This is a genomic window from Streptomyces sp. NPDC089919 (assembly GCF_040684615.1).
Lineage (GTDB): Bacteria > Actinomycetota > Actinomycetes > Streptomycetales > Streptomycetaceae > Streptomyces.
This window is the reverse complement of the sequence record NZ_JBFBGK010000050.1, coordinates 1-56577: the sequence shown is the minus strand read 5'-3', so window position 1 is coordinate 56577 and position 56577 is coordinate 1. Positions and strand designations below refer to the sequence as shown.

General features: G+C 73.9%; 45 protein-coding genes, 1 tRNA gene and 1 rRNA gene. 20 read left to right on the top strand and 27 right to left on the bottom strand.

The window, feature by feature from the left end; all coding sequences use genetic code 11:
- A partial coding sequence (locus AB0O40_RS20845; RefSeq protein WP_365043518.1) for a hypothetical protein occupies positions 1-538 on the bottom strand: 538 nt, incomplete at its 3' end.
- A 224-nt stretch (positions 539-762) separates the two neighbouring features.
- The gene (gene miaB, locus AB0O40_RS20840) at positions 763-2250 is read right to left on the bottom strand and encodes a tRNA (N6-isopentenyl adenosine(37)-C2)-methylthiotransferase MiaB (RefSeq protein WP_365043515.1); all 1488 of its coding nucleotides are present in this window, start codon (positions 2248-2250) and stop codon (positions 763-765) included.
- 62 nt (positions 2251-2312) lie between these two features.
- On the opposite strand from miaB, the gene AB0O40_RS20835 reads away from it, so the two are divergent.
- A complete protein-coding gene (locus tag AB0O40_RS20835; protein ID WP_365043512.1) occupies positions 2313-3317 on the top strand; it encodes a TAXI family TRAP transporter solute-binding subunit in 1005 nt (334 codons plus the stop codon).
- 31 nt (positions 3318-3348) lie between these two features.
- On the opposite strand, the gene AB0O40_RS20830 is transcribed toward AB0O40_RS20835, so the two are convergent.
- Positions 3349-4347 (bottom strand): ROK family protein, encoded by a 999-nt coding sequence (locus AB0O40_RS20830; protein ID WP_365043510.1) that lies wholly within the window; start codon positions 4345-4347, stop codon positions 3349-3351.
- Positions 4348-4374: 27 nt separating this feature from the next.
- Complete coding sequence (locus tag AB0O40_RS20825; protein WP_365043507.1) at positions 4375-5406, bottom strand: LacI family DNA-binding transcriptional regulator; 1032 nt, start codon at positions 5404-5406, stop codon at positions 4375-4377.
- A gap of 209 nt (positions 5407-5615) precedes the next feature.
- Here AB0O40_RS20825 and AB0O40_RS20820 point away from each other — a divergent pair, with 209 nt between their 5' ends.
- Positions 5616-6899 (top strand): glycosyl hydrolase, encoded by a 1284-nt coding sequence (locus AB0O40_RS20820; RefSeq protein ID WP_365043504.1) that lies wholly within the window; start codon positions 5616-5618, stop codon positions 6897-6899.
- A 141-nt stretch (positions 6900-7040) separates the two neighbouring features.
- On the top strand, positions 7041-9077 hold the full coding sequence (locus AB0O40_RS20815; RefSeq protein WP_365043501.1) for an endo-beta-N-acetylglucosaminidase: 2037 nt from the start codon (positions 7041-7043) through the stop codon (positions 9075-9077).
- 179 nt (positions 9078-9256) lie between these two features.
- Here the strand turns inward: AB0O40_RS20815 and AB0O40_RS20810 are convergent, their stop codons facing one another.
- Together AB0O40_RS20810 and AB0O40_RS20805 are read right to left on the bottom strand one after the other, a co-directional pair.
- Positions 9257-10663, bottom strand: a complete 1407-nt coding sequence (locus AB0O40_RS20810; protein ID WP_365043499.1) for a HAMP domain-containing sensor histidine kinase — start codon at positions 10661-10663, stop codon at positions 9257-9259.
- A gap of 12 nt (positions 10664-10675) precedes the next feature.
- Positions 10676-11383 (bottom strand): response regulator transcription factor, encoded by a 708-nt coding sequence (locus AB0O40_RS20805; RefSeq protein WP_365043496.1) that lies wholly within the window; start codon positions 11381-11383, stop codon positions 10676-10678.
- Between the two features lie 321 nt (positions 11384-11704).
- On the opposite strand from AB0O40_RS20805, the gene AB0O40_RS20800 reads away from it, so the two are divergent.
- The 8 genes from AB0O40_RS20800 (at position 11705) to AB0O40_RS20765 (ending at position 18102) form a co-directional block, all read left to right on the top strand.
- The gene (locus tag AB0O40_RS20800; protein WP_365043493.1) at positions 11705-12490 is read left to right on the top strand and encodes an amino acid ABC transporter ATP-binding protein; all 786 of its coding nucleotides are present in this window, start codon (positions 11705-11707) and stop codon (positions 12488-12490) included.
- A 125-nt stretch (positions 12491-12615) separates the two neighbouring features.
- A complete protein-coding gene (locus tag AB0O40_RS20795) occupies positions 12616-13446 on the top strand; it encodes a glutamate ABC transporter substrate-binding protein (RefSeq protein ID WP_365043490.1) in 831 nt (276 codons plus the stop codon).
- 80 nt (positions 13447-13526) lie between these two features.
- A complete protein-coding gene (locus AB0O40_RS20790; RefSeq protein WP_365043487.1) occupies positions 13527-14201 on the top strand; it encodes an amino acid ABC transporter permease in 675 nt (224 codons plus the stop codon).
- Complete coding sequence (locus AB0O40_RS20785) at positions 14198-15106, top strand: amino acid ABC transporter permease (protein ID WP_365043484.1); 909 nt, start codon at positions 14198-14200, stop codon at positions 15104-15106. Before AB0O40_RS20790 ends, AB0O40_RS20785 begins: the two co-directional genes overlap by 4 nt.
- A 154-nt stretch (positions 15107-15260) precedes the next feature.
- The gene (locus tag AB0O40_RS20780) at positions 15261-16853 is read left to right on the top strand and encodes an FAD-dependent monooxygenase (RefSeq protein ID WP_365043482.1); all 1593 of its coding nucleotides are present in this window, start codon (positions 15261-15263) and stop codon (positions 16851-16853) included.
- Between the two features lie 139 nt (positions 16854-16992).
- The gene (locus AB0O40_RS20775; protein ID WP_365043527.1) at positions 16993-17079 is read left to right on the top strand and encodes a putative leader peptide; all 87 of its coding nucleotides are present in this window, start codon (positions 16993-16995) and stop codon (positions 17077-17079) included.
- 79 nt (positions 17080-17158) lie between these two features.
- Positions 17159-17695 carry a cysteine dioxygenase gene (locus AB0O40_RS20770; RefSeq protein ID WP_365043524.1) on the top strand — a complete coding sequence of 179 codons (537 nt, stop codon included), beginning with the start codon at positions 17159-17161 and terminating at the stop codon, positions 17693-17695.
- Positions 17692-18102: a rhodanese-like domain-containing protein gene (locus AB0O40_RS20765; protein WP_365043479.1), complete on the top strand. Its 411-nt coding sequence runs from the start codon at positions 17692-17694 to the stop codon at positions 18100-18102. Before AB0O40_RS20770 ends, AB0O40_RS20765 begins: the two co-directional genes overlap by 4 nt.
- 62 nt (positions 18103-18164) lie before the next feature.
- On the opposite strand, the gene AB0O40_RS20760 is transcribed toward AB0O40_RS20765, so the two are convergent.
- From AB0O40_RS20760 to AB0O40_RS20745, 4 genes are all read right to left on the bottom strand, one after another.
- Complete coding sequence (locus tag AB0O40_RS20760) at positions 18165-20711, bottom strand: ABC transporter permease (RefSeq protein WP_365043477.1); 2547 nt, start codon at positions 20709-20711, stop codon at positions 18165-18167.
- A 214-nt stretch (positions 20712-20925) separates the two neighbouring features.
- Positions 20926-21564 (bottom strand): recombination regulator RecX, encoded by a 639-nt coding sequence (gene recX, locus AB0O40_RS20755; RefSeq protein WP_365043475.1) that lies wholly within the window; start codon positions 21562-21564, stop codon positions 20926-20928.
- 2 nt (positions 21565-21566) lie between these two features.
- On the bottom strand, positions 21567-22679 hold the full coding sequence (gene recA / locus AB0O40_RS20750; RefSeq protein WP_365043472.1) for a recombinase RecA: 1113 nt from the start codon (positions 22677-22679) through the stop codon (positions 21567-21569).
- A gap of 306 nt (positions 22680-22985) precedes the next feature.
- A complete protein-coding gene (locus tag AB0O40_RS20745) occupies positions 22986-23384 on the bottom strand; it encodes a DUF5997 family protein (RefSeq protein WP_365043469.1) in 399 nt (132 codons plus the stop codon).
- 148 nt (positions 23385-23532) lie between these two features.
- Between AB0O40_RS20745 and AB0O40_RS20740 the strand changes: the two genes are divergently transcribed.
- Positions 23533-24333 (top strand): LysR family substrate-binding domain-containing protein, encoded by an 801-nt coding sequence (locus AB0O40_RS20740; RefSeq protein ID WP_365043466.1) that lies wholly within the window; start codon positions 23533-23535, stop codon positions 24331-24333.
- A gap of 27 nt (positions 24334-24360) precedes the next feature.
- Here AB0O40_RS20740 and AB0O40_RS20735 read toward each other — a convergent pair whose 3' ends face one another.
- Together AB0O40_RS20735 and AB0O40_RS20730 are read right to left on the bottom strand one after the other, a co-directional pair.
- Complete coding sequence (locus tag AB0O40_RS20735) at positions 24361-25404, bottom strand: AI-2E family transporter (RefSeq protein ID WP_365043521.1); 1044 nt, start codon at positions 25402-25404, stop codon at positions 24361-24363.
- Positions 25405-25579: 175 nt separating this feature from the next.
- A complete protein-coding gene (locus AB0O40_RS20730) occupies positions 25580-25774 on the bottom strand; it encodes a DUF3046 domain-containing protein (protein WP_365043463.1) in 195 nt (64 codons plus the stop codon).
- A gap of 78 nt (positions 25775-25852) precedes the next feature.
- Here AB0O40_RS20730 and AB0O40_RS20725 point away from each other — a divergent pair, with 78 nt between their 5' ends.
- A complete protein-coding gene (locus AB0O40_RS20725) occupies positions 25853-26878 on the top strand; it encodes a hypothetical protein (RefSeq protein ID WP_365043460.1) in 1026 nt (341 codons plus the stop codon).
- Here AB0O40_RS20725 and AB0O40_RS20720 read toward each other — a convergent pair.
- Entirely contained in the window at positions 26847-27155 is a 309-nt protein-coding gene (locus AB0O40_RS20720; RefSeq protein WP_365043457.1) for an AzlD domain-containing protein, read from the bottom strand. The genes AB0O40_RS20725 and AB0O40_RS20720 overlap by 32 nt on opposite strands.
- Positions 27152-27841 (bottom strand): AzlC family ABC transporter permease, encoded by a 690-nt coding sequence (locus tag AB0O40_RS20715; protein WP_365043454.1) that lies wholly within the window; start codon positions 27839-27841, stop codon positions 27152-27154. The genes AB0O40_RS20720 and AB0O40_RS20715 overlap by 4 nt, the downstream gene beginning before the upstream one ends.
- A 187-nt stretch (positions 27842-28028) precedes the next feature.
- On the opposite strand from AB0O40_RS20715, the gene AB0O40_RS20710 reads away from it, so the two are divergent.
- Both AB0O40_RS20710 and AB0O40_RS20705 read left to right on the top strand, forming a co-directional pair.
- Complete coding sequence (locus AB0O40_RS20710; RefSeq protein ID WP_365043451.1) at positions 28029-28856, top strand: AraC family transcriptional regulator; 828 nt, start codon at positions 28029-28031, stop codon at positions 28854-28856.
- Positions 28857-28925: 69 nt separating this feature from the next.
- A complete protein-coding gene (locus AB0O40_RS20705; protein WP_365043449.1) occupies positions 28926-33548 on the top strand; it encodes an ATP-dependent helicase in 4623 nt (1540 codons plus the stop codon).
- 42 nt (positions 33549-33590) lie between these two features.
- Here the strand turns inward: AB0O40_RS20705 and AB0O40_RS20700 are convergent, their stop codons facing one another.
- Positions 33591-34655, bottom strand: coding sequence for a hypothetical protein (locus tag AB0O40_RS20700; protein ID WP_365043446.1), 1065 nt, complete (start codon positions 34653-34655; stop codon positions 33591-33593).
- A 94-nt stretch (positions 34656-34749) separates the two neighbouring features.
- On the bottom strand, positions 34750-35994 hold the full coding sequence (locus AB0O40_RS20695) for a PTS transporter subunit EIIC (RefSeq protein ID WP_365043443.1): 1245 nt from the start codon (positions 35992-35994) through the stop codon (positions 34750-34752).
- 226 nt (positions 35995-36220) lie between these two features.
- Between AB0O40_RS20695 and AB0O40_RS20690 the strand changes: the two genes are divergently transcribed.
- From AB0O40_RS20690 to AB0O40_RS20680, 3 genes are read left to right on the top strand one after another with little or no spacing between them, the layout of a single operon-like run.
- Complete coding sequence (locus AB0O40_RS20690; RefSeq protein WP_365043440.1) at positions 36221-36967, top strand: GntR family transcriptional regulator; 747 nt, start codon at positions 36221-36223, stop codon at positions 36965-36967.
- A 31-nt stretch (positions 36968-36998) separates the two neighbouring features.
- A complete protein-coding gene (locus AB0O40_RS20685) occupies positions 36999-37832 on the top strand; it encodes a DNA-formamidopyrimidine glycosylase family protein (protein WP_365043437.1) in 834 nt (277 codons plus the stop codon).
- The gene (locus AB0O40_RS20680) at positions 37829-38641 is read left to right on the top strand and encodes an SDR family NAD(P)-dependent oxidoreductase (protein WP_365043434.1); all 813 of its coding nucleotides are present in this window, start codon (positions 37829-37831) and stop codon (positions 38639-38641) included. Before AB0O40_RS20685 ends, AB0O40_RS20680 begins: the two co-directional genes overlap by 4 nt.
- Here the strand turns inward: AB0O40_RS20680 and AB0O40_RS20675 are convergent.
- The 9 genes from AB0O40_RS20675 to AB0O40_RS20635 all read right to left on the bottom strand — a co-directional run bounded on the left by AB0O40_RS20675 (position 38589) and on the right by AB0O40_RS20635 (position 52712).
- Entirely contained in the window at positions 38589-38939 is a 351-nt protein-coding gene (locus AB0O40_RS20675; RefSeq protein ID WP_365043431.1) for a hypothetical protein, read from the bottom strand. The two genes, AB0O40_RS20680 and AB0O40_RS20675, sit on opposite strands and share 53 nt — an antisense overlap.
- A 119-nt stretch (positions 38940-39058) precedes the next feature.
- Positions 39059-39436, bottom strand: a complete 378-nt coding sequence (locus AB0O40_RS20670) for a helix-turn-helix transcriptional regulator (protein ID WP_365043428.1) — start codon at positions 39434-39436, stop codon at positions 39059-39061.
- Between the two features lie 109 nt (positions 39437-39545).
- On the bottom strand, positions 39546-40091 hold the full coding sequence (locus AB0O40_RS20665) for a nicotinamide-nucleotide amidohydrolase family protein (RefSeq protein WP_365043425.1): 546 nt from the start codon (positions 40089-40091) through the stop codon (positions 39546-39548).
- A gap of 15 nt (positions 40092-40106) precedes the next feature.
- Positions 40107-40775: a CDP-diacylglycerol--glycerol-3-phosphate 3-phosphatidyltransferase gene (pgsA, locus tag AB0O40_RS20660; RefSeq protein ID WP_365043423.1), complete on the bottom strand. Its 669-nt coding sequence runs from the start codon at positions 40773-40775 to the stop codon at positions 40107-40109.
- Complete coding sequence (rimO, locus tag AB0O40_RS20655; RefSeq protein ID WP_365043420.1) at positions 40772-42268, bottom strand: 30S ribosomal protein S12 methylthiotransferase RimO; 1497 nt, start codon at positions 42266-42268, stop codon at positions 40772-40774. Before rimO ends, pgsA begins: the two co-directional genes overlap by 4 nt.
- A gap of 143 nt (positions 42269-42411) precedes the next feature.
- Entirely contained in the window at positions 42412-43269 is an 858-nt protein-coding gene (locus tag AB0O40_RS20650) for a RodZ domain-containing protein (RefSeq protein WP_365043417.1), read from the bottom strand.
- A gap of 224 nt (positions 43270-43493) precedes the next feature.
- Positions 43494-46238, bottom strand: a complete 2745-nt coding sequence (locus AB0O40_RS20645; protein WP_365043415.1) for a DNA translocase FtsK — start codon at positions 46236-46238, stop codon at positions 43494-43496.
- Positions 46239-46362: 124 nt separating this feature from the next.
- Positions 46363-47043, bottom strand: coding sequence for a response regulator (locus AB0O40_RS20640; RefSeq protein WP_365043412.1), 681 nt, complete (start codon positions 47041-47043; stop codon positions 46363-46365).
- Between the two features lie 188 nt (positions 47044-47231).
- The gene (locus AB0O40_RS20635; RefSeq protein WP_365043409.1) at positions 47232-52712 is read right to left on the bottom strand and encodes a HAMP domain-containing protein; all 5481 of its coding nucleotides are present in this window, start codon (positions 52710-52712) and stop codon (positions 47232-47234) included.
- A 258-nt stretch (positions 52713-52970) separates the two neighbouring features.
- On the opposite strand from AB0O40_RS20635, the gene AB0O40_RS20630 reads away from it, so the two are divergent.
- Positions 52971-55634, top strand: coding sequence for a SpoIIE family protein phosphatase (locus AB0O40_RS20630; RefSeq protein WP_365043407.1), 2664 nt, complete (start codon positions 52971-52973; stop codon positions 55632-55634).
- A 67-nt stretch (positions 55635-55701) separates the two neighbouring features.
- A complete protein-coding gene (locus AB0O40_RS20625; protein WP_365043404.1) occupies positions 55702-56172 on the top strand; it encodes a hypothetical protein in 471 nt (156 codons plus the stop codon).
- Between the two features lie 70 nt (positions 56173-56242).
- Here the strand turns inward: AB0O40_RS20625 and AB0O40_RS20620 are convergent.
- Both AB0O40_RS20620 and rrf read right to left on the bottom strand, forming a co-directional pair.
- Positions 56243-56318, bottom strand: a tRNA-Thr gene (locus AB0O40_RS20620).
- A 5-nt stretch (positions 56319-56323) separates the two neighbouring features.
- Positions 56324-56440, bottom strand: a 5S ribosomal RNA gene (gene rrf, locus AB0O40_RS20615).
- Positions 56441-56577: the final 137 nt, after the last annotated feature.

Here is a 56577-nt window from a genome sequence, read left to right as displayed (position 1 = left end):
GCTTGCCCTCGGTCACCTTCACCGTCACCGGCTCGCCGGCCTTGGCCTTGTCGCCGGTGAGGTTCACCGAGATGGCCATCGGCTTGGGCTTCATCACCAGCAGGGCGACCCGGCCGGGGCCGGCGGTCAGCTCCCGGCCGGCCGCGAGGCAGTCCTCGGGGGCCAGGCCCGGGTCCACGCCGAGGCCTTCGACGGGGGTGGTCCAGCCGGTACCGGTGAGCAGCCAGGCGGCGACGGCCAGCGGGGTGGGCAGGGGCTCGCCCCGGCCCCTGCCCTCGCCCTGCCCGAGGCGGACGTCGAGCTCGACGCCGAAGGGGCGGAAGGAGCCGGGGGTGCCCTGGGGGTAGGTCCTGGTGCCGTTGCCCTTGCCCTGGTCACCGGGGCCGACCACGACCAGGCGGTCGGGGCGGGCGGCGGCGAGCACGGAGAGGGCGTCGGAGCAGGCGGTCCGGGCGGCGGCCAGTTCCTGGGCGGCGCCGGAGGCGACCTCCGGTACCAACAGGGGCGGCGCGGGGCATACGGCGGCGGCTACGAGCATGATCCGCAGCCTATCCGCGGCGCTTGGCCGTTGGGTACGGGTCGGGCGGGTGCCGCTGCGCGGAGCTGGTCCCCTCCCCGCCCTCCCCCAGACTCCGTCCGGGGGGACCCCCATCCCGAAACCGGTGGGCGCTGCCCCCGGACCCCCATACCGACGCTCCGCGCCGGTGCGCTCAAACGCCGCGCGGGCTGGATGTGCGCAGCACATTCCAGCCCCGCGGGCGGTCAGCAGGCTGCCGAGCCGCAGGCGGATTCGGTGGCCGGGAGGGGGGCGGGGACGCCCAGGGTGGGGATGCCGAGCATGACGCCGGGGCCCGCGGCTGGGGCGGCCTGGCGCTTGGCCCAGGCGTCACCGGCCCGCGTGCGGCGGACGGCCAGGGTCGGGCCCTCGGCCAGCAGGTGGTGCGGAGCGGCGTAGGTGATCTCCACGGTCACCACGTCACCCGGCCGCACCTCCTGGTCCGGCTTGGTGAAGTGCACCAGGCGGTTGTCGGGCGCCCGGCCGGACAGCCGGTGGGTGGCGCCGTCCTTGCGGCCCTCGCCCTCCGCGACCATGACCTCCAGCGTGCGGCCGACCTGCTTCTTGTTCTCGTCCCACGAGATCTCCTCCTGGAGGGCGACCAGGCGCATGTAGCGCTCCTGGACGACCTCCTTGGGGATCTGCCCGTCCATCTCGGCGGCGGGCGTACCGGGCCGCTTGGAGTACTGGAAGGTGAAGGCGTTGGCGAAGCGGGCCTCGCGGACGGTGTGCATCGTCGCCTCGAAGTCCTCCTCGGTCTCGCCGGGGAAGCCCACGATGATGTCGGTGGAGATGGCGGCGTGCGGGATGGCCGCGCGCACCTTCTCGATGATGCCGAGGAAACGCTCCTGCCGGTACGAGCGGCGCATGGCCCGCAGGACGGTGTCCGAGCCGGACTGCAGCGGCATGTGGAGCTGCGGCATCACGTTGGGCGTCTCGGCCATCGCGGCGATCACGTCGTCGGTGAAGTCGCGCGGGTGCGGGGAGGTGAAGCGGACCCGCTCCAGCCCCTCGATCTGCCCGCAGGCGCGCAGCAGCTTGCTGAAGGCCTCCCGGTCGCCCAGGTCCGAGCCGTAGGCGTTGACGTTCTGGCCGAGCAGGGTGATCTCGGAGACGCCCTCGGCGACCAGTGCCTCGATCTCGGCGAGGATGTCGCCGGGGCGGCGGTCCTCCTCCTTGCCGCGCAGCGCGGGGACGATGCAGAAGGTGCAGGTGTTGTTGCAGCCCACGGAGATCGAGACCCAGGCCGCGTAGGCGGACTCGCGGCGGGTCGGCAGCGTGGAGGGGAAGGCCTCCAGGGACTCCGCGATCTCGATCTGCGCCTCCTCCTGGATGCGCGCGCGCTCCAGCAGGACCGGCAGCTTGCCGATGTTGTGCGTGCCGAAGACCACGTCCACCCAAGGCGCCCGCTCGACGATGGTCTCGCGGTCCTTCTGCGCCAGGCAGCCGCCGACGGCGATCTGCATGCCGGGGCGCTTGGTCTTCATGGGCGCGAGCCGGCCGAGGTTGCCGTAGAGCTTGTTGTCGGCGTTCTCGCGGACCGCGCAGGTGTTGAAGACGACGACGTCGGCGTCCCCGTCGGCGCCCTCGGGCGCGCGGACGTAGCCCGCGTCCTCCAGCAGTCCGGAGAGCCGCTCGGAGTCGTGCACATTCATCTGGCACCCGTAGGTGCGCACCTCGTACGTCTTCGTCACCTGTCCAGGGTAAGGGGGGCCGGGCCGTGACATGTGCGGCGGCGGCTGGCAGGATCGCGGCCGTGCACCGCCCCTTTTCCCGGCTCCCCCGGTCCCGCAGGCGCCGCGCCCTGCTGGGCGCGGTGGCGGTGCTGGCCGCCCTGGGGCTGGTGCTGTGGTGGCTGCTGCCGCTGGGCCGCCCCGAGCCCGCCGGCCCGCTGACCTTCAGTACCGGTGTCCGCACCGGCGTCTACCAGCGCTACGGCGAGCTGCTGCGGGACGCGATGGCGCGGGACCTGCCCAAGGTGGACGTCCGGCTGGTGAGCAGCGAGGGCTCCCAGCAGAACCTGGCCCGGGTGGCCTCGGGTGAGGCGGATTTCACCATCGCGACCGCCGACGCGGTGGCCACGTACGAGATGGACCGCAAGCCCGGCGCGGACCGGCTGCGCGGCTGCGCCCGGCTCTACGACGACTACGTCCAGCTGGTGGTGCCCGCCGACTCGCCGGTGCGGTCGGCGGCGGACCTGCGGGGCAAGCGGGTGGCCGTCGGGCAGCCCGGGTCGGGCGTGCGGCTGCTCTCGGACCGGCTGCTGTCGGCGGCGGGGCTGGATCCGGCCAAGGACGTCACCCCGGTCTCGATCGGCATCGACCGGATGCCCGGCGAGCTGGAGGCGAAGCGGATCGACGCCTTCTTCTGGTCCGGCGGGCTGCCCACCACCGCGGTCCGCGAGCTCTCCGAGCGGAGCGAGATCCGGCTGGTCCCGCTGGGAGACCTGGTCGGGGCGCTCCAGCGGACCGGGCCCACCGCGCGGTACTACCGGGCCGCGGTGATCCAGCAGGACGCCTACAAGCTGGCCCGCAACACCTCGGCGGTGGCGACCCTGGCGGTGCCGAACCTGCTGGTGACCACGGACCGCACCGACCCGGCGCTGACCGAGGGGCTGACCCGGACGCTGATCGACAACCGGGACCGGATCGGCGGCCAGGTGCACGCGGCCCAGCTGGTGGACCTGCGCACGGCGATCTTCACCGACCCGCTGGAGCTGCACGAGGGCGCCGCCCGCTACTACCGCTCGGTCAAGCCCTGACGGACCCGCCGGCCCGGCCCCGGGGCCAGGGTCAGCCGCGGCTCGCCGGCAGCAGTTCCACCGCCGCCGCGGCCGCGCCGATCAGACCGGCGTCGGTGCCGAGCGCGGCGGGCACGACCGTCAGCCCCTGCACGAAGTCGAGGGTGGCGTACGAGGCCAGGTGCGCGCGCAGCGGCCCGAAGAGGGTGTCCCCGGACAGGGCCACGCCCCCGCCGATCACCGCCACGTCCACCTCCACCAGCGTCGCGGTGGCGGCGATGGCCGCGGCCAGCGCCCGGCCCGCGCGGTCGAAGGCGGCCCGGGCGACCTCGTCGCCGTCCCGGGCGGCCGCGGCCAGCCCGGCGGCCGTCCGGTCGGCCGTGGCGGGCTGCCAGCCCGCGGCCAGGGCCCAGCGGGCCAGTGAGGTGCCGGAGGCGATCGCCTCGACACAGCCCCGCGCCCCGCACACGCACGGCTCGCCGTCGAAGGCCACGGAGATGTGGCCGATGTGGCCCGCGTTGCCGGTGGGGCCGGGGTGCAGCCGGCCGTCCAGGACCAGACCGCCGCCCACGCCGGTGGAGACCACCATGCACAGGGCGTTGTCGTGGCCGCGCGCCGCGCCGAGCCAGTGCTCGGCGGCCGTCATCGCCACCCCGTCGCCGACCAGCGCGACCGGTACCCGGGCGCCGTGGGCCGCCAGCGCGGCCTCGGTCCGGGCTTGGACCGGGAAGCCCCGCCAGGCGCCGATGTTGACCGGGCTGACCGTGCCCCGGGAGGCGTCCACCGGACCGGCGCTGCCGATGCCGCAGCGGCGCACCTCGGCCCACTCCGGGGCCGCCGCCAGCTCTGCGACGACCTCCTCGACGGCCGCCATCACGCCGTCGCCGTCCACGCCGCGGGGGGTGGGCCGGCGGGTGGCCGCGGTCATCGTGCCGTCCGGCCGGACCAGCGCCCCGGCGATCTTCGTGCCGCCGATGTCGACGGCGGCGGTGACACCGGTGCTCCCGTCGACGGTGCGGGGCTGCGGGACGGTCGACGCGGGGGTGATCACGGGGCTCTCCTGGAACGGGGTCGGTTTTCAGTATGCGCGCGGCGGCGGGGCCGTACTCTCCCGGGGCTCCAGCCGCGGCCGCTCGCCCTCCAGGGCCCTGGGCGGGCCCCCGGCCAGCAGGTCCAGCAGCGCCTGCGCGGCCAGCCGCCCGAAGCCGGGGGTGTCCCGGACCAGCGCGGTCAGCCGCGGATGGGTCACCCGGCACAGCGGGGAGTCGTCCCAGGCGACCACCGACAGCCGCTCGGGCACCGCGATCCCGCGGCCGGCCGCCACCCCGAGACCGGCCACCGCCATGACGTCGTTGTCGTAGACCAGCGCGGTCGGCGGCCGGGGGCCGTCCAGCAGGAGCCGGGTGGCTTCGGCACCGGCCGTGTCGGAGTAGTCGGTGACCACCGAGCGCACCGCGTCCGGACCGAGTCCGTACCGCTCGGCGCCGGCCCGCAGGGAGCGGATCCGCCGCTCGGTGTGGGCCAGTCCCGGCAGCCCCGCGACGTGCCCGATCCGGCGGTGGCCGAGCCCGTGCAGGTGGTCCAGGATCCGGGTCATGGCCTCCGCGTCGTCGGCCCAGACGCAGGACGGCCCGGCGGCCTCCGGGGTGCCGCCGACGAAGACCGCGGGCAGTCCCAGGGAGCCGAGCAGCGCCCGCCGCGGGTCCTCGGTGCGCGGGTCGACGACCAGGACGCCGTCCACCCGCCGCTCGGCCCACCAGCGCCGGTAGGCCGCCAGCTCCTCGGCCGGGTCGCCGGTGACCTGGAAGAGCAGGGCGGTCGCCCGGGCGGCCAGCACCTCCTGGATGCCGGCGACCAGTTGGAGGAAGAAGGACTCCACGCCCAGGGTGGCGGCGGGCCGGGCCAGCACCAGGCCGACCGCGCCGGCGCGTTCGCCGGACAGGGCCCGGGCCGCGCTGTTGGCCCGCCAGCCCAGCTCCTCGGCGACCGTGCGGATCCGGTCGCGGGTCTGCGCGGAGACGCCGGGCCGGCCGTTGAGCGCGAAGGAGACCGCGCTCTCGGAGACCCCGGCGCGGCGGGCGATGTCCTTGATGGTGGGTCTGCGAGGCATGGCACCGTCCCCGGATTCGCCGGAACGCAGGCGGTCACAACGCGTGGAACGGGCTCGGAGCGCCTTCGACTAAAGCGCATTAGTACGCACAGCCTCAGGGGTGGTGCTGGGTCCTGTCAACGGCGCCCGGGCGCATTCCGCGCGCTCCGGAAAACCCGCGGAAAAGGCCCTGTTGACGTGTCCCGGCAATTCCCGGCAGGTTGTGCGCCATGTCCGACGACCCCGCTCGACACCCTGCTCGGGGCCCGGCCCGCGGGCTGCGCTTCGGCGCCAATTACACGCCCAGCCGCGGCTGGTTCCACCACTGGCTCGACTTCGACCTGGACGAGGTCCGCGCGGATCTGGATTCCCTCGCCGCGCTCGGCCTGGACCACGTCCGGGTCTTTCCGCTCTGGCCGGTCTTCCAGCCGAACCGCACCCTCATCCGGCCGCGCGCCGTGGAGCAGTTGGTGCAGCTCGCCGACGCGGCCGCGGAGCGCGGCCTGGACGTGGCGGTGGACGGCCTCCAGGGGCACCTGTCGAGCTTCGACTTCCTGCCGGCCTGGACCCGGACCTGGCACCGGCGCAGCCTCTTCCTCGACCCCGAGGTGGTGGCCGCCCAGGAGGCGTACCTGCGCACCCTGGCCGGGGCGCTCGCGGACCGGCCCAATTTCCTGGGCATGACGGTCGGCAACGAGTTCAACCAGTTCGCGGACGGCCCGCACCCCGATCCGGACCGGATCACCGCGGCCCAGGCCGAGGCCTGGCTGACCCGGATGCTGGCCGCCTGCGAGGCCGGCGCCCCCGGCCGCCCCCATCTGCACGCCCCGTACGACGCGGCCTGGTACCGGGACGGGCACCCCTTCACGCCCGCGCAGGCCGCCCGCCTCGGCGCGATGACGGCCGTGCACTCCTGGGTGTTCAACGGCACCGCGCAGCGGCACGGCCCCACCGGCACCGCCACGGAGCACCACGCGGCCTACCTGGTCGAGCTGGCCAAGGCCTGGGCGGCGGACCCGGACCGCCCGGTGTGGCTCCAGGAGGTCGGCGCGCCCGCCCCGCTGATCGCCCCGGACCGGGCGGCGGCCTTCACCACGGCCACCCTGACGGCCGCGCTGGACTGCCCGGGGCTGTGGGGCGTGACGTGGTGGTGCTCGCACGACGTCCCGCGGGACCTGGCCGACTTCCCGGAGCTGGAGTACTCCCTCGGGCTGCTCACCGGGGACCGCGAGGCCAAGCCGGCGGCCCGGGCGCTGGCCGCGGTCGCCGCCGACCGGCGCGGCCGGGAGCACCGTCCGCCGCCCCGGACCACGGCCCTGCTGCTCGACGCGGGCGGGGCCGCCGCCGCGCCGCGCCGCTCGGTCTGCGCCCCCGGCGGCTCCTTCTTCGAGGCCTGGGCCGCCCTGGCCGCCCAGGGCCTGCGCCCCGCCGTGGTGCTCGCCGAACACGCGGCCGACGCCGCCCATCTGACGGCCCGCGGCATCAAGGAAGTCGTCAGCCCCGCCGACCTGTGACGAGGAGCCTCCATGCCCCAGCACGTCCGGCCCGAGCGAAGCACCGCTGCCGATCCGCGCCCACCGGCCCCGCCGGCCGTCGGGGCACCGGGGCCCGGGTCCCGCCCTCCGGCTCCGCGGGGCGGGCCCACCCGCCGCGGCGTGCTGCTGGCCGGGGCCGGCACCGCCGCGGCGTTCCTGGGTGCGGCGCCCGCGGCCGCCGTACCGGGGGCGCCGGACGCCCCGACCCTGACCCCCCACGCCGCCTACTGGTACCCCGGCTCCGTCCCGGACGGCACCCCCGCCCCCGGCGTCGAGTGGCGCTCGCTGGCCGACTGGTCCCCGGCCGCCGACCCCGACCTGCCCTACCGCGCCTCGACCGTGCCCCTGGCCGCGCGCTTCACCCCCGTACCGGCCCACCCGGGGACCACCGGCGCCCACATCGCCGCGCTGGTGTCCTTCGGCCCGACCGCGGGCCACCCCGCCCAGGGCTTCCCCGGCGCCGACCGGTACGCACCCACGCACTGGGCCTACCTCGACGAGCTGGTCTTCTGGGGCGGTTCGGCCGGCGAGGGCGTCGTGCTCGCCCCCACCGCCCCGGTCACCGACGCCGCGCACCGCAACGGCGTGCGGGTGCTCGGCACCGTCTTCCTCCCCCCGGCGGTCTACGGCGGGGACCTGCGCTGGACCCGGGAGCTGGTGCACCGCGACGCGTACGGGCGCTTCCCGCTGGCCGGCACCCTCGCCGAGGTGGCCGCCGCGTACGGCTTCGACGGCTGGTTCGTGAACGCCGAGACCGACGGCGGCGATCCGGAACTGGCCGCGCGGATGCGGGGGTTCCTGCGCGCGCTGCGCGCCGCCGGGGCGGCCCGGGGGCTGCGCGTCACCTGGTACGACGCGATGGACCGCAGCGGTCGGGTGGCCTGGCAGGGCGCGCTGAACGAACGCAACCAGGACTTCTTCGAGGACCGGCGCGGGACGGTGGCGGACCGGATGTTCCTCGACTTCGGCTGGACCGGGCCGAAGCTGGCGGGCTCGGGCCGGCTGGCGCGGGCGCTCGGCCGCGGCCCGTACGAGCTGTGGGCGGGGGTGGACGTGGAGTCCCGGGGCTGGGACACGCCGGTGGACTGGGAGGCCGTGCTGCCGCCCGGCGGCGCGGCCGTCACGAGCCTCGGCCTGTACCGGCCGGAGTGGACCCTGGGCCGGACCGCCGACGGCTCCCCCGCCGCCTTCCACGCGGCCGACGACCGCTTCTGGACGGGCCGTTCGCTCGATCCGGCGCGCCCGGACCCGGCGGACCCCTGGCGGGCCCCGGCCACCGCGGTGGCCGACCGGGCCACGGTCACCGGACTGCCCTTCGCCTGCGCCTTCAACACCGGCCACGGACTGCGCTGGTACGAGGACGGCGAGGTGCGCTCCGCGGAGCCCTGGAACCACCTGGGCCTCCAGGACCGGCTGCCGGGCCGCCGTTGGGAGGTGGCGGTGCCGCAGGGGTCGGAACGTCCCGAGGTGTCGCTGGACTTCGAGGACGCCTGGCGGGGCGGCAGCAGCCTGCTGGTCGCGGGGAGTCCGTCGGGCCCGGTGGCCGTGGGCCTGCACGCGCTGCGGGCGGCGCTGGGCCCCCGGCCGGTGCTGGAGCTGACCCACCGGGCGGCGGACGGACCGGTGGAGGTGGCGGTCGGGGTGGCGGTGGCCGAACCGTCCGGGCCGGGCGCGCCGGTGCCGTACGTCTGGTTCCCCGCGGGCCGGGCCGCGGCGGCCGACGGCTGGCACACCCGCCGCGTGCCGCTGACCGGGCTGGCCGGCCGGACGGCGCACCGGCTGGCGGTACGGCTGACCGGACCGGGCGGGGCCCCGGTGCGCTGGCGGCTGGGCGCCCTGGCGCTGTGCGGGGACGGCCCGGCGGCCCCGCCGGCCGCGCCCGCCCGGCTGCGGGTGACGGCCGCGGCGGGCGCCGGCGGGGGCACGGCGGAGCTGCGGCTGCGCTGGGACCCCGCGCCGGGGCCGGTGCGGCACTACGAGCTGAGCCGGGTCCGGCCGGACGGCCGGCGGGAGTTCCTGGGCGGGAGCTGTGGCCCGGCGCTGTACGTGCCGGCGCTGGCGCGGGCCGCCGGGGAGCGGGCCGCGCTGCTGGAGGTCCGGGCGGTGGACGAGCTGTACGCCGCCTCCGCCCCGGCCCGGACCACCTTCGGCTGGTGACCGCGGCGGCCGGGCTAGGCCGCCTCTTCCGGATCTTGCCTGACCCGCGCCGCCTGGCACCGCACCTCGCCGCGTTGTCGGGCCCACCCAAGTACGTCCAGTAATCGGGCGACCCTCCGCCTTGCGATGCACGGCGCCAGACGACGCGGGCTTAACCGGCAAGATCCGAAAGAGACGACCTAGTCCGGTGCCGTGCGGGGGACGGAGACCGTCACGCGCAGGCCGTGCGGCGGGTTCGTCTCATACGCGAGGGTGCCCCCGCCGGCCGCGAGCAGGGCCCGGGAGATGGACAGGCCCAGTCCGGAGCCCTGGACGTTCTGGTGCCGGCCGCTGCGCCAGAAGCGGTCGCCGACCCGGGCCAGTTCGTCCTCCGTCAGCCCGGGGCCGCGGTCGGCGACGACCACGGTGGCCACCCGGCCCTCGGCACCGGCCGTGACGGTGACCTCCTCCCCGGCGGGGGTGAACTTGAGGGCGTTGTCGATGACCGCGTCCAAGGCGCTGGACAGGGCGATGGGGTCGGCCCAGCCGGTCACCGCGCGCCGCCCGCCCGCGGTCAGCCGCAGCCCCTTCTCCTCGGCCAGCGGGCGCCAGGCGGCCACCCGCTCGGCCGCCAGCGCACCGATGTCCACGAGGGAGATCTCGGCCGAGGCGTGCTCGGCCAGCGCCAGGTCGAGCAGGTCGTCGAGGACCTGGGTGAGCCGCTTGCCCTCGGTGCGCACCGAGGCGATCTCCGCGTTCCCCTCGGGCAGTTCCAGGGCCAGCAGCTCGATCCGCAGCAGCAGCGCGGCGAGCGGGTTGCGCAGCTGGTGCGAGGCGTCGGCGACGAAGGCGCGCTGCTGTTCGAGCACTTCCTCGACGTGGTCGGCCATCTCATTGAAGGAGCGCGCCAGCCGACGCAGTTCGGGCGGCCCCCCGGAGGCGGCGACACGGGAGTTGAGCCGGCCGGTGGCGATGTCGTGGGTGGCCGCGTCGAGGATCCGGACCGGTCGCAGCACCCAGCTGGTGAGCCGCAGCGCGGCGCCGAAGGCCACCGTCATCGCCGCGGCCAGCCCGGCCACGATGATCAGCCAGCCGCGCAGGATCCGCGAACGCAGCTGTCCGGTGGGCGAGTCGGTGACGACCACGGCGACCACGTCGCCGTCGAGCACGACCGGGGAGGCGACCACCAGGCGGCCGCCCGGCTGCCAGGGCCACACCTGCGCCGGATCGTGGCTGCGGCGCCCGGCCAGCGCCTCCTCGAAGGCGCGCCGGCCCTCGCCGTCCGGCGGCAGGTTCCACCAGCCGGGCGCCCGGGCCATGGCGTTGTCGTCGCGGAAGAAGATGCCCACCCGGATGCCGTACAGGTCGTGGTAGCGGGCGAGTTCGAGCTGCAGGGTCTCGCGGCGCTCGTCGACGCCCACCTCGCCGGACTCGGCCGCGTCCACCACGAACTGCGCGAGCGCGGCGAACCGGACCGTGTCGTCGATCCGGTCCACGACCACCTGCTGCTGGCGGGCGGCGGCGAGGCTCACGCCGAGCGGGAAGCCGAAGGCGAGCAGGATGCCCGCCATCAGGATGACGAGCAGGGGCAGCAGCCGGGTGCGCACCGGGGCGCCCCGCTACGCCGCGGCCGGGGCGACCAGCCGGTAGCCGACGCCTCGGACGGTCTCGATCAGTGCGGGCATCCGCAGCTTGGAGCGGAGCGAGGCGACGTGCACCTCGAGGGTGCGCCCGGTCCCCTCCCAGCTGGTGTGCCACACCTCGCTGATGATCTGCTCGCGCCGGAAGACCACGCCGGGGCGCTGGGCCAGCAGGGCGAGCAGGTCGAACTCCTTGCGGGTCAGCGGCACCTCGGCGCCGTCGACGGTGACCCGGCGGGTGGCGAGCTCGACGGCGACCGGGCCGAGCCGGACCAGGTCCGCCTCGCCCGCGCCGCGGCCGCCGGCCTCCTCGCCGGAACCGCTGCGGCGCCGGGCGACGGCGTGGATCCGGGCCAGCAGCTCGCCGGTGTCGTAGGGCTTGACGACGTAGTCGTCGGCGCCCAGGTTCAGCCCGTGGATGCGGGAGCGGACGTCGGAGCGGGCGGTCACCATGATCACGGGGATCGAGGTGCGCTTGCGGATCCGGCCGCAGACCTCGTACCCGTCCTGGTCGGGCAGTCCGAGGTCGAGCAGCACTACGCCGAATGGCGGTGCGTCCGCGGGCAGCAGCGCCTGCAGGGCCTCCTCGCCGTTGCGGGCGTGCGTGACCTGGAAACCGTGCCGCGCCAGAATCGCGGACAGGGCCGCCGCGACGTGGTCGTCGTCCTCGACGAGCAGCAGTCTCATCGGTCCCCCTCTCCGGATCTCGGCAGGTCTTGCCTGGTGGCGCGTGGTGGGCGCCTGGTCGTGTGCGGCCCGGGACAGGTGAATCGCACCCGTCGCGCATGTGGCCACCATGCATCCACGCGGATCGGACGGCCCACGTCAAGGGGCTTCCGCTCCGGCGCGTCTTCCGTTATGCACCCGGTACGAGTACACCCGGATCGCTCACGTTACGTGGTCAGCCGAGTCCTTATCGTTATGCTCAATTTCCGCTCAGATGTGATGACGCTGCGCTCACGGGCTCATTAATGTCCTTGCAACCGAGGAGGACGGAGCAAGATCCCGATGAGCGGAGAATCGGTGACCGAGGGACCGCAGGACGCCGTGCCGGCCGCCGGTGACCTGGTCGTACTGAGCGGCGTGAACAAGCACTTCGGCGCGCTGCACGTACTCCAGGACATCGACCTGAGCATCGCCCGCGGCGAGGTCGTGGTGGTCATCGGCCCCTCGGGTTCCGGCAAGTCGACCCTGTGCCGCACCATCAACCGGCTGGAGACGATCGACTCCGGCACCATCACCATCGACGGCAAGGCGCTGCCCGACGAGGGCCGCGAGCTGGCCCGGCTGCGGTCGGACGTCGGCATGGTGTTCCAGTCGTTCAACCTGTTCGCGCACAAGACCGTGCTCGAGAACGTGATGCTCGGTCAGATCAAGGTCCGCAAGACCGAGAAGGCGGCGGCCGAGAAGAAGGCCCGCGCCCTGCTGGACCGGGTCGGCGTCGGCACGCAGGCGGAGAAGTACCCGGCGCAGCTCTCCGGCGGTCAGCAGCAGCGCGTGGCGATCGCCCGGGCGCTGGCGATGGACCCGAAGGTCATGCTCTTCGACGAGCCCACCTCGGCCCTCGACCCGGAGATGATCAACGAGGTGCTGGAGGTCATGCAGCAGCTCGCCCGGGAGGGCATGACCATGGTCGTGGTCACCCACGAGATGGGCTTCGCCCGGTCGGCCGCCAACCGGGTGGTCTTCATGGCGGACGGCAAGATCGTCGAAGAGGCCGTGCCCGACCAGTTCTTCAACAACCCGCGCAGCGACCGCGCCAAGGACTTCCTTTCGAAGATCCTCCACCACTGACCGTCACCGGTCTGGTACTGATCCGCTCAGTGCGCCGCAGCAGGGCCCGGCCCGGCGGCGCGCGGCACCACGCGTTTCGCAGTCAACGCACTCGCCAACAACGTCTCATCCGAGGGAAGTTCACCATGAAGGTTTCCAAGGCCGGCGCGGCCGCCGCGGTCGTCATCGCCCTGGCGCTGAGCGCCACCGCCTGTGGCAGCGACGACAAGGACTCGGGCTCGGGCGGCAAGAAGATCGTCGTCGGCATCAAGTTCGACCAGCCCGGCGTCGGCCTGAAGACCCCGGACGGCAAGTTCACCGGCTTCGACGTGGACGTCGCCAAGTACGTCGCGGGCAAGCTCGGTTACGCCGAGAAGGACATCGAGTTCAAGCAGGCGCCCTCCGCCCAGCGCGAGACGCTGCTCCAGAACGGCGACGTGAAGTTCATCGTCGCGAGCTACTCGATCAACGACAAGCGCAAGGCGAAGGTCGACTTCGCGGGCCCGTACTTCCTGGCCCACCAGGACCTCCTGGTCCGCGCCGACGACAACACGATCACCAAGGCCGCGGACCTCAACAACAAGAAGCTCTGCTCGGTCACCGGCTCGACCTCCGCGCAGAACGTCAAGGAGAAGCTGGCCCCCAAGGCCGACCTCCAGCAGGTCGGCGGCTACTCCGAGTGCATCACCGGCCTGGAGAACAAGGCCGTGGACGCGCTGACCACGGACAACTCGATCCTGGCGGGCTACGCCGCGCAGCCGCAGTTCAAGGGCAAGTTCAAGCTGGTCGGCCTGAACCTGAGCAACGAGAACTACGGCATCGGTCTGAAGAAGGGCGACAAGGACCTCCAGACCAAGATCAACGCCGCGCTCAAGGACATGGTCAAGGACGGCTCCTGGGACAAGTTCGTGAAGGCCAACTTCGGCCCCGCGAACTACAAGAACGAGCCCGCCCCGCAGATCACCGAGGGCAGCTGAGTCACTGACGGGGCCCGCCGCCGGCCTGCCACCGGCGGCGTGCCCCGACGGCCATCCTGAGGAGAGCGCAGGGCAACGACGTGTTCGATTTTCTAGACAATCCGCAGTACGACCTGCTCGGCGCCTTCTGGGTGACGGTGCAGCTGACCCTGTGGTCGGCGGCCGGGTCCCTGATCTGGGGCACCATCCTCGCCGGCATGCGGGTCAGCCCGGTCCCGCTGATGCGGAGCTTCGGCACCGCATACGTCAACGTGGTCCGCAACACCCCGCTGACGCTGATCATCATCGGCTGCTCGCTGGGCCTGGGCCAGACGCTGGGCGTCACCCTCGCCGGTGACACCTTCGAGCAGAAGGGCTTCCGGCTCGCGGTCCTCGGCTTCATCGCCTACACCGGCACCTTCGTCTGCGAGGCGCTGCGCGCGGGCATCAACACCGTCCCGCCGGGCCAGGCCGAGGCGGCCCGCGCCTTGGGGCTGAGCTTCACCCAGGTCCTGCGGCTCATCGTGCTCCCGCAGGCCTTCCGGGCGGTCATCGCACCGCTCGCCAACGTCCTGATCGCGCTCACCAAGAACACGACCGTGGCCGCCGCGATCGGCGTGGCCGAGGCCGCGACCCTCATGAAGACCATGCTCGAGAACGAATCCGACGCCATCTTCGCCGTCTTCGCGGTCTTCGCGTTCGGATTCATCGTGCTGACCCTGCCAGTCGGCCTGATCCTCGGCCAGCTGGCCAAGCGGATGGCGGTGAAGCGATGAGCTCCGTGCTGTACGACACGCCCGGCCCCAAGGCCCGGCGCCGGAACCTCCTGTACACCGTGCTGTTCGCGGTCGTCTTCTGCGGCGCCCTGGCCTGGGTGCTGTCGGTGATGTCGGACAAGGGCGAGCTGGACGCGGCCAAGTGGACGCCGTTCGTCGAGGACGGCAACGTCTGGACGACCTTCCTGCTGCCGGGCCTGGGCGAGACCCTGAAGGCGGCGGCCCTGTCCATCGTCATCGCCCTCCCGCTGGGCGCCCTGCTGGGCATCGGCCGGCTCTCCGAGCACCGCTGGGTGCGCATCCCGGTCGGCGCGGTCGTGGAGTTCTTCCGTGCCATCCCCGTCCTGATGCTGATGATGTTCAGCTTCCAGCTGTACGTGGAGTACACCGGCCTCAGCTCCGAGATCCGGCCGCTGTACGCCGTGGTCACCGGCCTGGTCCTGTACAACGCCACGGTCATCGCGGAGATCGTCCGGGCCGGCATCCACTCCCTGCCGTACGGCCAGACCGACGCCGCCAAGGCGCTCGGCCTGCGCAAGGGCCAGTACATGACGAGCATCCTGCTCCCGCAGGCCGTGACCGCCATGCTGCCCGCCCTGGTCAGCCAGCTCGTGGTGATCCTCAAGGACACCGCGCTCGGCGGCGCCCTGCTCGGCGTGGAGGACCTGCTCTCCGCCTACCGCACCATCCCGGCGAACTACGGCGCCAACACCATCGCGACCCTGGTCGTGATCGCGCTGCTCTACATCCTGGTGAACTTCGCGCTCACGAGCGCCGCAGCCTGGCTCGAGCGGCGGCTGCGCCGCTCCAAGAAGAGCACCGGCGCCGTGGTCGGCGGCGAGAGCGTGGAGATGGCGGCCGGCGCGCCCAGCGCCACCGGGGAGTACCTGGGCCCCGGCGCCTGACCCGCAGTCACCTTCCCGATCAGGCCCGTGTGGTGCCGCGGAACCCTCCCCCGCGCACCACACGGGCCCTCGCGTGCTTGCGTCACTTGACGCAAGCACGCGCAGTGGGTTGCATACGTTCTGTGATCACATTTCGGACCATCGGGGCCGCATCATGGACCCGGTGATCGTCGTCGGCGCCGGGCCCGTCGGGCTCGCCCTCGCCCTGGCCCTGGCCGGCCAGGGCGTTCCCTGTGTCGTACTCGACGAAGGCCCCGGCAAGGACGAGCCGCGGCCGGCCCGGACCCTCGTGCTGCATCCGGAGACCGCCGCCATGGCCGCCCGGCTCGGCTGCACCACCCTGCGCGACGAGGGCGCCCGCTGGACCGCCTGGCGCACCCTCAGACGCCGTCAGGAGCCGGTGCGCACGGCCCTGGAGCCGGGCGGGCCGGCCCCCCTGCACATCCCCCAGCACGCGCTCGCCCGCGGGCTGCGCGACGCCGCGCACGCCCACCCGCTGGTCCAGCTGATCACCGACAGCAGGCTCGACACCCTCGAACAGGACCCGCGCGGCGTCACCGCGCACACCCGCGGCGCCGAGACCACCTGGTGGCGCGGCAGTTACCTGGTCGGCTGCGACGGCGCCCGCTCCACGGTGCGCAAGCTGCTGGGCATCCGCTTCCCCGGCCGCACCGCCGTCGAACGGCACGCGGTGGCCGCGCTGCGCACCGAACTCCCCTGGCCCGACGAGGCCCTGCTGCACCGGGCACCCCCCGAGGAGGTCACCGCCCGGCCGCTGCCGGACGGGGTGTGGCGGCTGGACTGGCTGCTCCCGCCGCGCGGCGACCTGGTCACCCCGGACGTGCTGGTGTCCCGGATCCGGGACACCCTCGCCGGCTGGTGCGGCGGCACCACCCCCGGGTACGACCTGCTCGACACGGGCGTGTACACCCTCCACCACCGGCTGGCCCGGCGCTGGCGGGCCGACCGCGTCTTCCTCGCCGGCGACGCCGCGCACCTGCTCGGCGCACTGGGCACCCAGGGCGTCGAGGAGGGGCTGCGGGACGCCGAGAACCTCGCCTGGAAGCTGGCCCTGGCCTGGCACCACGGCGCCTCCCCCGCCCTGCTCGACAGCTACCAGGCCGAGCGCCGCACCGCCGTCGCCGCCCGGCTGCGCGCCGCCGACCAGGCGATGCCGGCACTGCGCTCCTCGGGCGGCCTGCGGGTGCTGGTCCCGGGCTCCGGGCGGGCCAACGCCGCCCTGCTCGCGGACGCGCACCTGGGCCGCGGCCCGCTGGGCGCCGCGCCCGGGTACGCGCGCTCCCCGCTGGCCCCGCCGCCGGCCGAGGGGACCGTACCCACCGCCACGGAACCCGGCGCACCCGTCACCGACGTCCGGGTCACCGCCCCCGACGGCACCACCGTCCCGCTGCGCGACCGGCTGGGGGCGGGCCGCCTGCTGGTGGTCCTGGTGGCCCCGGGCACCGGCGTGTGGGACCGGCGGCACTGGCTCCAGGCCGGGCTGATGCCCCGGCTGGCGGCGGCCGTCAGCGCCCTGCCGGTCCGCGCCGAGCTGCTGGTGGCCGAGGAGTACCCGGGCGCGGCGGCCCACACCGTCCTGCTGGTCCGGCCGGACGGCCACCTGGTCGGGGCCTTCGGCGGGGTCCGGCCGGCCGAGCTCTACGCGGCGGCCGACGCCCTGCGCGGCGGCCCGCCCGGCACCGACGACCGGGCCCCGGCGGCCCCGGCGGCACACGCGGCGGAGTGAGGCTCCGGACCGCCGGGGACACCCGGCGGTCCGGACCCGCCTTGCCGGCGCGCACCCGGCGTTCCGGCCGTCCCGGCCCCCGGCGCGCCGCGAAAAGACCGATTGACCGGTACTCAAGATCCGTGGTGTACTCCCGGACATGACCGGCCTCGACGTACGCCTCTGGCGGAGGGTCCACATGGACCTCCTCCGCTTCGCGGGCTGCGTCTGTCGGCCGTCCCGCTGATTCGCCCCTTCCCGCGCGCCCGTCGGCGCGCCCCCACGCGAACCTCCAGGACGGTCCCCCCGTGTCTTCCCGCGCCACGCTGCCCTCCCACGCCCCCGCCCCGTCCGACGGACACCCCGGCGACGGCCCGACGGCGGCCGAACTCCTCGACTTCGCCCTGCGCACCGCCGCCGACCCCGAGCTGATCGCCGCCCTGCCGCTGGACCCGGAGGGCCGTACCTGGGTACGGCTGGACGGCCCCGGCGGCAGCGAGGCCTGGCTGATCGGCTGGCCGCCGGGAAGCGGTACCGGCTGGCACGACCACGCCGAGTCCCGGGGCGCCTTCGCCACCGCCGCCGGCCGGCTGACCGAGCACTCGCTGGCCGTCCGGCTGCCGTCCGGCGGGTGGCGGAGCCTGGAGCTGGACGGGGACGTGGACCGGAGCCGGCAGCTGCCCGCCGGCCGCGGCCGGGCCTTCGGGGAACACCACGTCCACGAAGTGCTCAACGAGTCGGCGGCCGAGCACGCGGTCTCCGTCCACGCCTACCACCCGCCGCTGCCGCTGATCCGCCGCTACTCGCGGACCGGCCCCCTGCTGCGGCTGGAGCAGGTCGAGCGTCCGGCGGACTGGCAGTGAGCGCCGCCGACGGCCCGGGCATCGACGCCTTCCTGGAGCGGGTCCGCGAAGGGCTCGACCGGGTGGACGCCCGGCAGGCACAGGAGGCGGCCCGCGCGGGCGCGCTGCTGGTGGACATCCGCTACCAGGCGCTGCGGGAGCGGGACGGGCTGATCCCGGGGGCGCTGGTGGTGGAGCGCAACGAACTGGAGTGGCGGCTGGACCCGCTGGGCAGCCACAAGCTCCCGGAGGCCACCGGCCACGACCTGACCGTGATCGTCGTCTGCAACGAGGGCTACGCCTCCAGCCTCGCGGCCGAATCCCTCCAGCGCATCGGGCTGCCCGGCGCCACCGATCTCGTCGGCGGCTTCCAGGCCTGGCGGGCGGCCGGCCTGCCGGTCCTGGCCCCGGAGCCGCGCGGTACCTGAGACCCGGCCGCCCCCGCTCCGGACGAGCCGGGGCGGGGGCGGTGGTGGCGGGGCCGGGGCCGCTACTGCTTGGCCGCGGCGGCCTCCACCGGCCGGACCGACAGGGCCAGCCGGCCCGGTACGGCGGTGGCGACCAGCGCCAGCAGGCCGGCGGTGCCGATCACGGCCGCGTAGGCCAGGGGCAGCACGGTGGGCGCCGCCCGCCCGGTCATCCCGACGCTGAAGGCGGTCAGCACCGCCGCCGCCACGCCGGTGCCCAGCGCCCCGCCCATCAGCAGCACGGACAGTGCCTCGATGCGCAGCATCCGCAGCACCTGGCGGCGGGTGGCCCCGGACAGCCGCAGCATCGCGAACTCGCGGATCCGCTCGCCGGTGGTCATCGCCAGGGTGTTCACCACGGAGATGGCGGTGAAGGCGAGCACCAGCCCCATCGCGATCAGGTTGATCTCGGCGCCCGCCTCCTGCCGGGCCGCCCGGACGGAGTCCGCGGCGGCCGGGGTGAGCACCCGCACGCCCGGGAAGCCGGCCAGGGCCTCGGTCAGCCGGGCCCGGGTGGCACCGGGGCGGGCGGAGACGTAGACGGCGGGCGAGGACGGGTCGTCGACGTGGGCGGCGACCAGCGCGTGGTCGAGGGTGAGGTCCCCGAAGCCCAGGCCCCGGGCGTAGACGGCGGCCACCGTCACGGTCGCCGGGGTGCCGTCGCCCAGGTTCACCGTCAGCTCGCTGCCGGGCGCCAGGCCCAGCTGGTCGGCGGCGAGTTCACTGACCGCGGCGCGGCCGGGGCCGAAGCCGGCCAGCGAGCCCCGGGTGACCTGCGGGTCCCAGGTCCTGGTGAGACCGGCGGGGCTGACGCCCTGGGCGGCGTACTTGGTGAGGCCGACCCGGACCTGGGTGGTGACCACCTCGGTGACCGCGGTGACGCCCGGTACGGTACGCAGCTTCGCCGCGGCGGCGGCCGGCACGCCCGGGCCATCGCCGGCCAGCACCCAGCCGGCCGTGATGCCCTCCCGGGCCTGGGTGCGGGCCGCGTCGCCGAGGGTGGGCTGGGCGAAGAGCACCGTGCAGGTCATGCCGACGAGCAGGGCGATGGGGGCGACCGCGGAGGCCATCCGGGTGGCGTTGCCGCGCAGGTTGGCGGCGGCCAGGCGGCCGTTGGGGCCGGAGAGCCGCAGCGGACCGGAGAGCAGCAGGGCGGCGCCCCGGACCAGCAGCGGGCCGAGCAGCGAGATCGCCCCGGCCAGCACGATCACGGTCAGGAAGGTCACCGGGGTGGAGGCGGGCTCGGTGCGCAGCACGGAGAGGACGGCGACCAGCACGGCGCCGGCGGCGGCGAGCAGCAGTCCGACGGCGATCCGGCCCCAGGCGGGCCTGGTGCGCTCCAGGCTCGCCTCGGTGAGCGCCCGGGCGGGGCTGATGCGGGTGAGCGGGCGGGCGCTGAGCCGGGCCGCGGCCCAGGCACCGAGCAGGGTGACGGCCACGGCGGCGATCATCGGGAAGATCCCGGCGGTGCGGGCGAGGGTCGGCGGGACCACCCCGGCCTCGGCGAACCGGCCGAACAGCCAGGCGCCGAGCGGCAGTCCGGCGAGGGCGCCGAGGACGCCGCCGGCCAGGGCGACGATCAGGGCCTCGGTCACCAGCAGCTTGCGGATCTGCCGGGCGGTGGCGGCGATGGCGCGCAGCACGGCCAGTTCGCGCTGCCGCTGCCGGACGGCCAGGGCGAGGGTGCCGGAGGCGACGAGGACCGAGACCAGCAGGGCGGTGCCGGCCATCGAGCCGCCCATGGAGACCAGCTTGATGCGGGCGCCGGCGGCGTCGAGGAATTCCACCGGGCCGCGGTCCTCGCCGGTGCTGACCTGCGCGGTGGTGCCCCGGAGGGCCTTGGCGACGGCGGCGCTCAGGGCGGCGGGGGTGGTGCCGGGGGCGGGCGTCAGACCGAGGGCGGTGTAGGTGCCGGCGGGGCGGCCGGAGAGCCGGCGGGCCTCGGCGGAGCTGAAGAAGAGCGCGCTCTGGTGGGGCAGCCCGGCGCCCGGGGCGGCGGCGACACCGCTCACGGTGTACGTCCGGGGGGCCGTGCCGGCCTGGACGGTGAGCGGGGAGCCCGGGTGCAGCCCGGCCCGGCGGGCCAGCTCCCGGTCGACGACCACCTCACGGCCGGTGCGGGGGGCCCGGCCGGCGGTGAGGGCGAAGGGGGTCAGGGCCGCGGAGTCCCAGGCGTGGCCGTAGGCGGGCGGGCCGGCCGGGGCCTTCAGCCGGGGGGCGGCGGGGAAGGTGAGCTCGGGCACGGCCCGGCCGACCTCGGGCAGGGCGCGGACCAGGTCGGGGACCTCCGCCGCGAGCCAGGCCCGCTCGGCGACCGGCTTGGCCTTGTGCTTGACCTTGGTCTTGCCGTTGCCCTTGTGCTTGACCGTGGTCCGGTGGACGTTCTGGTCGGCGGAGACGACCACGGGGGCGGCGGCGTAGCGCTCGGTGCCGATGGTGCCGCGCAGTCCGGTCTCGAGCAGGGACCCGCAGGCGGTGATCAGTGCCGCCGCGCAGAGGAAGGCGGTGAACGCGCCCAGGAAACCGGCCTTGCGGTCCCTGACGCTCAGGAGGGCGTAACGCAGCATCATGTGCCCCACCCTCGCCCCGGGCACCCCTCCGGGTCAGTGGAGCACCCCGCCCGATCCGCCCGGGGGCTAGCCCCACCCCCGAGCACCGGTGGCCGTCAACTCCCCTGGTGGACGCGGCGGTACGGGCGCTCGCGCGGGCCGCCGGGCGAGCGGGGCGGGCCGGTGGGACGGGCCCGCGGCGGGCCCGGGACCCGGGCCTTCCGGCCCCGGCGGGTCACTCGTACCCGTACCCCAGGTCCTCGGTGTCCTCGCCCTCCTCCTCCAGTGCGCGGCGCACCACGCGCAGCGCCATGCCCTCCGGGTAGCCCTTGCGGGCCAGCATCCCGGCGAGCCGGCGGATCCGCTTGTCGCGCTCCAGCCCGCGGGTGGAGCGGAGCTTGCGGTCGACGAGCTCGCGGGCGGTCTCCTCCTCCTGCTCGGAGTCCAGCCCGGCCACCGCCTCGTCGATCAGCGTCGACTCGACGCCCTTGGTGCGCAGTTCGCGCACCAGCGCCCGGCGGGCGAGCCCCCGGCTGTGGTGCCGGGACTCCACCCAGGCGCCCGCGAAGGCGGCGTCGTCGATCAGGCCGACCTCCTCGAAGCGGGACAGGACCTCCTGCGCCACCTCCTCGGGAATGCCCCGCTTGTGCAGGGCGTCCCCGAGCTGCTTGCGGGTGCGCGGACTCCCGGTGAGCAGGCGCAGGCAGATGGCCCGCGCCTGCTCCTCGGGGGTCCCCCGCTCCGGGGAGCCCGTCGCTCCCCGGTCCGGATCGGACCTCTCGGCCCTCGCCCGGCGGCCCGGCGGCCCCTGCCCGGCCCGCCCGGCCCCCCGCGGGGCGGGCCCTTCGCCGTCCCCGGGTCCTGCGGCCCACACGGTCAGGCCTTGGCCGGGCTGGCCTTGACCGCCTTGGCCTTGCTCGCCGGGGCGGGCACGGTCTTGGCGTCGTCCGCGTCGGCGGCGGGGGCTTCGGCGGCGGGCTCGGCGTCGCTCTTGCGGACGCCCACGCCCAGCTTCTCCTTGATCTTCTTCTCGATCTCGTTGGCGAGGTCGGGGTTGTCCTTCAGGAAGTTGCGGGCGTTCTCCTTGCCCTGGCCGAGCTGGTCGCCCTCGTACGTGTACCAGGCACCGGCCTTGCGGACGAAGCCGTGCTCCACGCCCATGTCGATCAGGCCGCCCTCGCGGCTGATGCCCTGGCCGTACAGGATGTCGAACTCGGCCTGCTTGAAGGGGGGCGCGACCTTGTTCTTGACGACCTTGACGCGGGTGCGGTTGCCGACCGCGTCGGTGCCGTCCTTCAGGGTCTCGATGCGGCGGATGTCCAGGCGGACGGAGGCGTAGAACTTCAGCGCGCGGCCACCGGTCGTGGTCTCCGGCGAGCCGAACATCACGCCGATCTTCTCGCGGAGCTGGTTGATGAAGATCGCGGTGGTCTTGGACTGGTTGAGCGCGCTGGTGATCTTCCGGAGCGCCTGGCTCATCAGACGGGCCTGGAGGCCGACGTGGGAGTCGCCCATCTCGCCCTCGATCTCCGCACGCGGCACCAGGGCGGCCACGGAGTCGATGACGATCAGGTCGAGGGCGCCGGAGCGGACCAGCATGTCCACGATCTCCAGCGCCTGCTCGCCGGTGTCCGGCTGGGACAGGATCAGGTTGTCGGTGTCCACGCCGAGCGCCTTGGCGTACTCGGGGTCGAGGGCGTGCTCGGCGTCGACGAAGGCGACGGTGCCGCCGGCGCGCTGGGCGTTGGCCACGGCGTGCAGGGTCAGGGTCGTCTTGCCGGAGGACTCCGGGCCGTAGACCTCGACCACGCGGCCGCGCGGCAGCCCGCCGACGCCGAGGGCGACGTCCAGAGCGGTCGACCCGGTGGGGATGACCTCGATGGGGTCGTTCGGCCGGTCGCCGAGGCGCATGACCGCGCCCTTGCCGAATTGTCGTTCAATCTGCGCGAGCGCGGCGTCCAGCGCCTTCTCGCGGTCGGTGCCTGCCATGGGTTCCACCCGGGATGCTTGAGTCGATCGCTTCACGTGAAAGACGCTAACCCCTGCCACTGACAATGCGCCTCCACGCCCCTTCCGGCTGTGGATAACCGGGGAAAACCCCAGCAATCCCAAGGCCGGATCCCCCATGAGAATAGATGTTCGATTTCCATGTCAAGCCGCCACGCGGCGCGGGGAACCCGCGCTTCCGCCCCCACCTCCGGCTCTGAGCGGGCGTCGGCGAAGGAGCCCGGACGCGCGGACGCCCGCCGTCCCGGGGGGCCGGGAGGGCGGGCGTCGGAAGGAGGGGGCGGCGGGTCAGCCGCGGGCGGTCCGCTCGGCCTTCTTGGCCTGCATCTCCTTGATCCGGACCGACTCCTTGCGGACGTCGGCCTGGGTGGCGCGCTCCTGCTGGAGCCACTGCGGGTTCTCCTGCTTCAGGGCCTCGATCTGCTCCGTGGTCAGGGCCTCGGTGACCCCGCCGCGGGCCAGGCCCGAGATGGAGACGCCGAGCTTGGCGGCGACCACCGGGCGCGGGTGCGGACCGCTGCGGCGCAGCTCCACCAGCCACGCCGGCGGCTCGGCCTGGAGCTTGTTGAGCTCGTCGCGCGAGACGACACCCTCCTGGAACTCCGCGGGGGTGGCCTCGAGGTACACACCCAGCTTCTTGGCCGCCGTGGCGGGCTTCATGGTCTGGGGGCTCTGGTGCGACGTCATGCCTCAAGAATATCGAGCGCCCGCACCCCCGCGGACCATGTCGGGGGACGGGTACGTCACGCCCGGCCGCCCCCGGACCCGTCCCGGGGCCCCGCGGCGCCCGGACGCACGTGCGTCACCCCCGGCCGGGCCCGGGTAACCTGGCCGGGTGACAGGCTCGGATGCAACCCCCTCGTTCCGGCTCGCGTACGTCCCGGGCGTGACCCCCGCGAAATGGGTGCGGGTCTGGCAGGAGCGCCTTCCCGGTACCCCCCTCGAACTGGTCGCGGTCAGCGCCGCGGAGGCCCCCGGGGTGCTCCGCGACGGCGCGGCCGACGCCGGTCTGGTCCGGCTCCCGGTGGACCGTGCGTACTTCAGCGCCATCCCCCTGTACACCGAGACGACCGTGGTCGTGGTCCCCAAGGACCACCTCTTCGCGGCCGTGGAGGAAGTGACCGCCGAGGACCTCGCCGACGAGGTCGTCTTCCACCCGCTGGACGACACCATCGGCTGGGAGCAGCCGCCGGGCCGCCCCGCGATCGAGCGCCCGGCCACCACGGCCGACGCCATCGAGCTGGTCGCGGCCAACGTGGGCGTGCTGGTGGTCCCGCAGTCCCTGGCCCGCCTGCACCACCGCCGGGACCTGACCTACCGGCCGCTCACCGACGCGCCCCAGTCCGGCGTCGCCCTCTCGTGGCCCGAGGAGCGCACCACCGACCTCGTCGAGGACTTCATCGGGATCGTCCGCGGCCGTACGGTCAACAGCTCCCGGGGCCGTACCCAGACCCCCGCCGCGGACAAGGCCAAGGACAAGCAGAAGCCCAAGGGCCAGGCCCAGAACAAGTCCAAGGGCCAGGGCAAGGCCCAGGGCGGCAAGGCCCCCGCCCGGGCCGGCGGCCGCCCCGCGGCCAAGGGCGGCGCCGCCAAGCGCGGCGGCCAGGCCGGCGGCAAGCCCCGCCGCCGCTCCTGAACCGTCACCCCTCGGACGGGCCCCGGCTCACACCCGGGGGTCGTCCGCGACCTCGTACCTCTTCACGTACGCCCCCAGGAACGACTGCAGCGTCGCCACCGCCGGGATCGCGATGAGCGCGCCGACCGCACCGAGCAGCGCCGTCCCCGCGATCACCGAGCCGAAGGCCACCGCCGGGTGGATGTCCACCGTCCGCGAGGTCAGCTTGGGCTGCAGCACGTAGTTCTCGAACTGCTGGTAGATCACCACGAAGGCCAGCACGTACACCGTGTGCCAGGGGCTCACGGTGAAGGCGATCAGCATCGGCAGCGCGCCCGCCAGGTAGGTGCCGATGGTCGGGATGAACTGCGAGACCAGGCCGACCCAGATGGCGAGCGCGGGCGCGTAGGGGATGCCGAGCACGGCCAGCACCACATAGTGGGCGACCGCCGAGACCAGCGCCATCAGACCGCGGGAGTACAGGTACCCGCCGGTCTTGGCCACCGCGATCTCCCAGGCCCGCAGCACCTCGGACTGCCGGGCGGGCGGCAGCACCGAACACAGCGCGCGGCGCAGCCGGGGCCCGTCGGCCGCGAAGTAGAACGAGAACAACCCGATGGTCAGCAGCTTGAAGAGGCCGCCCAGCACCGTCGCCGAGACGTCCAGCACCCCGCTCGCGCTGTTCTGCACGTACTTCTGGAGCCAGTCCGAGTGCAGCAGGCTGTCCTGGATGGCCAGCCGGGACAGGTCGGTGTGGAAGGTGGTGTTGATCGACTCGATCACCGAGTCGAGCGAGCGCGGGAAGTCCTCGACCATGTCGACGATCTGCCCGGCCAGCATCGAGCCCAGCAGCACCATGAAGCCGACCGCGAAGAGCAGCACCCCCAGGAAGACCAGGAACGTCGCCACCCCCCGGCGCATCCCGCGGGCCGCCATCCGGCTCACCGCCGGCTCCACGGCCAGCGCCAGGAAGAACGCGATCAGGACGTTCAGCAGCAGCCCGATCAGCTGGTGGAAGGCCCAGCTGCCGAGCTGGAAGCAGGCGTAGAGGGCCAGCACGAGCACCACGGCACGGGGCAGCCAGCGCGGCATCCGGGGCGGCGCCGGCCGGGGGCCGGGGACCGCCGCGGGCGACGGCGGGTCGCCGGGGTCGGCGGCCGGCTCCGGGCCGGGGCGGGACGGGTGTTCTGGCTGGTCGGTCTCATGCGTGGCTGACACCCCGCAAGTCTCCCGCATATGTCTCGGTTGTCCCCCACCCGGACGAAGGTCAGCGCTTCTCGCCCGGCACGTCCACGGCCGCGCACACCGCCCGCCACACGTCCTTGGCCTCCCAGCCGGCGTCCAGCGCCTCGTGGACGGTACGGCCGCCCAGTTCCGTCATCACGTGATCGCGCGCGAAGGAGTCCGCGTACCCGGCGCCGAAGTGGTCGGCCATCCGCTCCCAGAAAATCGTCAACCGCATGACTCCAGTATCCCGCCCCCGGGGTGCACCACCGCCGTCGTCCCCGCCCGGCGCCGCCCGGCGCCCTACGGTCGGTGCATGCCTGGTGACGAAGCATCCCCCCTGGCCCGCGCGGAGCGGTTCGTCTGGCTCACCGCCCGGATCCTGGAACGCCGTCGGTTCGCCTACCACTTCCTCGGCGGCCCCGCCGATCCGGTGGACGCGGCCCTCGGCCCGTACCTCAACCCCGACGGCGGCTACGGCCACGCCCTCGACCCGGACCTGCGCGGCCCGGAGAGCCAGCCCCTGCACACCGTCCACGCGCTGCGGGTGCTCGACGCGCTCGGCCGGTGCGCGGGCCAGCGGATCGAGCGCCTGTGCCGCCACCTGACGCAGGTCTCCACCCCCGACGGCGCCCTGCCCGTCCTGCGCCCGGGGCCCCGGGACCACCCGGTGGCCCCCTACCACCCGGTCTCCGACGACCCGCCGAGCGAACTGCTCACCACCGGTCCGGTGGTCGGGACGCTGCACCGCAACCGGGTCTGGCACGCCTGGCTGTTCCGGGCCACCGACTTCTGCTGGGACCGGATCGAGACGCTGCGACACACCCACCCGTACGAGCTCCAGGCCGCGGTCGACTTCCTGGACGGCGCGCCGGACCGGTCCCGGGCGCTGGCGGCGGCGGACCGGTTGGGAAGGCTGGCCCGCGAGGGCCGGCTGGTGGTCCTCGATCCGGCGCGGCAGGACGAGTACCCGACGGCGGCCGGCTACGCCCCGGGCGAGCGGCTCTTCCCGCACGACTTCGTGCGCCGGCCGGAGTCCCTGGCCCGCGGCTGGTTCACGGACCAGGAGCTGGCCCGCTCGCTGGACTTCCTGGCGGCCGGGCAGCAGGAGGACGGCGGGTGGCCGGTGCGGCGCCGGGCCTGGGCGCCGGGCAGCAGCCTGGAGCGGCGGCCGATCGCGACGATCGAGGCGCTGCTGACGCTGCGCGCCCACGGCCGGCCGGTCGGCCCGCCCGCCGGGGCGGCACCGGGCACCGACGGGGCGCCGCGGGGCGTGCCGGGGCAGCCCGGCCGGCCGGAACAGGCCGGGGTCAGCCGCCCAGGGCCCGCACACCCGCGGTGACCAGCACCGCCGCCGCGACCACGAGCAGGAAGGGGGCCCGCAGCAGCAGCGCGACGCCGGCCGCGGCGAGCCCCGCCGCCCGGGCGTCGAACACCAGCGCGTGGCCGGTGCTGAAGGTCTGCTGGGCGGTGAGGGCCGCCAGCAGGGCGACCGGCAGCAGGGCGGCGAGCCGCCGCACCGCGGGCCGTTCCAGGGCGCCGGCCGGGACCAACAGCCCGGCCAGCTTCAGCAGGTAGCAGCCGGCCGCCGTGACGGCGATGGCGATCCAGACGTTCACCGGAGGTCTCCTGAGGTCGGGCCGGACGGGGCGCGGCCGGCCGCGCCCCGTCCCTTGAGGTACAGCACCGCGGGCGCGGCCAGCGCCGCGACCAGCACCGGGACGCCGGCCGGCAGGACGGGCAGCAGCCCGAGGCCGAGGACCAGCGCGAGGACGGCCGTCGCCCGCTCGGTGGCGGTCTTCAGCATGGGCGCGAGCAGGGCCAGGAAGACGGCCGGGCCGGCCGCGTCCAGACCCCAGGCGTTCGGGTCCCCGATGGCCTCCGCGCCCAGGGCGCCGAGCAGGGTGGTGAGGTTCCACAGCACGTAGAGCGACAGGCCCGTGACGGTGAAGCCGAGCCGGGCCGAGCGCCGGTCCCGCTGCGCCAGCGCCACGGCCGTGGTCTCGTCGATCACCCAATGCGCGGCGAACGGCCGCACCGCGCGCGGCAGCCGCAGCAACTGGGACAGCCGCAGCCCGTAGAAGGCGTTGCGGGTCCCGAGGAAGAAGGCCCCGGCCGCGGCGGTGAGCGGATTCCCACCCGCCGCCAGCGCCCCGACCAGCGCGAACTGCGAGGCGCCGGTGAAGACCAGCAGGCTCAGCGCACAGGCCTGGGCGACGCTCAGCCCGGCCCCCGCGGCGGTGACGCCGAAGGCGAACCCGGAGAGCCCCACGGCCACCCCGACGCCCAGCCCGTCACGCACCACCGCCCCGCGCCCCGGCCCCGCGCCGCCCCCGGCCCGGGGTACGGATGTCTCTGGAGGTACCGCTGTCTCTGCCACGCCAAGACCGTAGACCGCCCCCGACCAGCCGGTCTTGTACGTTCTTGCACCCCCCCGCCCACATCCCGGACACCCCCGGGCCCCCGCCCCGCACGGCGGCGAGAATGGACCCATGGCACCGGACGGGGAGTGGGCACGGCACTGGCAGTACGCGGAACTGCCCGGCCTCGACCTGCTGCGCGCCCACTACGTCCGGCACGCCTTCCCCCGGCACGCCCACGACGGGTACGTCATGGCGACCGTGACCGGCGGCATCGAGGAGGTCGGGCTGCCCGGCGGCACGGTCCGGGCGGGCGCCGGGGACGTGGTCCTGATCAACCCCGAGGTACCGCACACCGCCCGCGCCGGGGCTGCGGAGGGCTGGGCCTACCACACCCTGTACCCGGACCGGCGGCTGATCGCCGAGGTGGCCGCCGAGATCGGCACGCTGCGCGGCACCCCCGGCTTCACGGTCGACGTGGTGGCCGATCCGGCCGCCGCCCGGCTCATCAAGGAGGTCCACCGGGCCGCCGAGGAGGGCAACGCCCTCGCGGCCGACAGCGTCCTGCGGATCGCGGTCGCCGGGCTGCTGCGGCGGCACGGCGGGACGCTGCCGGTCCGTCCGGTGCGGGGCGCGGGCGCGGCCACCGCCGCCCGGGCCCGCGCGGTCCTGGAGGAGCACCTGGCCGACCCGCCGTCCCTGGAGCAGCTGGCGGCCTCGCTGGGCACCAGCCCCTTCGCCCTGCTGCGCGCCTTCCGCGAGACGTACGGCATGCCCCCGCACACCTGGCTGACCGACGCCCGGGTCCGCCGGGCCCGGGCGCTGCTCGCCGCGGGCACCCCGGTCGCGGAGGCGGCGGTGACCGTCGGCTTCACCGACCAGCCGCACCTCAACCGGCACTTCACCCGGATCGTGGGGGTCCCGCCCGGCGCCTACCGCCGGGAGCGCACCGCCCCCTGAGCCCGCCGTCACCGGACGCATCCGCGCAGGTCCGGGCCGTTGTCGGTGGCGGGGTGCACGATGGGGTGCATGGCCCGATCAGCGCTGGACTCCTTCTCCCCCGCGACCCGCTCGTGGTTCACGGGCGCCTTCCGCGCGCCCACCGCCGCGCAGGAGGGCGCCTGGCGGGCCATCGGCGAGGGGTCGGACGTCCTGGTGGTCGCCCCCACCGGTTCGGGCAAGACCCTGGCGGCCTTCCTCGCCGCCCTGGACCGGCTGGCCAGTACGCCCGCGCCCGCGGAGGCCCGCAAGCGCTGCCGGGTGCTCTACGTCTCCCCGCTCAAGGCCCTCGCGGTGGACGTGGAGCGCAATCTGCGCAGCCCGCTGACCGGCATCCGGCAGGAGTCGGTGCGCCAGGGCCTGCCGGAGCCGGAGATCCGGGTGGGCATCCGCTCCGGGGACACCCCGCCCGCCGAGCGCCGGGCGCTGGCCACCCGCCCGCCGGACATCCTCATCACCACCCCCGAGTCGCTGTTCCTGATGCTCACCTCCGCGACCCGGGAGGCGCTGTCCGGGGTCGAGACGGTCATCCTGGACGAGGTGCACGCCGTGGCGGGCACCAAGCGCGGCGCCCATCTGGCGCTGTCCCTGGAGCGGTTGGACGAGCTGCTGCCCCGGCCGGCCCGCCGGATCGGCCTGTCGGCGACGGTCCGTCCGGTGGAGGAGGTGGCCCGGTACCTGTCGCCGCGGCGCGCGGTGGAGATCGTCCAGCCGCCCTCGCAGAAGGAGTTCGACCTGTCGGTGGTCGTCCCGGTCGAGGACATGGGCGAGTTGGGCGGCTCACCGGCCACCGAGGGCTCCGAGGGCGGGGACAAGCCCTCGATCTGGCCCCATGTCGAGGAGCGGATCGCGGACCTGGTCCAGGCGCACCGCTCCACCATCGTCTTCGCCAACTCCCGCCGGCTGGCCGAGCGCCTGTGCAACCGGCTCAACGAGATCGCGTACGAGCGGGCGGTGGGCGAGCCGCTGCCGGAGGGGGCGCCGCCGGCCCAGGTCATGGCCCAGTCCGGGGCCGCGCAGGGCGCCCCGCCGCTGCTGGCCCGGGCCCATCACGGCTCGGTCTCCAAGGAGCAGCGGGCGCTGGTGGAGGAGGACCTCAAGGCCGGCCGGCTGCCGGCGGTGGTGGCCACCTCCAGCCTGGAGCTGGGCATCGACATGGGCGCGGTGGACCTGGTCGTGCAGGTGGAGTCGCCGCCCTCGGTGGCCTCCGGGCTCCAGCGCGTCGGCCGGGCCGGGCACCAGGTCGGCGCGGTCTCCCGGGGCGTGGTCTTCCCCAAGTACCGGGGCGACCTGGTGCAGTCCGCGGTGGTGACGGAGCGGATGCGGACCGGCTCGATCGAGTCCCTGCGGATCCCGGCCAACCCGCTGGACGTGCTGGCCCAGCAGCTGGTCGCGATCACCGCGCTGGACACCTGGCAGGTGGACGACCTGCTGGCGCTGGTGCGCCGGGCGGCGCCGTTCGCCGCGCTGCCGGACTCGGCGTTCACGGCCGTGCTGGACATGCTGGCCGGGCGCTACCCCTCGGACGCCTTCGCGGAGCTGCGGCCGCGGGTGGTGTGGGACCGGGTGGCGGGCACGGTCACCGGGCGGCCGGGGGCGCAGCGGCTGGCGGTCACCTCCGGCGGGACGATCCCCGACCGGGGCCTGTTCGGCGTCTTCCTGGCCGGTGCGGACCCCAAGAAGGGCGGCGGCCGGGTCGGAGAGCTCGACGAGGAGATGGTCTACGAGTCCCGGGTGGGGGACGTCTTCACCCTGGGCACCACCTCCTGGCGGATCGAGGACATCACCCGCGACCGGGTGCTGGTCTCCCCCGCGCCGGGGGTGCCCGGCCGGCTGCCGTTCTGGAAGGGCGACCAACTGGGCCGGCCGCTCGAGCTGGGCCGCGCGGTGGGCGCCTTCCTGCGCGAGGTGGGCGGGCTGGGCGCGGAGGACGCCCGGCTGCGGCTGCTGGCCGCGGGGCTGGACGCCTGGGCCGCGGAGAACGTCCTCGCCTATCTGGCGGAGCAGCGGGAGGCCTGCGGGCACGTCCCCGACGACCGCACGATCGTGGTCGAGCGCTTCCGCGACGAGCTGGGCGACTGGCGGGTGGTGGTGCACTCCCCGTTCGGCGCCCAGGTGCACGCCCCCTGGGCGCTGGCGCTCGGCGCCCGGCTGGCGGAGCGGTACGGCATGGACGCCCAGGTGATGCACGCCGACGACGGCATCGTGCTGCGGCTGCCGGACGCCGACCTGATGGGCCTGGACCTCCTGGACGGCGACCTCGGGGGCGCCGGGTCCGGGACCGGCTTCGAGTTCGACGGCGAGCAGGCCCCGCTGGGCGCGGCGGACGTGGCCTTCGACAAGGGCGAGGTCGACCGGATCGTCACCGACCAGGTCGGCGGCTCCGCGCTGTTCGCCGCCCGGTTCCGCGAGTGCGCCGCCCGGGCGCTGCTGCTGCCCCGGCGCAATCCCGGCAAGCGCACCCCGCTGTGGCAGCAGCGCCAGCGCGCGGCCCAGCTGCTCCAGGTGGCCTCGGAGTTCGGGTCGTTCCCGATCGTGCTGGAGGCGGTGCGCGAATGCCTCCAGGACGTCTTCGACGTCCCGGGCCTGACGGAGCTGATGGGGGACATCGAGTCCCGGCGGGTCCGCCTGGTGGAGGTGACCACCGCCGAGCCCTCGCCCTTCGCCCGCTCCCTGCTCTTCGGCTACGTGGCGCAGTTCCTCTACGAGGGCGACTCCCCGCTCGCCGAGCGGCGGGCCGCGGCCCTCTCGCTGGACTCCCGGCTGCTGGCCGAGCTGCTGGGCCAGGCGGAGCTGCGCGAACTCCTCGACGCGGAGGTGCTGGCCGAGCTGGAGCGGGAGCTCCAGTGGCGCACCGAGGACCGCCGCGTCAAGGACGCCGAGGGCGTCGCGGACCTGCTGCGGATGCTGGGCCCGCTGACGGAGGCGGAGCTGGCCGAGCGGGGCGCGGAGCCCGCCTGGGCGGCTGCCCTGGGGACGGCCCGGCGGGCCATCGCGGTCCGGATCGGCGGCCGGGACCACTGGGCGGCGATCGAGGACGCCGGCCGGCTGCGGGACGCCCTGGGCACGGCCCTGCCGGTGGGGGTGCCGGAGGCGTTCACCGAGCCGGTCAAGGAACCGCTCGGCGACCTGCTGGCCCGGTACGCCCGCACCCACGGCCCCTTCACCTCCGCCGCGGCGGCCGAGCGGTTCGGCCTGGGCGTGGCGGTCACGGACGGCGCCCTGCACCGGCTCGCCGCGGCGGGCCGGGTGGTCCAGGGCGAGTTCCACCCCGCGGGCATCGGGCAGGAGTGGTGCGACGCGGCGGTGCTGCGCCGGCTGCGCCGCCGCTCGCTGGCCGCGCTGCGCCAGGAGCTCGAGCCGGTGCCGCCGGCCTCGCTGGCCTCCTTCCTCCCGCAGTGGCAGCACGTGGGCGGCGGGCTGCGCGGGATCGACGGACTGGCCCGGGCGATCGAGCAGTTGCAGGGCGCACCGGTGCCGGCCTCGGCCCTGGAGCGGCTGGTGCTGCCCTCCCGGGTGGCGCAGTACGGCCCGGCCCTGCTCGACGAGCTGACCACGACCGGCGAGGTGGTCTGGGCGGGCGCCGGGGCCCTGCCCGGCAAGGACGGCTGGGTCTCGCTCTACCTGGCGGACGCGGCCCCGCTGCTGCTCCCGGCCCCGCACCCGCTGGAGCTCTCCCCGCTCCACCAGGCCGTCCTGGAGGCCCTGTCCGGCGGGTACGGCCTCTTCTACCGGCAGATCGCCGACGCGGTGCGCCGCACCCTGCCCGAGGTGTCGGACGTCCAGCTCTCCGAGGCGGTCTGGGACCTGGCCTGGTCGGGCCGGCTGACCAATGACACCCTCGCCCCGCTGCGGTCCCTGCTGGGCAGCGGCCGGACGGCCGGCGCCACCGCCCACCGGGCCCGGCGGACCGTGCCGCGCGGCCGGTACGGCAGCCTGACCGCGGCGGCCCGGCCGGCCGCCTCCCGCACCGGCCCGCCGACGGTCTCCGGGCGCTGGTCGCTGCTGCCGCCCGCCGAGCCGGACCCGACCCACCGGGCCCACGCGGTGGCCCGCACGCTGCTGGACCGGCACGGCGTGGTCACCCGCGGGGCGGTGGCCGCCGAGGGGATCGAGGGCGGCTTCTCCGCCGTCTACCGCGTCCTGTCGGCCTTCGAGGACAGCGGGCAGGCCCGCCGCGGCTACGTGGTGGAGGGGCTGGGCGCGGCCCAGTTCGCGATGGACGGTGCGGTGGACCGGCTGCGCGCCGCCGCCACCGCGAAGGACCGCGCCGAGTCGGCCCTGGAGGCCCGGGTGCTGGCCGCCGCGGACCCGGCCAACGCCTACGGCGCGGCCCTGCCCTGGCCGGAGCCGCCGGACGGCGCGGGGCACAAGCCGGGCCGCAAGGCCGGCTCGCTGGTGGTCCTGGTCGACGGCGAGCTCGCGCTCTATCTGGAGCGCGGCGGCAAGACCCTGCTGGCCTGGCCGGAGCCGGACTCGCCGGCCCTGCTCGCCGCCACCGCCGCCCTCGCGGCCGCGGCCCGCGCGGGCCAGGTCGGCGCGCTGACGGTCGAGCGGACCAACGGCACCGCGGCCCTCACCTCCCCGCTGGGCCGCTCCCTGGAGTCCGCCGGCTTCCACGCCACCCCCAAGGGGCTGCGGCTGCGGCCCTGAGGCCGCGCCCCGGGACGCCGGCCGGCCCCGGGGCGCGGGCGGTCAGAGCGCGGCCGGCGAGGCGATGGCGAAGTCCGCCGGGTCCACCCCGCCCTCCTTGGTGTCGTCGTTGGCGAAGACGAAGGACTCGATGGGCACCCCCCGCTCGTCGCTGAGCTGGGCCACCAGCTCCTGGAGCACCACGGCCTCCAGGACCGTGCGCACCGCGCCCGCGCAGGCCGGCAGCCGCACCACGTGCAGGTCCGGCAGCTCCGCCGGGCCCGTCTCGGCGGTGGTGACCAGCAGCGTGCAGTGGCCGGCCGCGGCGAGCGAGCCGGCGAGTTCCACCTCCCGCCCGGCCCCGAGGACCACGTGCAGGGTGTTGCCCGCCGACTCCATCTCGCCGTGCAGGTAGTTGCGGGTCACCGCGGCCGTCGCGGGCATCCGGACCACCTCGCGCAGCAGCAGCGCCCCTTCCTCGGCGGAGGCCCGGGAGGCTCCGGCGGCGACCACGTCCGCGGCCGTGCAGCCGGCCGCCCCGGTCCGCAGCCCGGCCACGGCCTCGGCGGCCCGGCGGTGGGTGAGGTCGGTCAGCGCGCCGATGCCGTGCCAGGGGCCCTGGTCCGCCGGCCGCCCGGTCAGGGCGCCGGCCATCAGGTCCAGGGCCACGATCGTGCCGGTGTAGCCGATGGTGGAGGCGTAGGAGTCGGGCTCGTTGCCGAGGTCCACGGCCAGGTCCGCGGCCGCCACGAGCGGCGAGGGCGAGACGTTGACCAGGGCCGCCTTCAAAGTCGCCGGCGGCGCCGCCCGGAAGGCGGCCAGGGTCTCCGTGCTGCGGCCGCCCTGGGAGACCCCGATCAGCACGTCCGCCTCGAAGCCGGTCAGGCCGCCCTCGATCTCGCTGGACAGCACGCGCTGGGTGACCACGCCCTGTTCCCGCAGCTGCTGGACGGGCACCGCGAGGGCGGCGTACGAGGCTCCGATCCCGGCGAGGAGCGGGCGGCGGGCGGCCACCAGCCGGGCGGCGCCGGCCGCGGCCAGCTGGCCGCGGACGTGTGCGGCCACGCGTTCGAGGGCGGCGCCTTGACCGGCCTGGCCCTGGAGGAAGGTGATGCGGGATCCGGACATGGGGGTTCCTTTCGGACGGGAGGAGCGGCTGCGGGAGGAGCGGCTGCGCGGGCTGCTGCGGGGAGGCCTGGAGCGGGAGGACCGGCGGGGGCGCTCAGGGCGCCGGGGTGCCCTCGTCCTCGGCCGGTTCGCGTTCCCGCCCCGGAGTGGGCAGGTCGAACTTGACGATGGCGAACCGGAAGATCACGTAGTAGAGCGCCGCGAAGGCCAGTCCGATGGGTATGAGCAGCAGCGGCTTGGTGGCGATGCCGAAGTTGACGACGTAGTCGATCGCGCCGGAGGAGAAGCCGAAGCCGTCGCGGATGCCCAGGGCGTAGCACAGGGCCATGGAGAGGCCGAAGAGCAGGGCGTGGACCACGTACAGCAGGGGCGCGACGAACATGAACGCGAACTCGATGGGCTCGGTCACCCCGGTCACGAAGGACGTGAGCGCGATCGAGATCATCATGCCCTTGACCATGGTGCGGTTCTCGGGCCGGGCGGTGTGCGCCATGGCCATCGCGGCCGCCGGCAGGGCGAACATGTAGATCGGGAAGCCGCCGGTCATGAACTGCCCGGCCGCCGGGTCGCCGGCGAGGAAGCGGGCGATGTCGCCGTGGACCTCGGCGCCGGTGGCGGGGTTGACGTAGCTGCCGGCCTCGAACCACGGGAAGAACGAGAAGAAGTGGTGCATCCCGATCGGGATCAGTGCGCGCACCACCACTCCGAAGACGCCCGCGCCCCAGGCCCCGGTGCCGACCAGCCACTCGCCGAAGTGGAAGAACCAGGACCCCACGGTCGGCCAGACCACTCCGAAGACCACGCCCATCCCCACGCCCGCGAAGGCGCTCAGGATCGGCACCAGCCGGCGTCCGCTGAAGAAACCCAGCCAGTCCGGCAGCCTGGTCCGGCTGAACCGCTGGTAGAGCAGGGCCGTGACCAGGCCCATCACGATGCCGCCGAGCACCTTGGCGTCCAGCGGCTTGCCGTCGACGCCGTTGGGGAAGGCGGGGCTGGCCAGCACGGACGAGAAAACCAGGTAGCCGACCACCGCGGACAGCGCGGTCGAGCCGTCGGCCTTCTTCGCGAAGCCGATGGCCACGCCCACCGCGAAGAGCAGCGGCAGGTGGGTGATGACCGCGCTGCCGCCGGCGTCGAGGACCATCGCCAGCTTGCGGACGAGCTCCGGGAAGGACTCGCGGCCCAGCAGGTCGTCGGCACCGAGCCGCTTGAGCAGCGCGGCGGCGGGGAGCACGGCCACCGGCAGCATCAGGCTGCGCCCGATGCGCTGCAGGACGGGCATCACGCGGGAGTCCCGCTTGGCGCGGGGTGCCGCGGCCTGGGGGGCGGCCGTACTCATCGTTTCTCCTCGGTGGGGCGGGGGTGTGGGAGGTCCACGGCCCCGAACCTATGGAGTGGTCTTGCAGTGGTCAATAGAGGTATGTAGTGGTCTTATAAAATCGGGGCGGAAGTCCCCTGGCCCTCCGACCCTTGGGCCCGTTTCCCCCAGGCCCCAGGAGCCGTCAGCCGCCCAACTGGTAGCAAGTGGTATGGTCCTGGTCTGAACCACGCTGGAAGGGCAGGGCATGACCGACACCACCCCCGCGACGGCCGGCCCGGAGCCGCTCTGGGTGCAGGCCGCCGACCGGATCCGCGAGGAGATCGCCCGCCGGGGCCTGGTGGCCGGGGCCAAGCTGCCCCCCGAGCGCGAGCTGTGCACCCGGCTCGCGGTCTCCCGGGTGACCCTCCGCCGCGCCCTGGCCCACCTGGTGGAGCGCGGCCTGGTCACCGCCTCGCACGGGCGCGGCTGGTTCGTCGCCGCCCCCGCGCCGACCGCGCCGGCCCGGGAGTGGCCCAAGGACCTCGAGTCCTTCACGGCCACCGCCCGCCGCAAGCACATGCGCGCCGGCTCCCTGGTGCTGCGCAACACGGTCGAGAGCGCGTCCCTGGACGACGCCGAGCGGCTGGGCGTGGTCCCCGGCACCCCGCTGATCCGGCTGGAGCGGGTGCGCACCCTCAACGACGTACGGATCGCCCTGGACCGCACCCTGCTGGTGGCCGAGCTGGCCCCGGACCTGACCGGGGTGGACTTCACCACGGCCTCCCTCTACGAGCAGCTGGCCCGCTGGGGCATCGTGCCGCGCCGCGCCGAGGCCACCATCGAAGCCCGCTCCGCCGGCCCGGCGCTCGCCGGCCACCTGGGCATCGCCGCGGGCTCGCCGGTCCTCGTGCTGGACCAGACCGTCTTCGCCGACGACCGCGCCGTCCTCCTGTCCACCGTCGAGTACAGCGGCGACCGCTACCGGCTGCGCACCACCCTGCAGACCGACTGACGCCGCCCGCCGCCCGGCGGACAATGGGGTCATGCCCGAAGGAGACAGCGTCTGGCAGGCCGCCCACCGCCTCGATGCGGCGCTGGCCGGCCGGACCCTGACCGTGAGCGACTTCCGGGTGCCGAAGCTGGCCACCGTCGACCTCACCGGCCGGACCGTCCTCGGGGTGCAGCCGCGCGGCAAGCACCTGCTGACCCGCTTCGACGGCACCCCCGCCCTCACCCTCCACAGCCATCTGCGGATGGACGGCGCCTGGCACCTCTTCGCCCCCGGCGAGCGCTGGCACGGCGGCCCCGCCCACCAGATCCGCGCGGTCCTGGGCACCGCCGACCGCACCGCCGTCGGCTACCGGCTGCCCGTCCTCGAGCTGCTGCGCACCGCGGACGAGGAACGGGTGGTCGGCCACCTCGGGCCCGACCTGCTGGGCCCCGACTGGGACCCGGCCACGGCCGCGGCCCGTCTGCTGCGCCAACCGGACCGCCCGGTCGGCGAGGCCCTGCTCGACCAGCGCAACCTCGCCGGGATCGGCAACATCTACAAGTCCGAGCTCTGCTTCCTGGCCAAGGTCACCCCCTGGCTCCCGGTCGGCGAGCTGCCCGACCCGGACCAGCTGGTGGACCTGGCGCACCGCCTGCTGGACGCCAACCGCGACCGCGGCCGCCGCAGCACCACCGGCAGCCACCGCGCCGGCCAGACCCTGTACGTCTACGGCCGGGCCCGTCGCAGCTGCTTCCGCTGCGGCACCCCGGTCCGCACCGCCCTCCAGGACGACCGCCCGACCTACTGGTGCCCCCGCTGCCAGTCCGGCCCCTCCGGCCGGACCGCCGCGGGCCGGCGCCCGGATCCGCCCCCGCCCACTGGTTGACGATCCGTCAGATACGGTCGTACCGTCCCGCCATGCCCCTTCCGTCGTACGACCTCACCGGCCGCACCGCGCTGATCACGGGCGCCGCCAGCGGCATCGGCCGCGCCAGCGCCCGCCTGCTCGCCCGCGCCGGGGCCGCCGTGTACTGCGCGGACCTCGACGAGAAGGGCCTGGCGGAGACCGCCGGCCTGATCGGGCAGGAGGGCGGCACGGCCGTCCCGCACCCGCTGGACGTCACCGACCGCGCCCAGGTCACGGCCGCCGTCGCGCGGGCCTGCCAGGAGACCGGCCGGCTGGACGTCACCGCCGCGATCGCCGGGATCATGCACACCAGCAGCGTGGTCGACACCCTCGACGCGGACCTCGAGCGGGTCCTGGCGGTCAATTTCAAAGGCGTCCTGTACACCTGCCAGGAGTCGGTGCGCGCGATGCTCGCCGCCGGCACCCCCGGCTCCCTGGTGACCATGGCCTCCGGGGCCGTGGACACCGCCGCACCGGGCCTGCTCTGCTACAGCGCCGCCAAGGCCGCGACGGTCCAGATGACCAAGACCCTGGCCGCCGAGAACGGCCCGCACGGCATCCGCGCCAACGTCGTCGCCCCGGGCTGGATCCGCACCCCCATGACCTCCCGCCACGACACGGCCGTCCAGGAGCAGACCGAGGCCGCGATGGTGCGGATGTCCCCGCTGCGCCGGGTCGGCGAGCCCGAGGACATCGCGGGCACCGTGCTCTTCCTGGCCTCGGACGCCTCGTCCTTCATGACCGGGCAGATCCTCCGCCCGAACGGCGGCGTCGCCATGCCCTGGTGATCGCCCGCCCGGCCGCCCGGCCCAGCCGCGACAGCCCCGCCCAGAGCCCGGACAGCAGCCCCTCACCGCGCGCCCGGGCCGCCGAGACCCCCGGGGCCCGGCCCAGCGGGACGGCGTGCACCGGCAGCAGCGAGAGCCCCCAGCCGCCGACCGCGACGGCCCCTTCCAGGACCCCCGTACGGCCCGGCGGGGCCGATGCCAGCCGCAGGACCGCCCACCACCACAGCGCGCCGCCCAGCAGGCCGGCCGCGCCCAGCGCGGGGACCCGTATGCGCCCCCGGAAGCCGTGCCCTGCCACCCGCCCAGTCTCGCGTACCGGCTCCGGGACCGCACCCAGAACGCCGGCCCCGGCCGGGAACACGACGAAGCCCCGGCAGGGCGCACACGGCGCACTCCGGGGCCTCGCCCACACTCACATCACGCGGCTACGACATCCACCGCTTCGGCCGGCGCCTTGATGGTCACCCGCTCGGGTCCCGCGACCGAGGCCACGGAGACCGAATTGAGCATCGGGCGGACCGGTGCCGGTACCGGATCGCTCGCGGCAGCCGACGCAGCCAGCTCGGCGAGCGAGAGTTCGTCGCTGACTTCGCGCATCAGCTCGGACATCCGTACGTCCAGCGCGTCGCAGATCGCGGAGAGCAGCTCGGAGGATGCCTCCTTCTGCCCCCGCTCCACCTCGGAGAGATAGCCGAGTGAGACTCGGGCGGACGAGGAGACTTCGCGCAGAGTACGGCCCTGGCGCTGGCGCTGCCGACGCAGCACGTCACCCAGCAGGCGACGGAGCAGAATCATCGGTGGCTCCCTCCTCTGACCGTGTAGCCGCATCCTTCACGCCCCACCGTACCGCCTCGCGCCGCGGCCGTGCGGGGAGCGATGTCGTGTTCACTCAGGGCTGCAAACATCAAGTCCCCCCGTTCTGTTCCGAATCCTGTGTCCGCGCATTGTTCCGGAGTTCGCTCGAAAGCAGTTCGAGCACCCTCCGTACACTCTCCCTACGGATTTCCGTACGGGAGCCGTTCAACCGCAGCGCGGCGGTTTTCCCGCCTGCCGGACCGGCGACGGCGACGTAGACCGTGCCTACCGGCTGCCCGTCCTGCGGATCCGGACCGGCCACTCCGGTCGTCGCGATCCCCCACGCCGCCCCCAGCACCCGCCGCACGCCGGCCGCCATCTCGGCCGCGACCTGCGCGTCCACCGCGCCCCGGGAGGCCAGCAGCTCCGCGTCCACCCCCAGCACCTCGGCCTTGAGTTCCGTGGCGTACGCCGTGACGGAACCCCGGAAGGCCCGGGAGGCCCCGGGCACGGCGGTCAGCTCGGCCGCGACCAGTCCTCCGGTCAGCGACTCGGCGACCGCGACCGTCTGGTCACGCTCGGCAAGCAGCGAGAGTACCGCCGCGGCGGTCCCGCCCGCACCGGTTTCCCCTTCTCTCCCCACCAGCTCGCTCATGTCAGCCTCGAGTGCTCAGCCCTCCGCGCCGCTGCCGGCGCGCTCCTCGGCCAGACCCCGTCGCCGCAGGACGACCGCCTGGCGCACGTAGTCGAGCCCGGTCACCACCGTCAGCACCACGGCCAGCGCCATCACCCAGAAGCGGAGGCTGGCCAGCGGGCCGGTCAGCGCCAGGACGTACATCCCGACCGCCGTGCCCTGTGCGAGGGTCTTCATCTTGCCGCCGCGGCTGGCCGGGATGACCCCGTACCGGATCACCCAGAACCGCAGCAGCGTGATCCCCAGCTCCCGCCCGAGGATCACCCCGGTCACCCACCAGGGCAGGTCACCGAGGTAGGACAGGCAGATCAGCGCCGACCCCATGATCGCCTTGTCGGCGATCGGGTCGGCGATCTTCCCGAAGTCCGTGATCAGGTCGTACGTACGGGCCAGGTGGCCGTCGAACAGGTCCGTGATCATGGCGACGGCGAAGGCGGCCCAGGCCAGCGAGCGCCAGGCCGGGTCGTACCCGCCGTCCGCCAGCAGCAGGAGCACGAATCCCGGCACGAGCACGATCCGGACCATCGTCAGGATGTTGGCGATGTTCCACAGGCTGGCCTGGTTGACGGCCGCGGCCCCGAGCTTTCCGCCGGGCGCGGGCCGACGGCCGGTGCCACCCGCCGCTGATGCCGGGACTCCGGTCATCCGGCCGCCTCCTCGAGGTGCAGGGGCTCGGCCACCAGGTCCACGCCCAGGCTGCCGACCACCTTCGCCGTGACGATCCGGCCGCGTACCAGGCCCTCGCCGCTCGTGAAGATCACCTGACCGTCCGTCTCGGGGGCCTGGTGCGCGGCGCGCCCGGTGGCCCCGTCCTCGTCGCCGGTCTCCTCGCCGACCGCCTCGACCAGGACCTCCAGGGTCTCGCCGATGCGCTCCTCGGCGCGCTGCGAGGTCAGCTCCTCGGCGAGCCGCTGCATGTGCGCCAGCCGCTCGGCGATCACGTCCTCGTCGAGCTTGTTCTCGTACGTGACCGCCTCGGTGCCCTCCTCGTCGGAGTAGCCGAAGATCCCGATCGCGTCGAGCCGCGCGTGCGTGAGGAAGCGCTCCAGCTCGGCGAAGTCCGCCTCGGTCTCACCGGGGAAGCCCACGATGAAGTTCGAGCGGACACCGGCCTGCGGGGCCTTGGAGCGGATGGTGTCCAGCAGCTCCAGGAAGCGGTCGGTGTCGCCGAAGCGGCGCATCGCGCGCAGCACGTCCGGCGCCGAGTGCTGGAAGGACAGGTCGAAGTACGGCACGACCTTGGGGGTCGAGGTCAGGACGTCGATCAGGCCCGGCCGCATCTCGGCGGGCTGCAGGTAGCTCACCCGGACCCGCTCGATGCCCTCGACGGCCGCCAGCTCCGGCAGCAGTGTCTCCAGCAGGCGGATGTCGCCGAGGTCCTTGCCGTACGAGGTGTTGTTCTCGGAGACCAGCATGACCTCCTTGACGCCCTGCTCGGCCAGCCAGCGGGTCTCGCCCAGCACGTCCGAGGGACGGCGCGAGATGAAGGAGCCGCGGAAGGACGGGATGGCGCAGAAGGAGCAGCGGCGGTCGCAGCCCGAGGCCAGCTTCACCGAGGCCACCGGGCTGGTGTCCAGACGGCGGCGCAGCGGCGCGCGGGGCCCGGAGGCCGGGGCGATGCCCTCGGGGAGGTCGGAGGGGGCCTGGGCGGGCTCCTCGGCGCTCTCCTGGGCGTGGCCGGGCAGCGCGACGCCGCCGGCGGTCTGCCGGTCGGCGGGGCTGATCGGCAGCAGCTTGCGGCGGTCGCGCGGGGTGTGGGCCTCCACGCTGCCGCCGTTGAGGATGGTCTGGAGCCGGTTGGAGATGTCGGCGTAGTCGTCGAAGCCGAGGACTCCGTCGGCTTCGGGCAGGGCCTCGGCGAGTTCCTTGCCGTAGCGCTCGGCCATGCAGCCGACCGCGACGACGGCCTGGGTCTTGCCGTGATCCTTGAGATCGTTGGCTTCCAGGAGGGCGTCTACGGAGTCCTTCTTCGCGGCTTCGACGAAGCCGCAGGTGTTGACGACGGCGACGTCCGCATCGGCGGCGTCCTCGACGAGCTCCCAGCCATCCGCCGCCAAGCGGCCTGCGAGCTCCTCCGAGTCCACCTCGTTACGGGCGCAGCCAAGAGTGACAAGGGCGACGGTACGGCGTTCGGGCATGGACTCAAGACTACTTCGTCCCGGCGCCGGCCCCGGACCTACGCCCCCGACCTGCAAGAATCCCCGGGGCGCGGCGCCGCGCCCCGGGGATCGGGAGGTTTCCGGGCCCGCCGGCCGGCCCCTGGGGGCCCGCCGGGCGGTGGTCAGCCGGCCTGGGCGTCGGCCGGCCGGGGGTCGTCCTTGCTGTAGGTCAGCCGCTCGACCTGCCCTGGCTGGAATTCGTCCTTGATCTCCTTGCCGTTCACGAACAGCTTCACGACCCCGGCGTCGCCGAGGACGAGGTCGACGGACTCCTTGTCGGTGAAGGTCTTGGAGTCGCCGTCGGCGAGCATGCCGTCGAAGAGCAGCCGGCCGTTGTGGTCCTTCGCCGAGATCCAGCTCTCCCCGCCCATCGCCGACATCACGACGGTGACCATGTCCTTCGGGGCGGCCGCGAGGGCACTGTCCGAGGGCTCCGGGGCGGTCGAGGCGGGCGGGCTGGGCTTGAGGGTCTTGACGCTGCCGGTGTTCTTCGGCGCCGGCTGGGGCGTGGCCGCGCCCTCCGCCACCGGCCGCTTCTTCGCGCCGTCGTCACCGCTGAAGGCGGTGAAGCCGACGAACCCGATCACGGCGACGATGGCGGCGACCATGGCCGCGGTCCAGTTCGGCCGCTGCCGCTCTGGCCTGATCCTTTCGGCCTCGAACATGGGTGCGGCCGGAGTGGGTGCCGGCCGGCCGCCGTGGGCGTCGTCGTACTGCTCGATCAGCTCGGCCGGATCGAGCCCGACGGCGCGGGCGAGGGTGCGGATGTGGCCGCGGGCGTAGACGTCCCCGCCGCAGCGCGTGAAGTCGTCCTGCTCGATCGCATGCACGATCGGGATGCGGACACGGGTGGTGGTGGAGACCTCGTCGACGGTGAGCCCGGCACGGATCCGGGCCTGCTGCAGGGCCCGGCCGATCGAAGGGCCGTCGCCGGTGGAAGGCCGGTCTTCTTCGGGGGAGTTGGCGTTGCCGATGGACACGAGGGCGCCTTTCGAGCGTGTAACCACCTGCTGGACGTCCAGTCTAGGGGGGTTCAGAAAGGGTGGAGCAAGCGGGAGGGTGGACTTTGTACGCCATCGGGATGGCGTACCGAGCCCGTCGGCCGGGGGCGCCCCCGGCCGTGGCCGGGGAACCGCAGCGGACGGCTCCGCCCCCTTTCCTCAACTTGACGCACGACCAAGGGAAACGGTTGTGCTCGGATCCCTTACGGGTGGTCCTCGCCCCGGATGACCGCCAGGACGCCGTCCAGCTCGTCCGGTTTGACCAGCACGTCCCGCGCCTTGGAGCCCTCGCTCGGCCCCACCACTCCCCGCGACTCCATGAGGTCCATCAGCCGGCCCGCCTTGGCGAACCCGACCCGCAGCTTGCGCTGGAGCATCGAGGTCGAGCCGAACTGCGTGGACACCACCAGCTCGGCCGCCTGGCACAGCAGGTCCAGGTCGTCGCCGATCTCCTCGTCGATCTCCTTCTTCTGCTTCTGCCCGACCGTGACGTCGTCCCGGAAGACCGGCGCCATCTGGTCCTTGCAGTGCTGCACGATCGCGGCGATCTCGGCCTCGGTGACGAAGGCCCCCTGGAGCCGGACCGGCTTGTTCGCCCCCATCGGCAGGAAGAGCCCGTCGCCCTTGCCGATCAGCTTCTCGGCGCCCGGCTGGTCCAGGATGACCCGGCTGTCGGCGAGCGAGGAGGTCGCGAAGGCCAGCCGGGACGGCACGTTCGCCTTGATCAGACCGGTGACCACGTCCACCGACGGCCGCTGGGTGGCCAGCACCAGGTGGATGCCGGCGGCCCGGGCCAGCTGGGTGATCCGCACGATCGCGTCCTCGACGTCCCGCGGCGCGACCATCATCAGGTCCGCCAGCTCGTCGACGATCACCAGCAGGTACGGGTAGGGGCTGAGCTCCCGCTCGCTGCCCGGCGGCAGCTTGACCTTGCCGTTGCGGATGGCCTCGTTGAAGTCGTCGATGTGCCGGAAGCCGAAGGCCGCCAGGTCGTCGTAGCGCAGGTCCATCTCGCGCACCACCCACTGCAGCGCCTCGGCGGCCCGCTTGGGGTTGGTGATGATCGGGGTGATCAGGTGCGGGATGCCCTCGTAGGCGGTCAGCTCCACCCGCTTGGGGTCGACCAGCACCATCCGCACGTCCTCGGGCGTGGCGCGCACCATCACCGAGGTGATCAGGCAGTTGATGCAGGAGGACTTGCCGGAGCCGGTCGCGCCGGCCACCAGCACGTGCGGCATCTTCGCCAGGTTGGCCATCACGTAGCCGCCCTCGACGTCCTTGCCGAGCGCCACCAGCATCGGGTGGTCGTCCTCCGCCGCGTCCGCCAGCCGCAGCACGTCGCCGAGGTTGACCATCTCGCGGTCGGTGTTCGGGATCTCGATGCCGACCGCCGACTTGCCCGGGATCGGACTGATGATCCGCACGTCCGGGCTGGCCACCGCGTACGCGATGTTCTTGGTCAGGGCGGTGATCCGCTCGACCTTCACCGCCGGGCCGAGCTCCACCTCGTACCGGGTGACCGTCGGGCCCCGGGTGAAGCCGGTGACCGCCGCGTCGACCTTGAACTCGGAGAAGACGTTCGACAGCGAGGCCACCACCGCGTCGTTCGCCGCGCTGCGGGTCTTGCCCGGCCCGCCCTTCTCCAGGAGGTTCAGCGAGGGCAGCGAGTACGTGATGTCCCCGCGCAGCTGCAACTGCTCCGCCCGCGGCGGCAGCGGCTCCGCGACCTCGGGCGCGGACTTGGTCAGGTCCGGTACGACCGCGGGCGCGGCCTCCCTGGCCGTCGGCCGGGGCGCACCCGGCTTCGGGGCCTGCACCGGGACCGGGGTGGGCACCGGCGCGGTGCTCTCGCCGCCCGGCCGGTCGGTGGCGACCCCGTGGGTGAGGTCGGCGACCAGCGGGTTGGGCGGCAGCCCGCCCAGCACCGCGCCGTCCAGCGCGGCGGCGGCCGCGGCCGCCACGTCCACCGCGTCCATCGGACGGTCCAGCGCGCCCGGCCCGGCCGGCCGCCGCGGCCGGCGGCGCTTGGCCAGCGCCGCCTCCTCCGCGCCGAGCGGGCCCTCGCCGTCCTCGCCGACGTCCTCGCCCCGGCCCGTCCGGGCCCGCCACCGCGCCTCGTCGTGCCGGTCGGCGCCCGCCTCGTACGGGTCCTCCTCGCCCGGCGCCACAACCCCGAGCCGGACCCCCAGCTGCCGCAGCCGCTGCGGGATCGCGTTGACCGGCGTGGCCGTGACCACCAGGAGCCCGAAGACGGTCAGCAGCACCAGCATCGGCACCGCCAGCGGCGCGCCCATCGTGAAGATCAGGGGCTGCGCGGCACCCCAGCCGATCAGCCCGCCAGCGTCCTGGATGGCCTCGCTGCCCGCGTCCCGCCCGGGCGCCCCGCACGCGATGTGGACCTGCCCCAGCACGCCGATGACCAGCGCCGTGATCCCGATCCCGATCCGGCCGTTCGCGTCGACCTCCTCCGGGTGCCGGATCAGCCGTACGGCCATCACGCCGAGCAGCAGCGGCACCAGCAGGTCGAGCCGGCCGAAGGCACCGGTCACGAGCATGGTCACCAGATCGCCCACCGGACCGCGCAGGTTCGACCAGGTCCCGGCGGCCACGATCAGCGCCAGGCCGAGCAGCAGCAGCGCCAGGCCGTCCTTGCGGTGCGCCGGGTCGAGGTTCTTCGCGCCCCGGCCCATGCCGCGGAAGACCGCGCCCACCGTGTGCGCCACACCGAGCCAGACCGCGCGGACCAGCTTGACCACGCCCCCGGTGGGCGACGGCGCGGGCCTGGCCGCCGCCTTCTTGGCCGGCGCCCGCTTCGCGGGGGCGGCCTTCTTGGCGGGCGGCTTGCGCGCGGGCGCGGCTTTCTTCGCCGCCGCCGTCGTACGACCGGTGCGGGCCTTCGCGGTGCCCGCCGTGCTCTGGGAACCCTTGCCGGACGTACTTGAGGCCATGGGGGCGAGGTTACCGGTGTCGGCGGCGGGGGACACGTGTGCCCACCCCTTCACCCGTTCGTGTCGGGCGCCCCGTCAGTGAAGTGACGCCCCGTCGGGAACCTCCGGCGGGGCGTCAGGACCCTCAGGTCTGGGCCGGCAGGGCGGGCGCGGCCCCGCCCGTACCGGGCTCGAGGGCGTCCAGCGCCCGCCGCAGCCCGGTCAGTTTGCGCTCCAGGTGCGCGGCGGTCGCCACCGCCGCCGCGTCCGCCGACTCGTCGTCGAGCTGCTTGGACAGCGCCTCCGCCTGCTCCTCCACGGCCGCCAGCCGGGCCGACAGCTCGGCGAGCAGCCCCGCCGACTCCTTGGGACCGGCGCCGGTCTGACCGCCGCCCTCCAGCTGGAGCCTCAGCAGGGCCGCCTGCTCGCGCAGTTGGCAGTTCTTCATGTACAGCTCGACGAAGACCGACACCTTGGCGCGCAGCACCCAGGGGTCGAACGGCTTCGAGATGTAGTCCACCGCACCCGCCGCGTACCCGCGGAAGGTGTGGTGCGGGCCGTGGTTGATGGCCGTCAGGAAGATGATCGGGATGTCCCGGGTCCGCTCCCGCCGCTTGATGTGCGCGGCGGTCTCGAAACCGTCCATGCCCGGCATCTGGACGTCCAGCAGGATGACCGCGAAGTCGTCCGTCAGCAGCGCCTTGAGCGCTTCCTCCCCCGACGACGCCCGGACCAGTGTCTGATCGAGCGCGGAGAGGATGGCCTCCAGCGCCAGCAGATTCTCCGGCCGGTCATCGACCAGGAGGATCTTGGCCTTCTGCACCATGCCCTGTCCTCCTCGCCCCCATAAGGGGCCTCCCCGGCTCCCAGAACCCGCCCGTCCTTGTGCCGGTCATCGTAGCCCCACTCCTGAGATCGCCACACCCAGTCACCGAGATGTCACAGTCTCCGTAGCAGAAACGCGGTCGTGGACCAGAAGGTTCCCCGAACCACGCCCTCTCATGACGTTCCGCATCACTTCCCGCGCATCCACTGCTCCATCACCGTCAAGAGGTAGTCGGGATCGACCGGCTTGGTGACGTAGTCGGACGCACCCGAGTCGATCGCCTTCTCCCGGTCGCCCTGCATCGCCTTGGCCGTCAGCGCGATGATCGGCAGCCCCGCGAACTGCGGCATCCGCCGGATCGCGGCCGTGGTCGCGTACCCGTCCATCTCCGGCATCATGATGTCCATCAGCACCACCGTCACGTCGTCGTGCTGCTCCAGGACCTCGATGCCCTCCCGGCCGTTCTCCGCGTACAGCACCGCCAGACCGTGCTGCTCCAGCACGCTCGTCAGGGCGAAGACGTTGCGCACGTCGTCGTCGACGATCAGCACCCGCTCCCCGCGGAAGTCGTAGGTCACCGGGGCCGCCGGCGCCTCCTCCGCCGCGACCGCCCAGTCCGCGTCGTCCTGCTGGCCACCCGGAGCCTGCCCCGGCAGCGCCGGCCGCGGCTCCAGGTCGCTCAGCGCCTTGCGCCGCCGCCGGAAGAGCGTGGGCGCCGCACCCGGCCCGCCCGCGTCCGGTGCGGCCGGCAGGGCCGGCGCCGCAGCGGCCGGCAGCGCCTCGGCCACCGCCGTGCGGAAGCCGTCCGCCCGTCCGCCCGGCGCCAGCTGCGGATAGCCCTGCGGCGGCAGCTCGCTGGGGTGCAGCGGCAGGTACAGCGTGAAGGTCGAGCCCCGGCCCGGCTCGCTCGACGCGTGGATCTCACCGCCCAGCAGCCGGGCGATCTCCCGGCTGATGGACAGGCCCAGGCCAGTGCCGCCGTACTTCCGGCTCGTGGTGCCGTCCGCCTGCTTGAAGGCCTCGAAGATCACCCGCATCTTGCTCGCCGCGATCCCGATGCCGGTGTCCGTCACCGAGAAGGCGATCAGGTCGCCGTCCGCCTCCCGCAGCGAACCCGCCTCCAGCAACTGCTCCCGGATCTCCACCGGGACGTCCGCCCCGGCCGGCCGGATCACCAGCTCCACCGCCCCGCTGTCGGTGAACTTCACCGCGTTGGACAGCAGGTTGCGCAACACCTGCAACAGCCGCTGCTCGTCGGTGTGCAGCGTCGCCGGCAGCTCCGGCGAGACCCGCACCGAGAAGTCCAGCCCCTTCTCCGCCGTCAACGGCCGGAAGGTCGCCTCGACGTAGTCCACCAGCTGCACCAGCGCGATCCGGGTCGGCGAGACGTCCATCTTGCCCGCCTCGACCTTCGACAGGTCCAGGATGTCGTTGATCAGCTGGAGCAGGTCGGAACCGGCGCCGTGGATGGTCTCCGCGAACTCCACCTGCTTCGGGGAGAGGTTGGCGTCGGCGTTGTCCGCCAGCAGCTTCGCCAGGATCAGCAGCGAGTTCAGCGGCGTGCGCAGCTCGTGCGACATGTTCGCCAGGAACTCGCTCTTGTAGCGCATCGAGACCGCCAGCTGCTCGGCCCGCTCCTCCAGGACCTGCCGGGCCTCCTCGATCTCGGTGTTCTTCACCTCGATGTCGCGGTTCTGCTGGGCCAGCAGCTCGGCCTTCTCCTCCAGTTCGGCGTTGGCCAGCTGGAGTGCGTTCTGCCGGTTCTCCAACTCGGCCGAGCGCTCGCGCAGCTGCTCGGTCATCTCCTGCGACTGCTTGAGCAGCACCTCGGTCTTCGAGTTGACGCTGATCGTGTTGACGCTGGTCGCGATCATCTCGGCGATCTGCGACAGGAAGTCCTTCTGGATCTGCGTGAACGGCTGGAAGGACGCCAGCTCGATCACGCCCAGCACCTTCCCCTCGAACAGCACCGGCAGCACGATCACATGGGCCGGCGGCGCCTCCCCCAGCCCCGAGGAGATCTTCAGATAACCCGGCGGGGTGTTCTCGACCAGGATCGTCCGCTTCTCCTCCGCGACCGTCCCGATCAGCCCCTCCCCCGGCCGGAAGCTGGTCGGCATCGCACTGCCCGCGTACGCGTAACTCCCGCGCATCCGCAGCTCGTACGAGCCCTCCCGGCCGCCCTCCGGGCCGATCTCCTGCCCGCCGGCGGCCGGCAGCGCGAGGTAGAAGGCACCGTGCTGCGCGGACACCACCGGCGTCAGCTCGCTCATGATGAGCGAGGCCACGTCGTCCAGGTCCCGGCGCCCCTGCATCAGGCCCGAGATCCGGGCCAGGTTGCCCTTGAGCCAGTCCTGCTCCTTGTTGGCCAAGGTCGTGTCGCGCAGGTTCGCGATCATCGTGTTGATGTTGTCCTGGAGGACCTGGATCTCGCCCGACGCGTCCACGTCGATCTTCAGGTTCAGATCGCCCCGGGTCACCGCCGTGGCCACCGCCGCGATCGCCCGCACCTGCCGGGTCAGGTTCCCGGCCATCTCGTTCACCGACTCCGTCAGGTCCCGCCAGGTGCCGTCCACGTCCCGCACCCGCGCCTGACCGCCCAGGATGCCCTCGGTACCCACCTCCCGGGCCACCCGCGTCACCTGGTCCGCGAAGGACGACAGCTGGTCGACCATCGTGTTGATCGTCGTCTTCAGCTCCAGGATCTCGCCCCGGGCGTCGATGTCGATCTTCTTCGTCAGGTCGCCCTTGGCGATCGCGGTGGTCACCATGGCGATCTGCCGCACCTGACCGGTCAGGTTGGAGGCCATCGAGTTCACCGACTCGGTGAGGTCCTTCCACGTCCCCGACACGCCCGGCACGTGCGCCTGACCGCCCAGCTCGCCCTCGGTGCCCACCTCGCGCGCCACCCGGGTCACCTCGTCCGCGAACGACGACAGGGTGGTCACCATCGTGTTGACCGTGTCCGCGAGCTGCGCGACCTCGCCGCGCGCCTCCACCGTGACCTTCTTCGTCAGATCGCCGTTGGCCACCGCCGCCGACACCTGCGAGATGTTGCGCACCTGCGAGGTCAGGTTGTTGGCCATCAGGTTGACGTTGTCCGTCAGGTCCTTCCAGATGCCCGTCGCCCCGCGCACCCGCGCCTGACCGCCGAGGATGCCCTCGGAACCCACCTCGCGGGCCACCCGGGTCACCTGCTCGGCGAAGGACGACAGCTGGTCCACCATCGTGTTGACGGTGGTGACCAGCTCCAGGATCTCGCCCCGCGCATCGACCGTGATCTTCTTCGACAGGTCGCCCATGGCCACCGCCGTGGTCACCTCGGCGATGTTGCGCACCTGCGACGTGAGGTTGTTCGCCATCGAGTTGACGGACTGGGTGAGGTCCTTCCAGGTGCCGGAGACACCCTTGACCTCGGCCTGACCGCCGAGGATCCCCTCGGTGCCCACCTCCCGGGCCACCCGGGTCACCTGGTCCGCGAACGACGACAGCTGGTCCACCATCGTGTTCAGCGTGTTCTTCAGCTCGAGGATCTCGCCGCGCGCGTCCACGTCGATCTTCTGCGACAGGTCGCCCCGCGCCACCGCCGTCGCGACCTGCGCGATGTTGCGCACCTGCGCCGTCAGGTTCCCGGCCATGCCGTTCACCGAGTCCGTCAGGTCCCGCCACACCCCGGCCACGCCCGGCACCTGCGCCTGACCGCCCAACCGCCCGTCGGTGCCCACGTCCCGCGCCACCCGGGTCACCTGCTCGGCGAAGGCGCTGAGCTGGTCCACCATCGTGTTGATGGTGTTCTTCAGCTCCAGGATCTCGCCCCGCGCGTCCACATCGATCTTCTGCGACAGGTCGCCCCGCGCCACCGCGGTCGTCACCTGAGCGATCTGCCGCACCTGAGAGGTCAGGTTGCCGGCCATGAAGTTGACGGAGTCGGTCAGGTCCTTCCAGGTGCCCGAGACCCCGTCCACCCGCGCCTGACCGCCCAGCCGGCCCTCCGTACCCACGTCCCGCGCCATCCGCGTGACCTGGTCGGCGAACGACGACAGCTGGTCGACCATGGTGTTCACGGTGTTCTTCAGCTGCAGCATCTCGCCGGAGACGTCCACCGTGACCTTCTGCGACAGGTCGCCGTTGGCCACCGCCGTCGTCACCTGGGCGATGTTGCGCACCTGGCCCGTCAGGTTCCGGAAGGCCGTGTTCACCGAGTCGGTGAGGTCCTTCCACGTCCCCGCCGCGCCCGGCACCTGCGCCTGACCGCCCAGCTCGCCCTCGACGCCCACCTCCCGGGCCACCCGGGTCACCTCGGCACCGAAGGACTGCAGCTGGTCCACCATCGTGTTGACGGTGTTCTTCAGCTCCAGCATCTCGCCCGCGACGTCGACCGTGACCTTCTGCGACAGGTCGCCGTTGGCCACCGCGGTCGTCACCTGCGCGATGTCGCGCACCTGCGTGGTGAGGTTGCGGAAGACCGTGTTCACCGAGTCGGTGAGGTCTTTCCAGGTCCCCGCCGCACCCGGCACCTGCGCCTGACCGCCCAGCAGGCCCTTGGCCCCGACCTCGCTCGCCACCCGGGTGACCTCGTCCGCGAAGGTCCGCAGGGTCTCCGTCATCTGGTTGATCGTTTCGGCGAGCTGGGCCACCTCGCCGCGCGCGCTGACCGTCACCTTCTGGGACAGGTCGCCGTTCGCCACCGCCGTCGTGACCTGCGCGATCCCCCGCACCTGCGCGGTCAGGTTGCCCGCCATGGTGTTGACGGAGTCCGTCAGGTCCTTCCAGACCCCGGCCACCCCCGGCACCTGCGCCTGACCGCCCAGCTCGCCCTCCGTACCCACCTCCCGGGCCACCCGCGTGACCTCGGAGGAGAACGAGGACAGCTGGTCCACCATGGTGTTCACGGTGTTCTTCAGCTGCAGCATCTCGCCGGCCACGTGCACCGTGACCTTGCGGGACAGGTCGCCCTTCGCCACCGCCGTGGTGACCAGCGCGATGTCACGCACCTGAGCGGTGAGCCGGTACGCCATCGTGTTGACGGAGTCCGTCAGGTCCTTCCACGAACCGGACATACCGCGCACCTGGGCCTGGCCGCCGAGCTTGCCCTCGGTACCCACCTCGAGCGCCACCCGCGTCACCTCGTCGGTGAACGCCGACAGCTGGTCGACCAGGTTGTTGACGGTACGCCCGACCTTCAGGAACTCCCCGCGCAGCGGATGCCCCACCCCCTCGGCCGACTGCGTCCGCAGGTCCATCCGCTGGGACAGGTCGCCCTCCGCGACCGCCGACAGCACCCGGCCGACCTCGGACACCGGCCGCGCCAGGTCCTCCACGAGCTGGTTCGAGGCGTCGATCGCCGCCGCCCAGGAGCCCTCGCATGCCCCCGTCTCCAGCCGCTCGCTCAGCTTGCCCTCACGGCCCACCGTCCGCCGTACCCGGGCGAGCTCGCCCGTGAGGTGCAGGTTGCGGTCGGCGACCTCGTTGTAGACGGCGGCGATCTCCGCCATCACGCCCTCGCCGGACACCGTCAGCCGCTTGCGGAAGTTCCCGTCGCGCATGGAGACGAGCGCCGTCAGCAGCCGGTCCAGGGCGGCCGAGTCGACCTCCGTGGTCCCGCCCCGGCGTGTCCGCCCTCCCTTGCCGCGCGCACTGGCCCTTCGCGCCGCTACGCCAGACTCCACCGTGTCCCTCCCGAAAGGGTCGACCGCTCTCACCGGGTACGTCTCTGTCAAGCCTGCCCAGTGTTTCACCATGGCCGAACCCGGCCATAAAACTTCGACACCTTCGTACAGGACCCGCACCGTGCGGGTGGAATCCCTGTCGACCGCGTCCGCTGTGACCGTGAAGGTAAGTAACCTGGCATCCGACTGTCCAACCGTCCCGGTCCGCCCGGCAGGGACGGTGGCGCGGAACACACCGGGCACGGGAGGGGCGGACGCATGGCGGAGCCGGGCAGCGCGACACGATCGAGGAGTGCTGTGGTCACGGCCCGGGCGGCTGCCAGCTTCGAACCCGTCGGAAGGTCGGTAGCCACCGCGCGGGCCTTCGTCCGCGACACCCTCCAGGGCTGGGGCTTCGCCGACATCGTCGACGACGCCGTGGTCCTGACCAGCGAACTCGTCACCAACGCGGTGATCCACGCCGGCACCCGCGCCGACGTCCTGTGCCTGCGCGCCCCCGAGGGCGTCCGCGTCGAGGTCGCCGACCACTACCCCGAGCGCGAAGTGCCCCTGCACCGGCCGGACCGCCACTTCGCCAACCTGGACCAGGAGGGCGGCCGGGGCCTGATGCTCTGCGCCGCCCTGGCCACCCGCTGGGGCGTGGAGTACGAACCGGCCAGCAAGCACGTCTGGTTCCAGCTGGACCTGCCGGCCCGCCCGGTGGGCACCCGCTCCGCCGGCCCCGTGGTCCCCGACGAACTGCTGCCCGCCGCCGACGCCCGGGTCCGCGTCGCCGTCCTCCAGATCGACGGCGAGGGCCTGATCTCCGCCTGGAACGAAGACGCCGAGCACGTCTTCGGCTACCCCGCCGAGAAGGTCACCGGCCGCCCGCTCGCCGAGTTCGCCGCCTGGCCGCACACCCCCGGCACCGGCACCGGCATCGCCGAGGCCCTGCGCCTGTCCCGCTGGGAGGGCAGCTACGGCCTGCGCGGCGCGGACGGCCGGGTGATCCCCGTTTACGCCTCCCACCTCCGGGTACGCGACACCGAGGGCGCCCCGTCCACCGTCTGCCTGCTGGTCCACGACAGCGAGCGGGCCGTCCTGCAGACCCCGGCCCGCACCCCCGCCCCCGACCCCAACCAGCTCTCCGAACCCCGCGCCAGCGACCCCTTCGAGGTCTTCATCGGCTCCCCCGCCCCCGACGACCTCGACGGCCTGCTCCAGCGCACCGTCGAGCGCGCCCGGGACATGCTCGACGCCGACGCCGCCTTCCTCCTACTGGCCACCGACGACGAGACCGAGCTGGAGGTCCGCGCGACCACCGGCCTGCCCTCCACCCGCCAGCGCTTCGCCCGGGTCCCGGTGGAGGCCGGCGCCAGCCGCTACGGCTCCGCCCGGATGCCCGCCGTCCACGACGACCTCACCGCCGTCCCCGGCGCCGTCCCGCTGCTGACCGGCACCGGCATGCGCTCGGTGGTCACCGTCCCCCTCAAGGTCGAGGGCCGGCTCACCGGCTCCCTCGGCGTCGCCGCCGAGACCCCCGGCCGGTACTCCAACGAGGAAGCCCTCAGCCTCCAGTTCGCCGCCGACCGGATCGCCCTCGCCGTGGAGTCCGCCCGCCTGGGCGAGCTGGAGCGGCTGCGCCGCGGCTCCCTCTCCTTCCTGGTGGAGGCCTCCGACCTGCTGGCCGGCACCCTGGACCGCGACCAGACCCTCGCCCTCATGGCCCAGATGACCGTCCCCACCCTGGCCACCTGGTGCGCCGTGTACACGATCGCGGACCCGGCCTCCGACCCGTACCTCGCGTACGTGCTCCACGAGGACGAAGAACTCATCGACGGCCTCAAGGCGCTGCTGACCCGCATCCCCCCGCCGGAGCCCGGCTCCGACCAGGCCGTCCGCCCCTGGACCGCGCCGGCCGAGGCCGCCCACCGGGCCGCCCTGCAGAGCTCCATGCGGACCGTGGGCCTCGGCTCCCCCAGCGACTTCACCGCGGGCATCGGCACCACCCTCGCCACCGCCGCGGCCGTCGGCGGGGAGACCGTCGTGCTGCCCCTGATGGCCCGCAACCGCGTCATCGGCCTGCTCACCCTCGGCAAGCCCGCCGAGGAGCACTTCCGCCAGGAGATCCTGGAGCTCGCCGAGGACCTGTCCCGCCGGGCCGCCCTGGCCCTGGACAACGCCCGCCTGTACTCGGAGCGCATGGCCATCAGCCGCTCGCTCCAGCGCAGCCTGCTGCCGCCCAGCCAGCCCGCCATCCCGGGCATGGAGGTCGAGGTCATCTACCGCGCCGCCGGCGAGGGCAACGAAGTGGGCGGCGACTTCTACGACGTCTTCCCGATCCGCGACGGCGCCTACGGCTTCGCCATCGGCGACGTCTGCGGCACCGGCCCGGAGGCCGCGGCGGTGACGGGCCTGGCCCGGCACGCCCTGCGCCTGCTGGCCAAGGAGGGCTACAGCGGCCCCGCGGTGCTGGAGCGGCTGAACGCCGCGATCCTCGACGAGGGCGCCCGCAGCCGCTTCCTGACCCTCCTGTACGGCGAGCTGAGCCCGCAGGAGGACGGCGGGGCGGCGCTCAAGTTGGTGTGCGCCGGCCACCCCCTGCCGCTGCGGCTGCGCCCGGACGGCCAGGTGGAGCCGGCGGCGGAGCCGCAGCCGCTGCTCGGCGTCATGGAGGAGCTGGAGCTGTACGAGCAGAGCCTGACGCTCGATCCCGGCGATGTCCTGCTGTGCGTGACGGACGGCGTCACCGAGCGCCGCGAGGGCACCCGGATGCTGGGTGACGACGGCCTGACCGACGTCCTCACCACCTGTACGGGCCTCACCGCGGGTGCGGTGGCCGCCCGGGTCCTGCGGGCGGTGGAACGCTTCGCGGCCGAGCCGGCCTCCGACGACATGGCCATCCTCGCCTTCCGCGTCCCGGAACCCCGCCAGGGCGACTGACCCACCGGCCGCCCGGCACCGCCAAATCCCTTGGCCGGAGCCGGGCCGGTGTGGTCGACTCCCGCCCGTGGATACCGTCTTCGCCAGCCTGGTGGCCGTGGCCGGCACCTTGATCGGCTCATTCAGCACGTACGCCTTCCAACGCCGCACCACCGCCCGGACCGAGGCCCTGGCCAAGGCGGAACGCCTCCGCCAGGAGCGGCTCACCGCCTACAGCTCGTACGCCGCCGCGGTCACGGAGCTGAAACGCGGCATGATCACCCTCTGGTTCCGCCGCCGGCACACCCCGCCCGATGAGGAACGCCTGGTCACCGCGCTCTTGGAGAGCGACCGGCTGGGCGCCGCGGCCGACACGGCGGCCTTCCGGCTCCAGCTCGTGGCGGACGACCCCCATCTACGCCCGCTGATGACGGCGATATCCCAGAAGCTCGGCGAGATCACGCACGCCGCGGACCGGGCGGCCCTGGTCACCATCGAGCGGGCCTTCGAGGACCGGGTCCGCGCCTTCGTCGACGCGGCCGGCGAACGCCTGCGGTGAACGGCCGGCGGTGAACGACCGATCGTGAACGCAAAAAAGGCCCCCACCGAATGGTGGGGGCCTTTTTTGTTGGAGCCCTTTAACGGAATCGAACCGTTGACCTTCTCCTTACCATGGAGACGCTCTACCGACTGAGCTAAAAGGGCGGGTTGTTCGGCGGCGTCCTACTCTCCCACAGGGTCCCCCCTGCAGTACCATCGGCGCTGAAAGGCTTAGCTTCCGGGTTCGGAATGTAACCGGGCGTTTCCCTAACGCTATGACCACCGAAACACTATGAAGTTAACCAACCGGGCAATGACACGGTTCGTTACTTCAGAACTAACACAGTGGACGCGAGCAACTGAGGACAAGCCCTCGGCCTATTAGTACCAGTCAGCTCCACCCGTTACCGGGCTTCCACATCTG

Excerpts from the sequence above, each read along its gene's own strand:
- AB0O40_RS20825 (WP_365043507.1), bottom strand. The coding sequence starts at position 5,406 with ATGCCTCGCAGACCCACCATCAAGGACATCGCCCGCCGCGCCGGGGTC.
- AB0O40_RS20820 (WP_365043504.1), top strand. The coding sequence starts at position 5,616 with ATGTCCGACGACCCCGCTCGACACCCTGCTCGGGGCCCGGCCCGCGGG.
- AB0O40_RS20805 (WP_365043496.1), bottom strand. The coding sequence starts at position 11,383 with ATGAGACTGCTGCTCGTCGAGGACGACGACCACGTCGCGGCGGCCCTG.
- AB0O40_RS20800 (WP_365043493.1), top strand. The coding sequence starts at position 11,705 with ATGAGCGGAGAATCGGTGACCGAGGGACCGCAGGACGCCGTGCCGGCC.
- AB0O40_RS20795 (WP_365043490.1), top strand. The coding sequence starts at position 12,616 with ATGAAGGTTTCCAAGGCCGGCGCGGCCGCCGCGGTCGTCATCGCCCTG.
- AB0O40_RS20785 (WP_365043484.1), top strand. The coding sequence starts at position 14,198 with ATGAGCTCCGTGCTGTACGACACGCCCGGCCCCAAGGCCCGGCGCCGG.
- AB0O40_RS20780 (WP_365043482.1), top strand. The coding sequence starts at position 15,261 with ATGGACCCGGTGATCGTCGTCGGCGCCGGGCCCGTCGGGCTCGCCCTC.
- AB0O40_RS20775 (WP_365043527.1), top strand. The coding sequence starts at position 16,993 with ATGACCGGCCTCGACGTACGCCTCTGGCGGAGGGTCCACATGGACCTC.
- AB0O40_RS20760 (WP_365043477.1), bottom strand. The coding sequence starts at position 20,711 with ATGATGCTGCGTTACGCCCTCCTGAGCGTCAGGGACCGCAAGGCCGGT.
- recA (WP_365043472.1), bottom strand. The coding sequence starts at position 22,679 with ATGGCAGGCACCGACCGCGAGAAGGCGCTGGACGCCGCGCTCGCGCAG.
- AB0O40_RS20745 (WP_365043469.1), bottom strand. The coding sequence starts at position 23,384 with ATGACGTCGCACCAGAGCCCCCAGACCATGAAGCCCGCCACGGCGGCC.
- AB0O40_RS20735 (WP_365043521.1), bottom strand. The coding sequence starts at position 25,404 with ATGCCGCGCTGGCTGCCCCGTGCCGTGGTGCTCGTGCTGGCCCTCTAC.
- AB0O40_RS20730 (WP_365043463.1), bottom strand. The coding sequence starts at position 25,774 with ATGCGGTTGACGATTTTCTGGGAGCGGATGGCCGACCACTTCGGCGCC.
- AB0O40_RS20725 (WP_365043460.1), top strand. The coding sequence starts at position 25,853 with ATGCCTGGTGACGAAGCATCCCCCCTGGCCCGCGCGGAGCGGTTCGTC.
- AB0O40_RS20710 (WP_365043451.1), top strand. The coding sequence starts at position 28,029 with ATGGCACCGGACGGGGAGTGGGCACGGCACTGGCAGTACGCGGAACTG.
- AB0O40_RS20705 (WP_365043449.1), top strand. The coding sequence starts at position 28,926 with ATGGCCCGATCAGCGCTGGACTCCTTCTCCCCCGCGACCCGCTCGTGG.
- AB0O40_RS20700 (WP_365043446.1), bottom strand. The coding sequence starts at position 34,655 with ATGTCCGGATCCCGCATCACCTTCCTCCAGGGCCAGGCCGGTCAAGGC.
- AB0O40_RS20695 (WP_365043443.1), bottom strand. The coding sequence starts at position 35,994 with ATGAGTACGGCCGCCCCCCAGGCCGCGGCACCCCGCGCCAAGCGGGAC.
- AB0O40_RS20690 (WP_365043440.1), top strand. The coding sequence starts at position 36,221 with ATGACCGACACCACCCCCGCGACGGCCGGCCCGGAGCCGCTCTGGGTG.
- AB0O40_RS20685 (WP_365043437.1), top strand. The coding sequence starts at position 36,999 with ATGCCCGAAGGAGACAGCGTCTGGCAGGCCGCCCACCGCCTCGATGCG.
- AB0O40_RS20670 (WP_365043428.1), bottom strand. The coding sequence starts at position 39,436 with ATGATTCTGCTCCGTCGCCTGCTGGGTGACGTGCTGCGTCGGCAGCGC.
- AB0O40_RS20665 (WP_365043425.1), bottom strand. The coding sequence starts at position 40,091 with ATGAGCGAGCTGGTGGGGAGAGAAGGGGAAACCGGTGCGGGCGGGACC.
- pgsA (WP_365043423.1), bottom strand. The coding sequence starts at position 40,775 with ATGACCGGAGTCCCGGCATCAGCGGCGGGTGGCACCGGCCGTCGGCCC.
- rimO (WP_365043420.1), bottom strand. The coding sequence starts at position 42,268 with ATGCCCGAACGCCGTACCGTCGCCCTTGTCACTCTTGGCTGCGCCCGT.
- AB0O40_RS20645 (WP_365043415.1), bottom strand. The coding sequence starts at position 46,238 with ATGGCCTCAAGTACGTCCGGCAAGGGTTCCCAGAGCACGGCGGGCACC.
- AB0O40_RS20640 (WP_365043412.1), bottom strand. The coding sequence starts at position 47,043 with ATGGTGCAGAAGGCCAAGATCCTCCTGGTCGATGACCGGCCGGAGAAT.
- AB0O40_RS20630 (WP_365043407.1), top strand. The coding sequence starts at position 52,971 with ATGGCGGAGCCGGGCAGCGCGACACGATCGAGGAGTGCTGTGGTCACG.